The 55,193-nt window shown below is 70.8% G+C and carries 58 protein-coding genes, 1 pseudogene and 1 riboswitch (1 of these 60 running past the window's edge); of the genes and pseudogenes, 28 read left to right on the top strand and 31 right to left on the bottom strand.

Annotated features, from left to right (window positions below; translation table 11 throughout):
• The 3 genes from BIU98_RS04535 to BIU98_RS04525 all read left to right on the top strand — a co-directional run.
• Positions 1-212: the final stretch of a CPBP family intramembrane glutamic endopeptidase gene (locus BIU98_RS04535; RefSeq protein ID WP_071272265.1), read on the top strand. Its footprint begins 538 nt before the window's first position; 212 of the gene's 750 nt are visible here — the last part of the coding sequence; the start codon falls outside the window, past its left edge; it ends in the stop codon at positions 210-212.
• A gap of 20 nt (positions 213-232) precedes the next feature.
• Positions 233-712, top strand: a complete 480-nt coding sequence (locus BIU98_RS04530; RefSeq protein ID WP_071272262.1) for a peroxiredoxin — start codon at positions 233-235, stop codon at positions 710-712.
• A 64-nt stretch (positions 713-776) separates the two neighbouring features.
• On the top strand, positions 777-1,340 hold the full coding sequence (locus BIU98_RS04525; RefSeq protein WP_071272259.1) for a PH domain-containing protein: 564 nt from the start codon (positions 777-779) through the stop codon (positions 1,338-1,340).
• A 401-nt stretch (positions 1,341-1,741) separates the two neighbouring features.
• Here the strand turns inward: BIU98_RS04525 and BIU98_RS04520 are convergent, their stop codons facing one another.
• The gene (locus BIU98_RS04520) at positions 1,742-3,514 is read right to left on the bottom strand and encodes an ABC transporter ATP-binding protein (protein ID WP_071272256.1); all 1,773 of its coding nucleotides are present in this window, start codon (positions 3,512-3,514) and stop codon (positions 1,742-1,744) included.
• A 101-nt stretch (positions 3,515-3,615) separates the two neighbouring features.
• Between BIU98_RS04520 and BIU98_RS04515 the strand changes: the two genes are divergently transcribed.
• On the top strand, positions 3,616-4,245 hold the full coding sequence (locus BIU98_RS04515) for a PH domain-containing protein (RefSeq protein ID WP_071272253.1): 630 nt from the start codon (positions 3,616-3,618) through the stop codon (positions 4,243-4,245).
• Between the two features lie 29 nt (positions 4,246-4,274).
• On the opposite strand, the gene BIU98_RS04510 is transcribed toward BIU98_RS04515, so the two are convergent.
• The 3 genes from BIU98_RS04510 to BIU98_RS04500 all read right to left on the bottom strand — a co-directional run bounded on the left by BIU98_RS04510 (position 4,275) and on the right by BIU98_RS04500 (position 8,873).
• On the bottom strand, positions 4,275-5,300 hold the full coding sequence (locus BIU98_RS04510; protein ID WP_083392972.1) for an ABC transporter permease: 1,026 nt from the start codon (positions 5,298-5,300) through the stop codon (positions 4,275-4,277).
• Between the two features lie 46 nt (positions 5,301-5,346).
• Complete coding sequence (locus BIU98_RS04505; protein WP_071272250.1) at positions 5,347-6,870, bottom strand: ABC transporter permease; 1,524 nt, start codon at positions 6,868-6,870, stop codon at positions 5,347-5,349.
• A gap of 242 nt (positions 6,871-7,112) precedes the next feature.
• Positions 7,113-8,873 carry an ABC transporter family substrate-binding protein gene (locus tag BIU98_RS04500; RefSeq protein ID WP_071272247.1) on the bottom strand — a complete coding sequence of 587 codons (1,761 nt, stop codon included), beginning with the start codon at positions 8,871-8,873 and terminating at the stop codon, positions 7,113-7,115.
• Positions 8,874-9,181: 308 nt separating this feature from the next.
• On the opposite strand from BIU98_RS04500, the gene BIU98_RS04495 reads away from it, so the two are divergent.
• On the top strand, positions 9,182-11,188 hold the full coding sequence (locus BIU98_RS04495) for a S9 family peptidase (RefSeq protein ID WP_071272295.1): 2,007 nt from the start codon (positions 9,182-9,184) through the stop codon (positions 11,186-11,188).
• A gap of 73 nt (positions 11,189-11,261) precedes the next feature.
• Here the strand turns inward: BIU98_RS04495 and gcvP are convergent, their stop codons facing one another.
• Genes gcvP through gcvT form a run of 3 tightly spaced genes read right to left on the bottom strand, consistent with a single transcriptional unit; the run spans position 11,262 to position 15,689 of the window.
• The gene (gene gcvP, locus BIU98_RS04490) at positions 11,262-14,192 is read right to left on the bottom strand and encodes an aminomethyl-transferring glycine dehydrogenase (protein WP_071272244.1); all 2,931 of its coding nucleotides are present in this window, start codon (positions 14,190-14,192) and stop codon (positions 11,262-11,264) included.
• A complete protein-coding gene (gene gcvH, locus BIU98_RS04485) occupies positions 14,189-14,566 on the bottom strand; it encodes a glycine cleavage system protein GcvH (protein ID WP_071272241.1) in 378 nt (125 codons plus the stop codon). Before gcvH ends, gcvP begins: the two co-directional genes overlap by 4 nt.
• Positions 14,567-14,570: 4 nt before the next feature.
• Positions 14,571-15,689 (bottom strand): glycine cleavage system aminomethyltransferase GcvT, encoded by a 1,119-nt coding sequence (gcvT, locus tag BIU98_RS04480; RefSeq protein ID WP_071272237.1) that lies wholly within the window; start codon positions 15,687-15,689, stop codon positions 14,571-14,573.
• Positions 15,690-15,759: 70 nt separating this feature from the next.
• A riboswitch (glycine riboswitch) is annotated at positions 15,760-15,883 on the bottom strand.
• A 201-nt stretch (positions 15,884-16,084) separates the two neighbouring features.
• Between gcvT and BIU98_RS04475 the strand changes: the two genes are divergently transcribed.
• The 4 genes from BIU98_RS04475 (at position 16,085) to BIU98_RS04460 (ending at position 18,036) form a co-directional block, all read left to right on the top strand.
• The gene (locus BIU98_RS04475) at positions 16,085-16,459 is read left to right on the top strand and encodes a BlaI/MecI/CopY family transcriptional regulator (protein ID WP_071272234.1); all 375 of its coding nucleotides are present in this window, start codon (positions 16,085-16,087) and stop codon (positions 16,457-16,459) included.
• A gap of 13 nt (positions 16,460-16,472) precedes the next feature.
• Complete coding sequence (locus BIU98_RS04470) at positions 16,473-17,210, top strand: M56 family metallopeptidase (RefSeq protein WP_071272231.1); 738 nt, start codon at positions 16,473-16,475, stop codon at positions 17,208-17,210.
• A gap of 89 nt (positions 17,211-17,299) precedes the next feature.
• Positions 17,300-17,782, top strand: a complete 483-nt coding sequence (locus tag BIU98_RS04465) for an FBP domain-containing protein (protein WP_071272228.1) — start codon at positions 17,300-17,302, stop codon at positions 17,780-17,782.
• Complete coding sequence (locus tag BIU98_RS04460) at positions 17,779-18,036, top strand: hypothetical protein (RefSeq protein ID WP_071272225.1); 258 nt, start codon at positions 17,779-17,781, stop codon at positions 18,034-18,036. Before BIU98_RS04465 ends, BIU98_RS04460 begins: the two co-directional genes overlap by 4 nt.
• Before the next feature lie 63 nt (positions 18,037-18,099).
• On the opposite strand, the gene BIU98_RS04455 is transcribed toward BIU98_RS04460, so the two are convergent.
• Positions 18,100-18,981: a LysR substrate-binding domain-containing protein gene (locus BIU98_RS04455; protein ID WP_071272222.1), complete on the bottom strand. Its 882-nt coding sequence runs from the start codon at positions 18,979-18,981 to the stop codon at positions 18,100-18,102.
• Positions 18,982-19,049: 68 nt separating this feature from the next.
• Here BIU98_RS04455 and BIU98_RS04450 point away from each other — a divergent pair, with 68 nt between their 5' ends.
• Together BIU98_RS04450 and BIU98_RS04445 are read left to right on the top strand one after the other, a co-directional pair.
• Positions 19,050-19,532 (top strand): GNAT family N-acetyltransferase, encoded by a 483-nt coding sequence (locus tag BIU98_RS04450; protein ID WP_071272219.1) that lies wholly within the window; start codon positions 19,050-19,052, stop codon positions 19,530-19,532.
• 41 nt (positions 19,533-19,573) lie between these two features.
• Positions 19,574-19,777 carry a hypothetical protein gene (locus tag BIU98_RS04445; RefSeq protein ID WP_071272216.1) on the top strand — a complete coding sequence of 68 codons (204 nt, stop codon included), beginning with the start codon at positions 19,574-19,576 and terminating at the stop codon, positions 19,775-19,777.
• Between the two features lie 3 nt (positions 19,778-19,780).
• On the opposite strand, the gene BIU98_RS04440 is transcribed toward BIU98_RS04445, so the two are convergent.
• From BIU98_RS04440 to BIU98_RS04435, 3 genes are all read right to left on the bottom strand, one after another.
• Positions 19,781-20,158, bottom strand: coding sequence for a hypothetical protein (locus tag BIU98_RS04440; RefSeq protein WP_071272214.1), 378 nt, complete (start codon positions 20,156-20,158; stop codon positions 19,781-19,783).
• Entirely contained in the window at positions 20,155-20,361 is a 207-nt protein-coding gene (locus tag BIU98_RS20030; RefSeq protein ID WP_139200561.1) for a type II toxin-antitoxin system HicA family toxin, read from the bottom strand. Before BIU98_RS20030 ends, BIU98_RS04440 begins: the two co-directional genes overlap by 4 nt.
• A gap of 192 nt (positions 20,362-20,553) precedes the next feature.
• Entirely contained in the window at positions 20,554-21,741 is a 1,188-nt protein-coding gene (locus BIU98_RS04435) for a MalY/PatB family protein (protein WP_071272211.1), read from the bottom strand.
• Positions 21,742-21,851: 110 nt separating this feature from the next.
• Between BIU98_RS04435 and BIU98_RS04430 the strand changes: the two genes are divergently transcribed.
• A complete protein-coding gene (locus BIU98_RS04430) occupies positions 21,852-22,628 on the top strand; it encodes an isocitrate lyase/phosphoenolpyruvate mutase family protein (protein ID WP_071272208.1) in 777 nt (258 codons plus the stop codon).
• 340 nt (positions 22,629-22,968) lie between these two features.
• Positions 22,969-23,256, top strand: a complete 288-nt coding sequence (locus tag BIU98_RS04425) for a hypothetical protein (RefSeq protein WP_071272205.1) — start codon at positions 22,969-22,971, stop codon at positions 23,254-23,256.
• Between the two features lie 87 nt (positions 23,257-23,343).
• Here the strand turns inward: BIU98_RS04425 and BIU98_RS04420 are convergent, their stop codons facing one another.
• Positions 23,344-23,685, bottom strand: coding sequence for a hypothetical protein (locus BIU98_RS04420; protein ID WP_071272202.1), 342 nt, complete (start codon positions 23,683-23,685; stop codon positions 23,344-23,346).
• A gap of 66 nt (positions 23,686-23,751) precedes the next feature.
• Here BIU98_RS04420 and BIU98_RS04415 point away from each other — a divergent pair, with 66 nt between their 5' ends.
• On the top strand, positions 23,752-24,255 hold the full coding sequence (locus BIU98_RS04415) for a helix-turn-helix domain-containing protein (protein WP_368073035.1): 504 nt from the start codon (positions 23,752-23,754) through the stop codon (positions 24,253-24,255).
• A 29-nt stretch (positions 24,256-24,284) separates the two neighbouring features.
• On the opposite strand, the gene BIU98_RS04410 is transcribed toward BIU98_RS04415, so the two are convergent.
• Entirely contained in the window at positions 24,285-24,572 is a 288-nt protein-coding gene (locus BIU98_RS04410) for a helix-turn-helix domain-containing protein (protein ID WP_071272196.1), read from the bottom strand.
• Positions 24,573-24,605: 33 nt separating this feature from the next.
• Here BIU98_RS04410 and map point away from each other — a divergent pair, with 33 nt between their 5' ends.
• Positions 24,606-25,373, top strand: coding sequence for a type I methionyl aminopeptidase (gene map, locus BIU98_RS04405; RefSeq protein ID WP_071272193.1), 768 nt, complete (start codon positions 24,606-24,608; stop codon positions 25,371-25,373).
• Between the two features lie 37 nt (positions 25,374-25,410).
• On the opposite strand, the gene BIU98_RS04400 is transcribed toward map, so the two are convergent.
• On the bottom strand, positions 25,411-25,872 hold the full coding sequence (locus BIU98_RS04400) for a phage tail protein (RefSeq protein WP_071272190.1): 462 nt from the start codon (positions 25,870-25,872) through the stop codon (positions 25,411-25,413).
• 60 nt (positions 25,873-25,932) lie between these two features.
• On the opposite strand from BIU98_RS04400, the gene BIU98_RS19940 reads away from it, so the two are divergent.
• A complete protein-coding gene (locus BIU98_RS19940) occupies positions 25,933-26,067 on the top strand; it encodes a hypothetical protein (RefSeq protein ID WP_302847961.1) in 135 nt (44 codons plus the stop codon).
• Between the two features lie 76 nt (positions 26,068-26,143).
• On the opposite strand, the gene BIU98_RS04395 is transcribed toward BIU98_RS19940, so the two are convergent.
• The 3 genes from BIU98_RS04395 to BIU98_RS04385 all read right to left on the bottom strand — a co-directional run bounded on the left by BIU98_RS04395 (position 26,144) and on the right by BIU98_RS04385 (position 28,654).
• Entirely contained in the window at positions 26,144-27,004 is an 861-nt protein-coding gene (locus BIU98_RS04395; RefSeq protein WP_139200560.1) for a hypothetical protein, read from the bottom strand.
• Between the two features lie 295 nt (positions 27,005-27,299).
• On the bottom strand, positions 27,300-28,373 hold the full coding sequence (gene ychF / locus BIU98_RS04390) for a redox-regulated ATPase YchF (protein WP_071272184.1): 1,074 nt from the start codon (positions 28,371-28,373) through the stop codon (positions 27,300-27,302).
• A 59-nt stretch (positions 28,374-28,432) separates the two neighbouring features.
• Positions 28,433-28,654, bottom strand: a complete 222-nt coding sequence (locus BIU98_RS04385; protein WP_071272181.1) for a hypothetical protein — start codon at positions 28,652-28,654, stop codon at positions 28,433-28,435.
• 137 nt (positions 28,655-28,791) lie between these two features.
• Here BIU98_RS04385 and BIU98_RS04380 point away from each other — a divergent pair, with 137 nt between their 5' ends.
• The 4 genes from BIU98_RS04380 (at position 28,792) to BIU98_RS04370 (ending at position 31,456) form a co-directional block, all read left to right on the top strand.
• Entirely contained in the window at positions 28,792-29,253 is a 462-nt protein-coding gene (locus tag BIU98_RS04380; RefSeq protein ID WP_071272178.1) for a hypothetical protein, read from the top strand.
• A 54-nt stretch (positions 29,254-29,307) separates the two neighbouring features.
• The gene (locus BIU98_RS04375; protein WP_071272175.1) at positions 29,308-29,943 is read left to right on the top strand and encodes an exonuclease domain-containing protein; all 636 of its coding nucleotides are present in this window, start codon (positions 29,308-29,310) and stop codon (positions 29,941-29,943) included.
• Positions 29,944-30,009: 66 nt separating this feature from the next.
• Positions 30,010-30,600, top strand: coding sequence for a hypothetical protein (locus BIU98_RS18830; RefSeq protein ID WP_139200559.1), 591 nt, complete (start codon positions 30,010-30,012; stop codon positions 30,598-30,600).
• Positions 30,601-30,697: 97 nt separating this feature from the next.
• The gene (locus BIU98_RS04370) at positions 30,698-31,456 is read left to right on the top strand and encodes a GntR family transcriptional regulator (RefSeq protein ID WP_071272172.1); all 759 of its coding nucleotides are present in this window, start codon (positions 30,698-30,700) and stop codon (positions 31,454-31,456) included.
• A gap of 8 nt (positions 31,457-31,464) precedes the next feature.
• Here BIU98_RS04370 and BIU98_RS04365 read toward each other — a convergent pair whose 3' ends face one another.
• The 11 genes and pseudogenes from BIU98_RS04365 to iolC all read right to left on the bottom strand — a co-directional run bounded on the left by BIU98_RS04365 (position 31,465) and on the right by iolC (position 43,672).
• Positions 31,465-31,872, bottom strand: coding sequence for a tautomerase family protein (locus BIU98_RS04365; protein ID WP_071272169.1), 408 nt, complete (start codon positions 31,870-31,872; stop codon positions 31,465-31,467).
• Between the two features lie 121 nt (positions 31,873-31,993).
• Positions 31,994-33,187, bottom strand: a complete 1,194-nt coding sequence (locus BIU98_RS04360) for a Gfo/Idh/MocA family protein (RefSeq protein ID WP_071272166.1) — start codon at positions 33,185-33,187, stop codon at positions 31,994-31,996.
• Positions 33,188-33,192: 5 nt separating this feature from the next.
• Entirely contained in the window at positions 33,193-34,332 is a 1,140-nt protein-coding gene (locus tag BIU98_RS04355; RefSeq protein ID WP_254787789.1) for a transaldolase family protein, read from the bottom strand.
• Positions 34,329-35,198: a sugar phosphate isomerase/epimerase gene (locus BIU98_RS04350; protein WP_071272163.1), complete on the bottom strand. Its 870-nt coding sequence runs from the start codon at positions 35,196-35,198 to the stop codon at positions 34,329-34,331. Before BIU98_RS04350 ends, BIU98_RS04355 begins: the two co-directional genes overlap by 4 nt.
• A gap of 3 nt (positions 35,199-35,201) precedes the next feature.
• Positions 35,202-36,248, bottom strand: a complete 1,047-nt coding sequence (locus tag BIU98_RS04345) for a Gfo/Idh/MocA family protein (RefSeq protein ID WP_071272161.1) — start codon at positions 36,246-36,248, stop codon at positions 35,202-35,204.
• A 46-nt stretch (positions 36,249-36,294) separates the two neighbouring features.
• Positions 36,295-37,230, bottom strand: a complete 936-nt coding sequence (locus tag BIU98_RS04340) for a sugar phosphate isomerase/epimerase (protein WP_071272158.1) — start codon at positions 37,228-37,230, stop codon at positions 36,295-36,297.
• A gap of 33 nt (positions 37,231-37,263) precedes the next feature.
• Positions 37,264-39,147 (bottom strand): 3D-(3,5/4)-trihydroxycyclohexane-1,2-dione acylhydrolase (decyclizing), encoded by a 1,884-nt coding sequence (gene iolD, locus BIU98_RS04335; RefSeq protein ID WP_071272155.1) that lies wholly within the window; start codon positions 39,145-39,147, stop codon positions 37,264-37,266.
• Between the two features lie 17 nt (positions 39,148-39,164).
• Positions 39,165-40,076, bottom strand: coding sequence for a 5-deoxy-glucuronate isomerase (gene iolB, locus BIU98_RS04330; protein ID WP_071272152.1), 912 nt, complete (start codon positions 40,074-40,076; stop codon positions 39,165-39,167).
• An 11-nt stretch (positions 40,077-40,087) separates the two neighbouring features.
• Positions 40,088-41,599, bottom strand: coding sequence for a CoA-acylating methylmalonate-semialdehyde dehydrogenase (locus BIU98_RS04325; RefSeq protein WP_071272149.1), 1,512 nt, complete (start codon positions 41,597-41,599; stop codon positions 40,088-40,090).
• 191 nt (positions 41,600-41,790) lie between these two features.
• A pseudogene (locus BIU98_RS04320) lies at positions 41,791-42,663 on the bottom strand (class I fructose-bisphosphate aldolase); the annotation flags it as partial.
• Between the two features lies 1 nt (position 42,664).
• Positions 42,665-43,672 (bottom strand): 5-dehydro-2-deoxygluconokinase, encoded by a 1,008-nt coding sequence (gene iolC, locus BIU98_RS04315; RefSeq protein WP_071272143.1) that lies wholly within the window; start codon positions 43,670-43,672, stop codon positions 42,665-42,667.
• Positions 43,673-43,860: 188 nt separating this feature from the next.
• Here iolC and rmuC point away from each other — a divergent pair, with 188 nt between their 5' ends.
• Complete coding sequence (rmuC, locus tag BIU98_RS04310) at positions 43,861-45,123, top strand: DNA recombination protein RmuC (protein WP_071272140.1); 1,263 nt, start codon at positions 43,861-43,863, stop codon at positions 45,121-45,123.
• Between the two features lie 147 nt (positions 45,124-45,270).
• Here the strand turns inward: rmuC and glpX are convergent, their stop codons facing one another.
• Positions 45,271-46,260 carry a class II fructose-bisphosphatase gene (gene glpX / locus BIU98_RS04305; protein WP_071272137.1) on the bottom strand — a complete coding sequence of 330 codons (990 nt, stop codon included), beginning with the start codon at positions 46,258-46,260 and terminating at the stop codon, positions 45,271-45,273.
• A 128-nt stretch (positions 46,261-46,388) separates the two neighbouring features.
• Between glpX and fbaA the strand changes: the two genes are divergently transcribed.
• Together fbaA and BIU98_RS04295 are read left to right on the top strand one after the other, a co-directional pair.
• On the top strand, positions 46,389-47,417 hold the full coding sequence (fbaA, locus tag BIU98_RS04300; protein ID WP_071272134.1) for a class II fructose-bisphosphate aldolase: 1,029 nt from the start codon (positions 46,389-46,391) through the stop codon (positions 47,415-47,417).
• 66 nt (positions 47,418-47,483) lie between these two features.
• Positions 47,484-48,746 (top strand): M18 family aminopeptidase, encoded by a 1,263-nt coding sequence (locus BIU98_RS04295; RefSeq protein WP_071272131.1) that lies wholly within the window; start codon positions 47,484-47,486, stop codon positions 48,744-48,746.
• Positions 48,747-48,799: 53 nt separating this feature from the next.
• Here BIU98_RS04295 and BIU98_RS04290 read toward each other — a convergent pair whose 3' ends face one another.
• Together BIU98_RS04290 and BIU98_RS04285 are read right to left on the bottom strand one after the other, a co-directional pair.
• Complete coding sequence (locus BIU98_RS04290) at positions 48,800-49,489, bottom strand: DUF6264 family protein (protein WP_139200558.1); 690 nt, start codon at positions 49,487-49,489, stop codon at positions 48,800-48,802.
• Positions 49,486-50,544, bottom strand: a complete 1,059-nt coding sequence (locus tag BIU98_RS04285) for a 4-hydroxy-3-methylbut-2-enyl diphosphate reductase (RefSeq protein WP_071272289.1) — start codon at positions 50,542-50,544, stop codon at positions 49,486-49,488. The genes BIU98_RS04290 and BIU98_RS04285 overlap by 4 nt, the downstream gene beginning before the upstream one ends.
• Before the next feature lie 121 nt (positions 50,545-50,665).
• On the opposite strand from BIU98_RS04285, the gene xseA reads away from it, so the two are divergent.
• From xseA to BIU98_RS04260, 5 genes are all read left to right on the top strand, one after another.
• Positions 50,666-51,904 carry an exodeoxyribonuclease VII large subunit gene (gene xseA / locus BIU98_RS04280; RefSeq protein WP_071272125.1) on the top strand — a complete coding sequence of 413 codons (1,239 nt, stop codon included), beginning with the start codon at positions 50,666-50,668 and terminating at the stop codon, positions 51,902-51,904.
• Between the two features lie 83 nt (positions 51,905-51,987).
• Positions 51,988-52,239 carry an exodeoxyribonuclease VII small subunit gene (locus tag BIU98_RS04275; protein ID WP_071272122.1) on the top strand — a complete coding sequence of 84 codons (252 nt, stop codon included), beginning with the start codon at positions 51,988-51,990 and terminating at the stop codon, positions 52,237-52,239.
• Entirely contained in the window at positions 52,236-52,874 is a 639-nt protein-coding gene (locus BIU98_RS04270; protein WP_071272119.1) for a DUF4245 domain-containing protein, read from the top strand. Before BIU98_RS04275 ends, BIU98_RS04270 begins: the two co-directional genes overlap by 4 nt.
• Before the next feature lie 58 nt (positions 52,875-52,932).
• Complete coding sequence (locus tag BIU98_RS04265) at positions 52,933-53,547, top strand: carbonic anhydrase (protein ID WP_071272116.1); 615 nt, start codon at positions 52,933-52,935, stop codon at positions 53,545-53,547.
• Between the two features lie 187 nt (positions 53,548-53,734).
• Entirely contained in the window at positions 53,735-55,141 is a 1,407-nt protein-coding gene (locus BIU98_RS04260) for an aspartate ammonia-lyase (protein WP_083392974.1), read from the top strand.
• Positions 55,142-55,193 lie beyond the last annotated feature (52 nt).

The following is a 55,193-nucleotide window of genomic DNA, read 5'->3' as shown; positions in this document are numbered from 1 at the left end:
TCCTGTCCACGGCCGTCCTCCGCGGCAGCTACCACCTGTACCAGGGCTTCGGCGCGTTCGTCGGGAACGCCTTGATGGGCGTCGTGTTCGGCTGGATCTACACGAAGTGGGGTCGGCTGATGCCGCTGATCGTCACGCACTGCCTGCTCGACGCCGCCGTGTTCGTCGGGTACCCATGGGTCGCACATGCGTTCCCCGGCTGGTTCTCCTGACGCGTCGCTAGCGTGACGTCATGAGCATCCCCGAGATCGGCGGACCGGCGCCGACCTTCAGCCTGCCGGGCATGATCGTCCGCGACGGCGTCCGCACGGACGACCAGTACGACCTCGGGTCCGAGATCGGCCGGACCACGGTGCTCGCCTTCTACCCCGGCGACGCGACCGCCGTCTGCACCGCTCAGCTGTGCAGCTACCAGGCGGAGCTCGACGGCTTCGGGGACCTCGGCGCCGTCGTCTGGGGCATCAGCCCGCAGGCGCTCGACTCGCACGAGTCCTTCGCCCGCGGCTCGTCGCTGACCTTCCCCCTGCTGAGCGACACGGCCGGGTCCGTCATCAGCGCCTACGGCGTCCGGGCCCCGGGGATCGGTCTGCGCCGGTCCGTCTTCGTGATCGGCCCGGACGGCATCGTCCGGTGGCGGCACGTCGGTCTCGTCGGGCTCCGCTTCCCGAAGGCGGAGACGATCCGCGAGCAGATCGAGCTCCTGGTCGGCTAGCTCAGCTAGCGAGTCCATCCTCCGAACGGGCGGGCTCGCACCTGCCGTCTCCTACGATCGGAGGATGGAGACAGCACCCGGGACCGCACGCATCGTCGCCCCCGGGATGCGGACGCTCGCGATCGCGCTGTGGGTGGTGGCCGCGGTGCTGCTCGTCCTCGGGTTCGTCGGCCGCGGGGAGACCTCACCGCTGCTGGTCCCCGTCCCGAGCATCTGCGTCGCGTTCGTCGCGTGGGCAGTCCTGTGGCGACCGCGACTCGAGCTCACGCCGGACGCGCTGGTCGTCGTGGACGTCCGTCGGACCTCGAGCTACGCCTGGCCGCGGGTCACCGGGGTGCGCACGAAGTACGGGTTCGAGCTGCAGTCCTCGGAACCGGACCGTCGCACCTGGATCGCGCCGCGTCCGACGGCCCGCCTGCGGCTCGACCGACCGGGAGGCTCGGTGCCGCTGACCGTCGAGAGCGCGGCCGCCGAGGTGCTCGCGCGGGTCCCCGTGGCGGCGCCACAGGACGGGCCGCCGCCGGCGACGGTGACGGCGCAGCCGATCGTGCACCGGACGCACGGCTGGACGATCCTGGCGCTCACGGTGCTGGGCATCGCCGCGTCGATGGCCGCAGCCCGTCTCTGACGGAGGCGCTCCCCCGCGCTCGCTCCTGGTCCCGGCGAGCGGTCACGACACCCCGCTCACGTCCGGCGAGCGGCCGCAGAGCGTCGGTCCCGGCGGCGCCGACCGACGGAACGTGACCACTCGGCGGGGCCAGCCGACGGAACGTGACCAGTCCGCGCGTGCCGGCCGACGGAACGTGACCGGTCCGCGCGTGCCGGCCGACGGGACATGACCGCTCGGCGGGTGCCGGAGCGGGCACGGGGCGGACGGGAGGCGCGGGGCGGGGCCGGCACGAGCCTCCCGTCCGGTGGATCAGAAGGCGCTCAGGTCCCCCGAGCGGTCACGGACCGTCGGTCCGGCCCGGACGACGAACGCGCCGCCCCGACGAGGGGACGGCGCGTTCGGCGCGGGGTGCGGCGACCTCAGTCGTCGGAACCCGCCGACAGGATGCGACGGCGCAGCTCGCGCCGCTCGCGCTGCACGTCCGGGTCCGGCAGGGGCACGGCGGCGATGAGCCGCTGCGTGTAGGCGTCCTGCGGGTCACGGAGGATCTGGTCACGCGTGCCGACCTCGACCAGGTGTCCGTGGTGGAGCACCGCGATGCGGTCCGCGAGGACGTCGATCACCGCGAGGTCGTGGGTGACGAAGAGGCACGCGAACCGGAACTCACGCTGCAGGTCCTTGAGCAGCTCGAGCACCGTGGCCTGCACCGACACGTCGAGGGCCGACGTCGGCTCGTCGGCGATGAGCAGCTTCGGCCGCAGCGCCAGCGCCCGGGCGATGCCGATGCGCTGCTTCTGCCCACCGGAGAGCTCGTGGGGGAAGCGCGTCGCGTAGGTGGTGGGGAGTCGCACGGCCTCGAGCAGGTCCTGCACCTCGCGCTCGAGCTGTCGTCCGCGCATCTGCTTGCCCAGGAGCAACGGCTCGCCGATCGACTGGCCGATCGTCATCCGCGGGTTCAGCGACGACGACGGGTCCTGGAAGACGATCCCGGCGTTCTGGTGCACCTTGCGGACCAGCGAGCGGGTCGACTTCGACAGGTCGACGCCGGTGACGTTCAGGGTGCCGGACGTGATCGGGAGCAGTCCGATGGCCGCGCGGCCGAGGGTCGACTTGCCGGAACCGGACTCGCCGACCAGGCCGACGACCTCACCCTCGTGCACGGACAGGTCGACGCCGTCGATGGCGCGGAACGCCTTGACGCGTCCGCGGCCCGGGTACTCGATGACGACGTCCTTGAACTCGAGGACGGCTTCGCCGAGCGTGGACACGACGTCGGTGTGGGTGACGGTGTCGGACACGTGGACGGTGGGCTCGCCCTCCACGACCGCTTCGAGCGTCTCGGTCAGGTCGATGACCTCGTCGCCGGCCTGCCCGAGCCGCGGGACGGCGTCGAGGAGGGTGCGCGTGTACTCGTGCTGGGGGCGCGCGAAGACGTCGCGGACGGAGCCGGTCTCGACCGCGACGCCCTGCTGCATCACGATGATGCGATCCGCGAGGTCGGCGACGACGCCCATGTCGTGCGTGATCAGGAGCACGGCGCTCCCGAGCTTGCCGGCGAGGTCGCGGATCAGGTCGAGGATCTCGGCCTGGACGGTGACGTCGAGGGCCGTGGTCGGCTCGTCCGCGATGAGGAGCTTCGGGTCACAGGAGATCGACTGCGCGATCATCGCGCGCTGACGCTGACCACCGGAGAGCTGGTGCGGGTACGAGTCGAAGGCCTTCTGCGGGTCCGGCATCTCCACCAGGGTGAGCAGCTCGATGGCGCGCGCCCGACCCTCGCTCGGCGACATGCCGTAGTGGATGCGGATCGTCTCGACGATCTGGGACCCGACGGTGAACACCGGGTTGAGGGCGGTCATCGGCTCCTGGAAGATCACGGCGATCTCCTTGCCGCGGTACTCCCGGAGCTGCGCGGGACGCAGCCCGATCAGCTCCTTGCCGGTGAACTGGACCGAGCCCTTCACCCTGGCGTTGCGCGGCAGGAGCCCGAGGATCGACATCGAGCTCACGGACTTGCCGGAGCCGGACTCGCCCACCAGGGCGACGACCTCACCGGAGGCGATCTCGTAGGACAGGCCCTTGACGGCGGGTGTCCAGACGTCGTCGACGGCGAAGTCGACGTCGAGTCCGGAGACCTTCACGACGGGGGTGCTGGTGGCGGTCGGTGCTGCCGCGGCGGCGGGCGTGCTCATCGTCGGCCCGTCCTTTCCCGGCCGCTCGTGGCAGCCGCGTGGGTGGAGTGGATGGTGCGCTCGGGGCGGGGACGCAGGTGGTGACCTGCGACGATGGATGCATGCCTGCAACCTCGCCGACGCGCGACGTGTTCGTGTCTCGTTTCAACCGCGGTCTCGCCGTGACCCTCTGGGCGGTCGTCGCGCTGGTCTTCGTCGTCACCGTGCTCAACGACACGACCTGGACGGACCGCGTCCTGGCGGTCGTGCCGACGGTCTTCGGCGGGCTCTTCGGCTGGGTCGTGCTGTGGCGCCCGCACATGGTGATCAGCGACGACGGCATCCGGGTGGTCAACGTGTTCAGCACGGCTGACGTCCCGTGGGCGGCCCTGGTGCACGTCGACACGCGGTTCGCGCTGACGCTCGTCACGCCGAGTCGTCGCGTCGTGGTGTCGAGCGCCCCCGCGCCCGGTCGCATCGGCGTGGCCATGGCCCGCCGTCAGGAGCAGCGGGGCGGTCGGGCCGTCCCCGACGCCGAGAGCGGCGGCCGCCGAGCGGGCGACATGCTGTCGACGGACTCCGGCGACGCGGCGTACCTGGTGCGGTGGCACTGGGACGAGCTCCGCGAACGGGGGGCGATCGAACTCGGCACCGCTGACAGCGTCCGTGTGCCGGTCGTCCCGCACTGGGCGTCGATCGCCCTGCTCGTGGCGAGTGGCGTCGGCGGTTGGTTCGCCATCGCCGCCCGCTAGCTGGACGGCGTCGGTCCGGTCAGCGGTCGTCACGCGCTGATCATCTCCGAGCCCGAGGAGTTCTGGGGCTTCTCCGGCTCGCGGGTGCCGCGCAGGCTGAACCGCTTGGACCGCGGGTCGAACGCGTCGCGGAGGCCGTCGCCGACGAAGTTGACGCAGAGCGCGAGCAGCACGATGAAGGTCGCTGGCCACCAGAACAGGTACGGGCGCGTCTGGAACGCCGACTGGTTCTGGCTGATCAGCAGACCGAGCGACGAGTCCGGCGCCTTGATGCCGTAGCCGAGGTAGCTCAGGGCCGTCTCGAGCAGGATTGCGGAGGCGATGAGCAGCGTCGCGGACACGATGATCACGCCGATCGCGTTCGGGAGGATGTGCCGGAAGATGATCCGCATGTCCGAGGCGCCGGCGACGCGGGCGGCCTCGACGAACTCGCGCTCGCGGAGCGACAGGAACTCGGCGCGGACGAGACGCGCGACGACCATCCACGAGACGAGTCCGAGCAGCAGGGCGAGCACGAAGGCGGACAGCCCGTTGGCCGTCTTGCCGACCACGGCACCGATGACGAGTGCCGGGATGACGATGAAGACGTCGGTGATGCGCATGAGGATGGCGTCGACCCGGCCGCGGAAGTAGCCCGCGATGGCACCGACGACCACGCCGATGAACGTCGCGAACAGCCCGATCACGACCATCACCAGGATCGAGTTCTGGATCCCGCGCATCGTCAGCGCGAAGTAGTCCTTGCCGATGCGGTCCTGACCGAAGGGGTGGTCCGCCGTCGGCGCACCGCCGGCCTGCAGGTCGTTGAGCGACCGGTACGAGTAGTGCCACCAGCCGGGGATCGGACCGATGCCGACGGCGGAGACGCTGAACACCAGCACCAGCAGGTAGACGACCAGCGCCACGACGGCGAGCTTGTTCGCGAAGAAGCGACGGAGGATGATGCGGCCCTGGCTCTCGCCGATCCGCTTCTCCTTGGACTCCGGGTTCTCTCCGACGTCAGTGCCGTCCCCGATGTTCGGTTCGAGCGGTGCCCCGCCCTGCAGCGTGCTCATCGGATGTCCTCCAGGTGGTGGTTCGCCTCGGTGGTCTGGTACGCGCTCATCGGACCCGGACCCGTGGGTCGAGCGCCGAGTACGCGAGGTCGGCGAGGAAGTTGAACGCGATCGCGGTGATCGCGATGACGAGGAAGTACCCCATCACCGGGTTCACGTCGGTGATCGACAGTCCGCTGTTGAAGAGGTTGCCCATCCCCGAGATCGCGAAGACGCGTTCGGTGATGATCGCGCCACCGAGCAGCGCGCCGATGTCGGTCGCCACCAGGGTCGCGATCGGGATGAGCATGTTGCGCAGCGCGTGCCGCACGATGACGGTGCGCTCCGGCAGGCCCTTGGCGCGCGCGGTCCGGACGAAGTCCTGGTCGAGGACCTCGAGCATGCCCGACCGCGAGTAGCGGGTGTAGCTCGCGAAGCTGATGAGCAGGAGCGAGATCGTCGGCAGCAGCAGGTGCGTGTAGGTGTCGATCCCGGAGATCCAGAAGTCGCCCTGCAGGCCCGGGGTCGAGGACCCGACCGTCGCGATCGGACGCGAGACGTAGTTCTCCGTGTACGCGATCCACGAGCGCATGAAGCGGTCGAGCAGGACGACGCCGGCGCTGAGCACCGCGGTGAGCACGCCGATGCGCATCATCAGGCCGCGGTCGTGCCCGCCGACGACGAACCCGGAGACCAGGCCGACGGCGATCGTGGCGACGGCCAGGATCGCGATGGTGGCGGCGGAGGAGACGTTGAGCAGCCCCTGCAGCGCGAAGTAGCTGATGATCGCGACCAGGACGTTGATGCCGGCGACGATCCAGGCTCGACGGTTCTTCGTGCCGGCGAGCAGCGCGACCATGGCCAGGCCGATGCCGGCGCTGAAGAGGATGACGAAGACCGGACCGAGCGACGGGTCGGTGAACCACCCGGTCGCCTGCATGAGCAGCAGCATGCCGGCCGTGACCGCGGCGCTGATGACCCCGACGAGCAGGCGGCGACGCAGGGTGCCGCCGACGACCAGCTGGACGAGGAGACCGACCACGACCGCGATGAGCGCCAGCCGGAGCGGCGGGATCGTCGGGTCGACGAGGAAGTTGTTGTAGTCGAGTGCGATGAACGACTTGAGGAGCACCGCCATGAGGAAGGACGGCAGCGAGTACAGGAAGAAGCTGACCAGCGTGATGGCGTAGTCGAAGCCCGAGTAGACGCGGAGGGCGGTCACGACGCCGAGGCCGATGCCGAACACGATCGCCAGGATGAACGAGAACGTCACCAGCTGGATCGTCGACCCGACGGCCTGCGGGAGCAGCTGCGCGACGGGCTGGTTCGAGAAGGTCGTGCCGAGGTCGCACTGCCCGATGACGCACTTGCCGACGCCGCTGATCCAGATGCCCCAGCGGAGCGGCGGGATGACGTCCAGGTGCTGCGCTGCCACACGGGCGGCGATGAGCTGGTCGCGGTTCGCTGCGTTGCTGCTCTGGAGGTCCTGCAGGGGGTTCCCCGCGATCGCCGCCAGGTTGTACATGATGAACGACGCGGCGATGAGGATGAGGATCGAGACGAGGATCCGTCTCGCGATGAAGCTCACCATGGGCGAAGGTGCCTCTCGGGTGTGGTGGTCGGGCCGACGGGGCCCCGTGCAGGGGCACCGACGAGCAAGGGTACTTCGTTCCACCGAGGAACCGTGTCCACCGGTGCGGGTGACGTGGTCCGGAGCCGGCGTCACCTGGGTGCGTCGGGGTCCGTGGAGACCCTCGCCACCCATGGGAGGGCGCCGGACTGGTCAGTCCGGCGCCCCCTCAGTGTGTGCTGTTGATCAGTGGTCCCGCAGGATCACTTCCTCCAGTCCCAGACGTTCCAGACCATGCCGGTCTGGCCGCCGAAGTACTCGACGCCCTTGAGCGACTTGTTCACCGCGAACAGGCCGGGCGACTGGAACAGCGGCAGGCCGTAGCCCTGGTCGAAGGCGATCTTGTCGATCTGCTTCTTCATGTCCTCGAGCTTGTCCGTGTCCAGCTGGGTCTGCGTGTCCACAGCCAGCTTGGAGGCGTCCTCGTCGGCGAACTTGTTGTAGTTGCCCGAGTTGCCCGTCTGGAAGAGCTGCGGGACAGCGGCGTTGCCGGCACCCGGGTTGACCCAACCGAAGATCGAGGCGTCGTAGTCGCCACCGGCGAGGAGCGAGCTCCAGTCCGGGGAACCGCCGTCGACGACCTTGATGCCGGCCTTCGCAGCCGAGGACTGGATCGCCTGGAACGTGTCCACGCGGTTCGGGTTCTCGGTGTTGTAGAGGATCTTCACGGACGGGGTCGCGCCGCCGAGCAGCTGCTTGGCCTTCGCGATGTCGACCTTGTCGTAGTCCGACGAACCGTTCGCCTTGACGGCGTCCTCGTAGTCGGCCTGACCCGGCAGGTACAGCTGCGAGTCGAGGACCTTCGCCTTGGAGTTGATCGGGGTGACGATCGACTTGAGGATCTGCTCACGCGGGATGGTGAGGAGGAACGCCTTGCGGACGTTCTCGTCCTTGAACACGCTCGAACCGAAGTTCAGGTCGAGGTGGTCGTAGGCGACCTGCGAGCCCTGGATGACGTCCACGCCGGCTGCGGCGTCGAGCGCCTTCACCGTGTCGGCGGACGGCTGCGGCTGGATTGCGTCGACCTCACCGTTCTGGAGGGCCGTGACCTGGGCGTTGGCGTCACCGATGAAGCGGATGACGAGCTTGCCGAAGTTCACCTTGTGGTCGCCGGTGTACTCCGGGTTCGGCACGAGGGTCATCGACTGCTTCGGGGTCCAGGCGGAGACCATGAGCGGGCCGCCGGAGACCAGGAGCTTCTTGTCGCTCGGGAGGCTGGTCTTGTCGTAGCCGGTGTTGATGAGGTCAGCAGCCTTCTTCAGCGTGCTGTTCTCGGCCGCCGGGCTCTCGACGTTGCCCTCGGGGGTGTCCTTGAGCGCCTTCATGAGGGCGTCCTCGGACACGCCGGCCTCGTCCGCGACGACGTGCGCCGGGAACTGGATCGGGTTGACGAGCTGCCAGTCGACGTACGGCTTCTTGTACTTGATCGTGATCGAGTCGTCGGTGATGTCCGACGGGTACTCGGTCTGGAACGGCGAAGCGGCGGCGAGGGAGAAGTACTGGGTACCGCTCGTGACCTTGCCGTCAGCGTCCTGCGTGGCCGAGTCGTAGTACCCGGAGTTCTGCGCCCAGCCGAGGAGGAGGTCGTCAGAGGTGATCTTCTTGCCGTCGGACCACTTGGCGGCCTTGTTCAGCGTGTACTTGACCGTCAGCGGGTCGTCGCTCAGCTTCTTCATCGTGCCGAGGTCGGTGTTCGGGGTGATCTTGTACTTCGCGCCCAGCGTGTAGAACTGCGGCTGCGTCATGTAGTTGATCATCCCGTTGACGTCCAGGTTGCCCTGCGGGGTGTTGTAGTTGAACGAGGTGACCTCGTTCACCTGCGCGATCGTGACGGTCTTGTTCGACGCCGAACTCGTCTCGGTCGCACTCGGAGAGGTGGTGCAGCCAGCAAGGGCGACCGCGGCCGCACCGGCCAGGGCGACGGCGCCGAGGAGCTGGCGACCCCGCTTCTTGGTGATTTTCACTCTGTGATCCTCCTGATGGAATGTGATCGAACGACCGCGAGGCAGGGCTCCCCGACCGCTCCCGAAGAACGATAGGTGCGACGGGGAAAGCCCTCAAAATCTCAGCCGAAGTTGTTACACAGCGGAAACCTCAGTCGCAGATCCTTGCGCGAAACTGCGGATCGTTGCGCCGATGTGCTGCGCAACGCAACAACGACGCGTCTCGATGCAACCAGATCTGAACAGACGTGCGAGCACGCCGACACCAGGCGAACGCTCCGGGAACGTCTCCTGTGACGGCCGGACATCGTCGGTCCTACCGTGGGGTCGTGCTCCCAGACGACATCCAACGCCTCCGCATCCCATCCCGACCGACCATCGCCGTGTCCACCGACGGCTCCACGCCGAAGGTCCTGACGGCGGTGTCCCGCCCCGACGTCGACACCGACGAGTACCGCAGCGCGATCGAGCTCGTCGACGACGGCGGCACCCGCCGCTGGAGTTCCGGCGACCACGACACCGCACCCGTCGCGTCCCCGGACGGCCGCTGGCTCGCGTTCCTCCGCGCGGTCCCCGACGAGGGCGGCCGGGACCGAGCGCAGCTGGCGGTCGTCCCGACGGACGGCGGGGAGGCGCGGGTCGTCTCCGCGCTCCCGCTCGGGGCCGACGGGCCGGTCTGGTCCCCCGACTCGCGACGCATCGCCGTCGTCGCGCGGTTCCCGGAGCCCGGCAGGTACGGCACCGAGGACACGCACGGACGCCGCCCGGCCGCCGACGCCGAAGCGCCGCGCCTGACCAGACGCCTCGACCACCACACGGACGGCACCGGCTACCTGCGTGACCGGTTCGCGCAGCTCGTCGTCGTCGACGTCGAGGCCGAGGCTGCTGGCACCGGGTCTCCCGTCTCGACGCCGCTGACCTCGCTCCCGTGCTCCGTGGGCGCGCCGGTGTGGACGCCGGACGGCTCCGCCGTGCTCGTCACCGCCCCGCGGGACCTCGGTGCCACCGAGACGCACGACTCCGACCTGTACCGCGTCGACCTGACGTCCGGGTCCGCCGAGGTCGCCGTGCTGACCGCCGGCTCGGTCGACTCGGCCGCGTTCGGTCCGGACGGCACGCTGTTCTTCGTCGGTGCCACGCACGAGGACGGCGTCGTCGGCGAACCGGACGGGCTCTGGGCCGCGACGGTCCGCCCGGACGGCTCGTTCGCCCCGCCGGTCCGACTCACCGACCGGGCGACCGTCCACGTGGCCGGTCCCGCGATCGCGCGTGACGGCGACGTCCTGGTCACCGTGCTCGACCGCGGCACCGTGCAGATCCGCTCCGTGGCGTGGTCCGGCGAGACGCCGTCGGACCCGGCGACGCTGGAGGCACTCGGCACCGTGCTCGGCGGCCACGTCGTCGTGTCCGGCTTCGACGCGCGCGACGGACTCGTCGCCGCCGCGGTGGCGACGCCCGACTCCCCCGGCGAGATCGTGCTCGTCGACACCGCCGACCAGGACCGAGCGGACGCCGACGGCACGACCGTGGCCACGGACCTCGGCGCCGAGGTGCGGCACGGCGGTGTCCGTCGCATCGAGGAGCTGCACGGCACCTCCGCGGACGGGACCCCGGTGCACGGCTGGGTCGTGCTCCCCGACGGCGACGGTCCGCACCCGGTGCTCCGGGTCGTCCACGGTGGCCCGTTCGGCCAGGACACGTGGGCGTTCTTCGACGAGGCGCAGGTGTACGCCTCCGCCGGGTACGCGGTCGTCATCGGCAACCCGCGCGGCTCCGCCGGGTACGGCCTCGACCACGGCCGTGCGGTCATCGGCGCGATGGGCACGGTGGACGTGGACGACGTCCTCGCGCTGCTCGACGCGGCCCTCGAGCGGGACGACCTCGACGCCTCGCGGGTCGGCATCATGGGCGGTTCGTACGGCGGCTTCATGACGAGCTGGCTCGCCGCGCACCACGGCGAACGGTTCGTCGCCGCCTGGAGCGAGCGCGCGGTGAACGCGTGGGACTCCTTCGCGGGCAGCTCGGACATCGGCTGGTTCTTCGCCGACGCCTACGTCGGCTCGGACCCGGAGGAGCAGCGTCGTCGCAGCCCGCTGACGTACGCCGACCGCGTGTCGATCCCCTTCATGGTGGCGCACTCGGAGCAGGACTGGCGGTGCCCGATCGAACAGGGACAGCGCCAGTACGTCGCGCTCCGCCGAGCCGGCGTCGACGCGTCGTTCCTGGTGTTCCCGGGCGAGGGCCACGAGCTCTCGCGATCGGGTCGACCGCGCCACCGCGTCCAGCGGTTCGAGCACGTCCTCGCCTGGTGGGGCGAGCACCTGCCCGTCGGCTGAGCCGACGCACGACGAACGGGAGGCTCCCCACCGGTCCGGTGGGGAGCCTCCCGTTCGTCGTCGGACAGCGCTGCTACTGCGCGAAGGCCTCGATCGGCGGGCAGGCGCACACGAGGTTGCGGTCCCCGTAGGCCTGGTCGATGCGGCGCACCGGCGGCCAGTACTTCCGGTCGGCCATGCCCGGCAGCGGGTAGACAGCCTGCTCCCGCGTGTAGGCGTGCTCCCACTCCCCCGAGATCACGGAGGAGGCGGTGTGCGGCGCCCCGACGAGCGGGTTGTCGTCTGCTGGCCACTCGCCCCGCTGGACGGCGTCGGCCTCGGCACGGATCGCGAGCATGGCGTCGACGAAGCGGTCGAGCTCGGCGAGGTCCTCGCTCTCCGTCGGCTCGACCATGAGCGTGCCCGCGACGGGGAACGACATGGTCGGGGCGTGGAAGCCGTAGTCGACCAGGCGCTTGGCGACGTCGTCCACGGTGATGCCCGTGGCGTCGCGGAGCGGCCGGAGGTCGAGGATGCACTCGTGCGCGACCAGGCCCGACTCCCCCGTGTAGAGCACCGGGAAGGCGTCACGGAGCCGTGCCGCGATGTAGTTCGCCCCGAGGACGGCGACCTCGGTCGCCCGGGTCAGACCCTCGACGCCCATCATGCGCACGTACGACCACGTGATCGGCAGGATGCTCGGGCTGCCGTACGGCGCTGCCGACACGGGTCCGCCGGCGTGCGCGAGGCGGTCCTCCGACGACGCGACGGAGGCGCCGGTGCGGCGGTCCTCCTGCTGTGCCATCGGGTGGCCGGGCAGGAACGCCGCCAGGTGGGCCTTCGCCGCGACGGGACCGACACCGGGGCCGCCACCGCCGTGCGGGATGCAGAAGGTCTTGTGCAGGTTCAGGTGCGAGACGTCGCCGCCGAAGTCGCCGAAGCGGGCGTGCCCGAGCAGCGCGTTGAGGTTCGCGCCGTCGACGTAGACCTGGCCGCCGGCGTCGTGCACGGCGTCGCAGATGTCGCGGATGTCGTGCTCGTAGACGCCGTGCGTCGACGGGTACGTGATCATCAGCGCCGCGAGGGTGTCGGCGTGCTCGGCCGTCTTCGCGCGGAGGTCGTCGAGGTCGACGTTGCCGTTCTCGTCGCACGCGACGACGACGACGCGCATGCCGGCGAGGACCGCCGACGCCGCGTTCGTGCCGTGCGCGCTGGACGGGATGAGGCAGACCGTGCGGGCCTGGTCGCCGCGGGACAGGTGGTACCCGCGGATCGCGAGCAGCCCGGCGAGCTCGCCCTGGCTGCCCGCGTTCGGCTGCATCGAGACGGCGTCGTACCCGGTGACCTCAGCCAGCCAGGTCTCGAGGTCGCCGATCATGCCGAGGTAGCCCTCGACGTCGGAGCGCGGCGCGAACGGGTGGACGTTCGCGAACTCCGGCCACGTGACTGCGGCCATCTCGGTGGCGGCGTTGAGCTTCATCGTGCAGCTGCCGAGCGGGATCATGCCGCGGTCGAGCGCGTAGTCCTTGTCGGCGAGGTGCTTGAGGTAGCGCATCATCCGGGTCTCGCTGCGGTACGAGCTGAACACCGGGTGCGTCAGGTACTCGCTCTCGCGAGCGAGGGCGGACGGGAGGCTCGTGGCTGCGTCCCGCACGGCCGTCTCGACGGCGCGCTGGTCCGGCCCGGACCCCCCGGCGAGGACCTCGGCGAGCACGCGGACGTCGTCGGCCGTGGTGGTCTCGTCGACCGCCACGGAGACGGTGTCGTCGTCCACCTGGTGCAGCAGGTACCCGCGCTCGGCGGCCGCGGCCACGATGTCCCCGGCGCCACCGGCACGGCGGAGCGCGACGGTGTCGAAGAAGGCGTCGTGCAGGACCTCGACCCCGGCGGACCGGGCGGCGTCGGCGAGCGCCGTGGCGGTGCGGGCGACGCGGTTGGCGATGAAGCGCAGGCCCTCTGGCCCGTGGTAGACCGCGTACATCGAGGCCATCACCGCGAGCAGCACCTGCGCGGTGCAGATGTTCGAGGTCGCCTTCTCGCGGCGGATGTGCTGCTCGCGGGTCTGCAGGCTGAGGCGGTAGGCCATGCTGCCGGCGGCGTCGAACGACACCCCGACGAGCCGACCCGGCAGCTGGCGTTCCAGGCCTGCGCGGACGGCGAGGTACCCGGCGTGCGGGCCGCCGAACCCGAGCGGGACGCCGAAGCGCTGGGACGTGCCGACGGCGACGTCCGCGCCGAGGTCACCCGGGCTGGCGAGCAGGGTCATCGCGAGCAGGTCGGCCGCGACGACGGCGATGCCCCCGCCGGCGTGCACGCGCTCGATCGCGGCGCTCGGGTCGACCACACGGCCGGAGGCGCCCGGGTACTGCAGGACGATCCCGAAGGCGCCGTCGACCTCGTCGTCGGTCAGTTCACGGGTCGGGTCGACGACACGGAGGGTGATGCCGACGGCGTCCGAACGGTTCTCGAGCAGGGCCATGGTCTGCGGGAGGACGTCCTGGTCGACCAGGAACGCGTCGCCCTTCACCTTGGAGGCCCGGCGGGCGAGGAGCATGCCCTCCACCACCGCGGTGCCCTCGTCGAGCATCGACGCACCGGCGGTGGCCATCCCCGTCAGGTCGGCGACCATCGTCTGGAAGTTGATGAGGGCCTCCAGGCGGCCCTGCGAGATCTCCGGCTGGTACGGCGTGTAGGCCGTGTACCAGCTCGGGTTCTCGAGCACGTTGCGCTGGATCACCGCGGGCGTGTGCGTGCCGTGGTAGCCGAGGCCGATCATCGGTCGGCGCACGGTGTTCTGCGACGCGAGGGCGCGGAGTTCGGCGAGTGCCTCGGTCTCGCCGACGGCGGCCGGGATCGAGGACGAGGCGACGGGCTCGGCGTGGATGGACGCCGGGATCGCGGCGCGGACGAGGGCGTCGAGCGACGGCTGGCCGACGGTCTCGAGCATGACGCGCTGGTCGGCCGCGGTGGTGCCGATGTGGCGGTCGGCGAACGTGGTCTGCAGGTTCTGGTCGGCGCTCGTCATGCGATGGACGCCCGGTAGGTGTCGTGGTCCATCAGGTCCTCGGGGAAGGAGGTGCCCTCGACCTTGAGCTTCACGAGCCAGCCGGCGCCGAAGGGGTCCTGGTTGACGGTGTCCGGGGCGGCGACGACGGCCTCGTTGACCTCGACGACCTCGCCCTCGATCGGGGCGAACAGCTCGCCGACGCTCTTGGTGGACTCGATCTCCCCGATCTGGTGCCCGGCGGTGGCCGTGGTGCCGACGGCGGGCAGTTCGACGAAGACGACGTCACCGAGCTGCTCGGCGGCGTGGTCCGTGATGCCGACGGTGACGACGTCGCCCTCGACGAGGAGCCACTCGTGGTCCTTGGTGTACTGCAGTGCGGTCTGGTCGGTCATGGCCTCAGCCTTTCGATGCGCGGCGGTAGAAGGGGAACGCGGAGACCGTTGCGGGGATGGCCGTACCGCGGACGTCGATGTGGAGGACTTGTCCCCCGGCAGCGGCGGACGGCGCGACGAACGCCATCGCGACCGGGTGGCCGAGGGTCGGGGAGAGTGCGCCGGAGGTGACGGTGCCGACGACGACGCCGTCGTGCAGGACCGGGTAGCCGGCGCGGGCGGCGCGACGGCCCTCCATGACCAGGCCGACGAGCACGGGTGCGTCGTCCGGTGGCTGCACGCCGGACGAGCCGACGAAGGTGCCGTCCGTGGCGACGACACGGCCGAGTCCGGCCTGCGCGGGACGGGTGTCGACGGAGAGCTCGTGGCCGTAGAGGGGCATGCCGGCCTCGAGTCGCAGCGTGTCCCTGGCCGCGAGCCCGGCGGGCACGACCCCGCGGGAGGCCCCCGCCTCGAGCAGGGCGTCCCAGATCACCGGTGCGATGTCGGGGTCGCTGTAGATCTCGAAGCCGTCCTCGCCGGTGTACCCGGTGCGGGCGATGAGCACCTCGGCGCCGTCGAACATCGCGTGCAGGACCCGGTAGTAGCGGAGCTCGTCGAGCGGGGTCTCCGGCTGCAGGCGGTCCTCGACGACGAGGGCGTCGAGCGTGCCGGCGGCGGCGGGGCCCTGGATGGCGACGAGCGCCGTCGTGTCGGAGTCGTCGGTGACCACGACGTCGAAGCCCGCGGCGCGGTCCTGCAGCGCGTCGACCGCGACGAAGCGGTTCGCGGCGTTCGCGACCACGAGCCAGGAGTCGTCGGCCACCCGGTACACGACCAGGTCGTCGAGGATCCCGCCGTGCTCGGCGAGCAGGAACGAGTACTTCGCGCGCCCGACGGTCATCGCCCCGAAGGCACCGGCGAGCGCGTGGTCGAGGAAGGCGACCGAGCCGGGCCCGGAGACGCCGATCTCGGCCATGTGCGACAGGTCGAAGACCCCGGCCGCCTGGCGCACGGCGTGGTGCTCGGCGAGGTCGGACGAGTAGCGCACGGGCATGCGGTACCCGGCGAAGTCGGTGAACGAGGCACCGGCGGCCACGTGTGCCGCGTCGAGCGGGGACGAGCGCAGGTCGGACGGGGACATGGCGGAGTTCTCCTGGCATGGGCCGGGCCCGACGGACGTCGGGCGGCACCCGACGACGATCGTCGGGTGGAACTCCCCCTCTGTCATGTGCCTGAGAGTTTCACCGCGGCCCGTGAGGTCCGGCGGCTTTCACCGTGGGCGAGACGTCCGGACCCGGTGGGTCTCGGGAGCGTCTGCTTTTCAGAGTGGCCTGTCCGCTGCGGTGTTGGACCTGAGAGATTGGCGGGGAGGATGCTCCTTCGGTGTCGCGCGTCCGCCGGTGAACGGCAGGGCGGGCGACGTCTCCCGCGGCGGGTGGTCGGCCTCGGTGTTCAGTTGTCCGTCGCGAGCATACCGACCCCGCGTTACGGGCATGTGACGAGCACGGGGTCTTCGACATCTCGTAGAGTGCTGGGGTGGCAGGACAACGACAGCGCCCCCGCGGGCAGCTCGAGCAGGCGGTGCTCGACACCCTCTGGTCGGCCGACGGCGCGATGACCGCGCGGCAGGTGCTCGACGCCGTGCCCGAGCCCCGCCCGGCACTGACGACCGTGCTCACCGTGCTCGACCGCCTCGGCCGCAAGGGCGCCGTGGAGCGCGAGCAGCGCTCGGACGCACCGCTGGCCTTCCGCGCCACGAACAGCCGCGACGAGCAGACCGCGTCGCTGATGTCGACGGCCCTCGCCGCTGCCTCGGACCGCGAAGCCGCCCTGCTGCAGTTCACGGGGTCCCTCGCCTCGGACGACCTCGACGTCCTCCGCCGCGCCCTCGACGCCCGCGCCCGCTCCTGACGGACCCCCGCCCGTGGTCGTGACCGGTGTCGTCCTCGTCGTGCTGGCACTCGCGGTCGTCGTCGTCGCGCCACGCGTCCTGACCCGGTCGGCGTGGACGATCGACCGTCCGCGGACCGCCCTGGTCGCGTGGTCCGTCGCCGTGCTCCTGGGGGCGCTCGGCTTCGTCGTCGGCATCGCGCTCGTGGTGCTCGCGGACCGGCCGATCACGGACCCGTTCGGCCTCGCGGAGTCCCCCACCCGTGGACTCAACGTCGGGGTCGCCGTGCTCGCGGTCATCGCGTTCGTCATCGCCGTCCGGGTCCGGCCCGGCGCGGAGCACCAGGCCGTCCGCGAGGCCATGCGCTCCGGCGCCGCCCCGCACCGCGAGATCGACGGCACCATCGTCGCCGTGGTCGAGGCCGACCACGCCCTCGCCTGCGCGGTCCCCGGCCGGAGCGGCGGCGTCCTCGTGAGCACCGGACTCGCCGACCGGCTCCGCACCGACGAGCTGGAGGCCGTGGTCGCCCACGAACGCGCGCACCTGCGACAGCGTCACACGGTCGCCGTCGCGATCGCCGAGTCCATCGAACGCGCCGTGCCGTGGGTCCCCGGTGCGCGCGCCATGGCGCGCTCGACGCGCGTCCTCGTCGAGTTCGCCGCCGACGACGCAGCCGCACGCCGCACCGGACGCGACGCGGTGCGCCGGGCCGTCCTGGTGGCGGACGCGACGAGCGCGCTCGCGGCGATCCGAGCCTCCAGGCTGTCCTGAACCGGACCCGACGGACGGGAGGCCCTGGCTCGGTCCGGACGTCGGTGGCCGGGCGTACTGTGGTCGAGTCCACAGCCTGAAGGGGGACCGTGCAGCCGCTCACCGAAGCCGACATCCGATCGTCGTTCGTCAACGCCACGCCCGAGGAACTCGCCCAGCTCCCGATCCCGGGGCTGCACGAGATGCTCTGGAACGAGCGCGAGTTCCTGGGCTGGCGCGACCCGCAGGCCGCGCGTCGGGGCTACATCGTCTCGTGGATCGACGACCGCCCCGTCGGGATCGTCGTGCGCTCCGCCGGCGGCTCGCTCCGCCCGGGCATCGCCGCGATGTGCTCGTTCTGCCACTCCCCGCAGCCGGCCACGCAGGTACGCCTGTTCTCGGCTGCCCGCGCGGGCGAAGCCGGCCGGAACGGCAACACCATCGGCACGTACATCTGCGAGGACCTCGGCTGCCCGCTGCTGATCCGCATCGCACCGCCGCACCTGAACCCGCCGGCGACGATCAAGACGCGCGGTGAGGCACTGCTGCAGCGCATGCAGAACTTCACCGCGGACATCCTCAAGACGGCGTGACCGGGCGGTTCGCCACCGCGCGGTGGGCGGTCGTGACCGAGCAGGGTGACGGTCGGTGGCAGCTGTCCGTGCACGACGAGGCCGACGACGAACTCGGCACGCTCGGCCTGGGGGTCGAGGGCTCCTGGGACCCGGACGTCGAGCCGCACGTGGCGTTCGTGCTCGTGCAGCTCGGGCTGGCGCTGCGTGGGTCCGACCCGTGGCGCGAGGACGAGCTCGGCGACCAGCGGGCGCCGGTGCTGCCGCTGGGGTGAGGGCTGTGCTGCGTCCCTGCTGGTGCTGGTGCTGGTGCTGGTGCTGCCGTGGTGCGGCCGGCGTCAGTCGGTCGCGGCCATGAAGTTGCGGAGGACCTCGCGGTCGTCGTCGGCCCGTGACGCCCAGCACAGTTCGCTGCGGTGGTCCCCCGTGAGCGGCAGCAGGACGACCGTGTCCGGTGCGGCCAGGGTCGCACTCGCCGGGGCCACCGTCACGCCGAGCCCGACGCCGACCAGGTGCAGGACGGTCGCCCACGTCGTCGCCTCCTGCACGACGACCGGGCGTCGGCCGTCCGCCACGACCGGGGCCAGGTTGCGCTCGGTCGCGACCGCACCGGCCTCGGGCGGGAAGAACACGAACGGGTCGCCGAGGAGCTCCGAGCCGGCGATCGCCGTCCGGCCGGCGAACCGGTGTGACCGGGGCACCGCGGCGACGAACGGCTCGCTCCGGAACAGCGTGGTGCGGACGCCCTCGGTCGGGTCGGGGTCCCGCACGATCGCCAGGTCGAGCTCACCGCGGACGATGCGCGCCAGCAGCCGGGACGTGTAGCCCTCGGTCAGCTCGACGCGGACGAGCGGGTGGCGCTCCCGGAAGCGCTGGACGCGTTCGATCGGGCCGAGCGGCAGCGCCGACACGACGAACCCGACGTCGAGGCGACCGACCTCGCCGCGTCCCACCCGCACCGTCTCGTCGAGGTCCCGCGCGGCCTGGGCCAGGAGCGACCGGGCACGGCCGTGCAGCACCCGGCCGGCCGGGGTCAGCGCGACGCTCCGCGACGTCCGGACGAACAGATCGACGCCGAGCGCGCGCTCCGTACGGCGGATCTGCTGCGACAGCGCGGGCTGGGCCATGTGCAACGCCGTGGCTGCTCGCCCGAAGTGCAGCTCGTCGGCGACCGCCATGAACGCGCGGAGCTGCCGGAGGTCGACGTCGAGGTGATCCATGCACCGAGCGTATCGATCTGCGCGAACGAGTATTGGACGTGACTTCCTCGGGGTCCGAGGATGGAGGCATGCCCGACACCGCCTCCGTCATCATCGACGACCTCAGGACCCCAGCCGACGCCGACGCGTTCCGCACGCTCAACGAGGCCTGGATCACCCGGTTCTTCGCGCTCGAGGACGAGGACCGCGCGATCCTCGGTGACCCGGCCGGACGCATCATCGAGCCCGGCGGCGCGGTGTTCGTCGCGCGGCTCGGGGACGAGGTCGTCGGCTGCGTCGGGATCGCGCCCGAGGGTGAGCGCGTGTTCGAGCTCGTGAAGATGGCCGTGTCCGCCGAGCACCAGGGGCACGGCACCGGGCGGCGGCTCATCCGGGCGGCGATCGACCGGGCGCGGACGCTCGGAGCGCAGCGGATCACCCTCGAGACGAACTCCGCGCTCGCCAGTGCCGTGCACCTGTACGAGACGTCGGGCTTCCGGCACCTGACCGCCGAGGAACGCCACCCGAGCCCCTACGTGCGTGCCGACGTGGCGATGGTGCTCGACCTCTGAGTCCGGTCGGCGTCGGGTGCCCGCGTTGCTACGCTCGCCGGATGACGACACACGAGGTCCAGGCGGTCCGCGAACAGGGCATGTGGCAGGTGTTCATCGACGGGTTCCTCGTCACCGAGGTGTCGCGGTGGTCGTCCGTCGGGTTCGCCGCCCGGCAGTGGGTGTCCCGCACCGAGGAGGTCCCCGCCAGCGAGGTCGACCTGCACGTCCGTGTCCTCGGTCGGAACCACTACATCGACGGCTGAGCCTCACCGCCCCGCGGCCACCAGCTGCTGCGCCCGCTGATGGGACACGTGGAGCAACGGACCGATCTCCCGCACCGTCATGCCGGAGTCGTGCAACACGACGGCGGCTGCCACTGTCTCCTGCGTCGCTGCTGCTCGTGCGCGCTCTGACTCCTCGCGAAGCGCCGCGGCGCGGTCGAGGTGCGCCTGCGCGGTCTTCGGCATGACCACCTCGACGTCGAGGTCGAACGTGTCCGGCTCGCGCTCGTGCATCAGCGAGAGCCAGTCACGCGCCATCAGCTCGATGTCACGCGCACGCTTCGCCTGGGTGCGCGGATCACCGTCGATCCAGATGACCCAGTACTGCTTGCTGCGCTCAGCACGCACGACGTGTCGACTCATCCCCGCTCATCTCCTTCTCGTTCGCAGTCGCGGAGGATTCCGCGAGCAGTCCGCTCGTCGATCTCACGGTGCCGCGGAATGACGATGGTCAGCTGATCGAACCTGTACACGTCATGCCGACTCCCGTGGCGCCGCAACAGGAACTCGACACCCTGTCGCCGTGCCAGTTGGGCCAACTCACTGATCAGCGCTCTCCGCTTCACGGTAGGTGCCCAAACAGGGATGGGCAAGTCTGTCTACTTGCTCTAGTCAGGTAGGTGTCGCGGTCCATGCCTCGACGATGGCCGAGGCAGGGACGTCGACGACGTCCTGGTGCGGCTCGGTGGACGGGGCGTGCTCAGCGAGTGTCTGTGGAGGACCGAGCAGCAGCATGCGGCCAGCAGGACGGAGCAGCGTCAGGCGACGTGCCAGACCACAGCCTCCTGCGCGCTCGACGGGTAGGCCGCGGCGATCCGCAGCACCGCCTCGCGCAGGGTGTCCGGCGAGCACGCCAGGTTGATGCGGGCGAAGCCCCGGCCCTCGGCGCCGAAGGGCAGCCCGGAGTTCAACGCGACGAACGCGTGCTCCCGGAGCTGGACAGCCGGGTCGTCCCCGAGGCCGAGCCCACGGAAGTCCAACCACGCCAGGTAGCCCGCGCGTGGCCGGGCGTAGACGACTCCGGGCAGGTGCTCGGCGAGGAGCTTCGCGAGCAGCCGGTCGTTGGCGACGATGCGGTCGATGACGTCGTCGAGCCACCCGACCGCCAGCGTGAAGGCGGCGAGGTTGGCGTGCAGGCCGAGGATGCTCGTCCGACAGGCCACCTCCTCCCACAGCGTGTCGAGGAGTTCGGCGGTGCGGGCGTCCCCCGCGACGATGACCGAGCACTTCACGCCGGCGAGGTTCCAGCCCTTGCTCGCCGACGTCACGCAGACGCTCCGCGCACCGAGCGGTTCGGCGATCGCCGCGAACGGGGTGAACTGCACGCCCGGGTGGGTGAGCGGGGCGTGGATCTCGTCGCTGATGACGAGCACGTCGTGGCGAGCGGCGAGTGTCGCCAGGGCCTCGAGGTCGGAACGGTCGTGCACGAGCCCGATGGGGTTGTGCGGGTTGCAGAGCAGGAAGACGCGGACGCCGTCGGCGAAGGCGCGCTCGAGCGCGTCGAGGTCGAGCCGGTACACGCCCCAGCGCTCCGTGAGGGGCACCTCCTCGACCTGACATCGGGCTTCCTCGACGAGCTCGAAGAACGGCGGGTACACCGGCGGGGTGATGGCGACACGGCCACCGTCCGGCAGCGCCAGGCGCAGGGTCTCGACGATCCCCACGCTGACGTCGGTGGCCAGGTACACGCGGGCGGGGTCGACGTGCCAGTCCCACCGCTGACGGCCGAACTGCGCGAAGGCCGGTGCGAGCGGCCCGGGCCCGTCGAGGTACCCGAGGTCGGACTGCTGCACGCGCTCGACCAGCGCCTGCCGGATCTCGGGCGCCACCTCGTGGTCCATCTCGGCGACGAACAGCGGCAGCACGTCGGGCGCGTACCGCGTCCACTTGATGCTCGTCCGGACCCCACGGAGCGTGCCGACCGGGTCCTCCTCGTCGTTCGCCATGCCCCCAGGATGCACCGCACCCTGGACGGTGCGCGAGCCCGACCGTCATCCGGCGTCGTCTTCCGCACTGCTCTGAGCCGTGCCACGGCCTCCGGCCTACGCTCGGGCGCATGAGCAGCAGCACCGCCGACAAGGCGCAGACCCTGAAGTCCCTGCACGAAGCCCCCGAGATCCTCCGCGTCGTGAACGTGTGGGACGCGATCAGTGCGAAGACCGTGGCGGCCCTCCCCGAGACGACGGCCATCGCGACGGCCGGGCACTCGATCGCCGCCTCGTACGGGTACGACGACGGCGGCATGCCGCTGGACCTCGCGCTGCAGGGCGCCCGCATCGTGGCCGAGGCCGTCGACCTGCCGGTGACCGCGGACCTCGACGACGGCTACGAGGACCCGGCCGAGACCATCCGCCGCGCGATCGGCTTCGGCATCGTCGGCGCCAACGTCGAGGACCGCCTGCGTCCGTTCGACGAGGCCGTCGCCCGCGTCGCCGCCATCGTGCAGGCCGCCGAGCAGGAGGGCGTCGCCTTCCAGCTCAACGCCCGCACCGACGCCATCGCCAAGGGCGGGGACCGGCCGATCGAGGAGAGCATCGCCGACGCGATCGCTCGCGGCAAGGCGTTCCTCGACGCCGGCGCACCGCTCGTCTTCGTCCCCGGTGCGATCCAGCGTGACGTCGTGGAGCAGCTCGTCGAGGGACTCGGTCACGGCAAGCTCAGCGTCATCGGCCTGCCCGGGGCCCTGCCCGCAGCGGAGTACGAGGCTCTCGGCGTCGCCCGCATCTCCTACGGTCCGCTCACGCAGCGCGTCGCGCTCCGCGCGCTGCGTGACCTCGCCTCCGACCTGTACGGCGGTGGCGTCGTGCCGGAGGACACCCCGACGCTCAACTGACCCGATCGGAGGACGGGAGGCTCGTGGCGGCGCCGCCACGAGCCTCCCGTCTTGCAGTCCTCCGGTCGGAGGGTGGACATCTCGTCTGGCGTGCCGTACTGTGTGCTGTTGGTGCATTGCAGCGAACCCATCTGACTCGCGCACACCACCTCGTCTCGCACCGGCTCACCCGAGTCGCATTCCCACGAGACAACCGCTCGCCCGTACGTCCGATCACACGGACCAGGCCGAGCAGCACGTCGAATTCCGACGTGCGCGTGCCCGCAACACGCGACCGATGCGACACCAGTCGTCCGTCGGACCGCACAGCGGGACGCCAGCAGCCCAGGAAGACAGCACCATGACCAGCAACGAACGCATCACCATCCTCGGGACCGCCATCGCGGCCCCCGCCATCTCCCCCGACCGCATCGCCGAGTTCCCCGTGCGTGACGCCGACACCCAGCGCGAGTACCTCGTGCGTGTGCCGGTCGACACGCTGGACCTCTTCGTCACCCCCGGCACCCGTGTCGAGGTCGACGGCGAAGCCGGCTGGACCGTCCCCGGTCGGTCCTGGCGCGGCGAGGCAAGCCGCACCATCCTCCAGGCGGTCACCATCCGCCGGTCGGAGCTCGCGCTCGCAGCCTGAGCCGAGCCTCCAGTCCGGTCCCGCCGGAGACACGAAACGCCGCCGATCACTCGGCGGCGTTTCGTCGTCCTGGGACGTTGCCCGGCGTCAGACCGGCTGCGGATCCTCGTCGACGCCTGCGAACGGCGCACGGCCGTCGGCGTTGAGCGGCTGTTCCGGACCGGCCTTGGCGGCGGCGTCGCGGAGTCGTCGGATGAAGGCAGGGTCCTCCAGGTCGAGTTCGTCCTCCGGGGCCTGGGTCAGGACGAGCTCGCTCGCCGGACCCACCAGCACCGTCGACGTCTCGATCGCTCCGTCGGCACCGATCGTCGGGACGTGGACCGCGTCCGTACGTCCGTTCGCTCCGAGCACCGCCGCATAGTCAGCGAGCGCTTCGGCGATGCGATCGCCCGTCATGATGACGCTTCCGTCGTAGTTGATGTACTTCACGTTCCACCTCCGCCTTCGAAGGTATGCATCAGGGGTGCACGTCCGCCCGGCAGGTGCGTTGGATGGATGAGGACGAGGGGAGTCCGCAGGGGGAGGAGAGCACCGATGAGGGTCGACAGCGCCGCGGAACTCATTCGTCAGGCGCGCCTCGACATCGGCCTGTCTGAAGACGATCTCGCCCGATCGGCCGATGTGCCGAGGCCGGTCCTCGCTGCATACGAGAGCGGCCGTGCTCGACCCTCGCCCGAGTCGTTGGAGCAGATCCTCCGAGCCGCGCGACTCCGCCCGAGCATCCCCCTCGCACTCTTCGCCGATGCCATCCGCGAGGAAGCCGCAAGGTCCCACTTGTCGAACGTGCGGGTCTTCGGGTCGGTGCTCCGTGGCGAGGACACCGAGGACAGCGACATCGACCTGCTCGTCTCCATGACCGACTCGGCCTCGTTGTTCGACCTGGGCGCCTTCGCGCTGGCAGTCGAGGAGATCACCGGCTTTGCCGTCGACCTGCTGACGGACGACCAGACCGACGACGCGCACTTCTCCCACGTCCGTGACCAGGCCGTCCCGCTGTGAGCGGGATCGTCATCCAGCGGCCGGGGACGTCATCGAGCAGCGGATCCCGCAGGTGATCGAAGCGTTGCTCGACTGAGGTCGTTGATCTCGGACCAGACCTCGTCGAGGGAGAGCCCGAGCACACCGGCGATGGCGGCGATCGTCGGGAACGCAGGCGTCGCGACCCGCCCCGTCTCGATCTTGCGGAGCGTCTCCGGTGAGACGCCGGCGTCGAGCGCCGTCTCGAGCATCGACCGGTCCCCGCGGGCTCGCCGGAGCAGTGCGCCGAGTCGCTGCCCGCGTTCGATGTCGGCAGGGGTGAGCGGGAGACGGACCATGGCACCGATACTAATACCGGTACAGTTGTCGGCATGATCGAGATCTTCACCCCGTCCGAACTCCCCCGCGCCCGAGCAGTCGGAGCGCTCGTCGGTTCGATGCTGCGCCGGCTGCAGGAGCGGACGACGGTCGGTACGAACCTGCTCGACATCGACCGGTGGACCGAGACGATGATCCGCGAGGCCGGCGCCGAGTCCTGCTACGTCGACTACGCGCCCTCGTTCGGCCGCGGTCCGTTCGGGCACTTCATCTGCACCTCGGTGAACGACGCCGTCCTGCACGGCCTCCCCCACGACTACCGGCTGCAGGACGGCGACCTGCTGACGCTCGACCTCGCCGTGACGCTCGACGGCGTCGTCGCGGACTCCGCCGTGAGCTTCGTCGTCGGGGCCGGAGCCACCCATGAGGACCTGGCGATGATCGAGGTCACCGAGCGCGCCCTCGCCGCCGGCATCGCCGCCGCCGCACCCGGCGCGAAGATCGGCGACCTGTCGCACGCGATCGGGTCCGTGCTGACCGAGGCCGGCTACCCGATCAACCTGCAGTTCGGTGGGCACGGGGTCGGGTCCACCATGCACGGCGATCCGCACATCGCGAACGACGGCCGCGCTGGCCGCGGCTACACGCTCCGCCCCGGGCTGCTGCTCGCGCTGGAGCCGTGGATCATGGCGGACACCGACGAACTCGTGACCGACGACGACGGGTGGACGCTGCGGAGCGCCACGGGAGCCCGGACGGCGCACAGTGAGCACACGATCGCGATCACCGAGGACGGCGCCGAGGTCCTGACGCTGCGGTGACGCGCTGGTCGGTCCGCGGGTCGAGCCCTCGTGGACCTCAGTACTCGCCCTTGATGACGAAGTAGGACCCGCGGATCTCGCCGGCCAGCTTCGACCGCTGGCGAGCGAACTTGAAGGACGACAGCTCCTCGGGCACGTCCATCCCGAGTGAGAGCTTGAACCCGACGGCACGCTTGCCGCCCGGTTCGACGGCGTACATGACGTTGACCGCCAGGCCCGACTCGTAGAAGACGTAGGCCATGCGCAGGCCCTCGACCTCGAACCCGCTGACCTCGAGGGGCGGTGACGCGATGTCGATGCCGCGCTCGTCGTGCAGGACCCGGGTCACGAGGTCGAGGACCTCGGGTGCTTCCTGCGGCGTGCTCGTCACGAAGACGTGGTCGTACTTGTTCGTGAAGTAGCGGGCCTCGTTCGCGCGGAGGCCGGCGAGGGCCGGGGCGACCGGGGACGTCTCGAGGCCGGTGGTCGATACGTCGACGAAGTCGACCGTGTACGTCATGGCGTCACCGTAGCCCTCAGGCGTCGGTTGCGGGAGAGTCGCGTGGCGTACGGTGTCGGCGTGCAGACGAATCGGAACATCACGGCCACCGGGTGGACCGTGGTCCTGAACGCGGTGCTCGCCGCGTGCGGCATCGGCCTGGCTGTCGGGAACATCAACAGCCCGACCGCTTCATGCTGGTGTGCGGGATCGTGATGGCCCTTTCCGGCGCGTTCAGCTTCGTGCTCAACTTCCGGACGTGGCGACGGGCGCGGCAGTCGATGCGTTGAACTCACGACGACACGGTGATTCCATGGTCGATGAGAGCGGCGCGCGCGCGAGGCCCGAGGAACCCGCCGATGTCATCCACCGCACGGAGACGGGTGAACGGCGCGAGGTCGTCTGCGGTGAGGTCCTCGATGTCGAAGGAGTCGTCCTCACCGTCCCACTGCGGGATGAGCTGGAGGTACACGTCGTTCCCGCCGTCCAGCACCAGCGTCTCGACGTGCTCCGCGAGGCGTGTCGGGATCGGGAGCTCGCGGAACCAGTCGCGGACCGCGGGGATGCTCTCGTACCCGATCTCGTCGGGATCGAAGGACGGGGTACCGGGATCGCGTGCGAAGTCGTGGACATCGAATCGAGGCGTGAGCAGGTCCTGCCCGAACATCAGCTCCTCGATGATCGCGAGCCGGAACGGGAACGACGCGAACTCCAACACCGGCTCCGTCGCTGCCGGCACCTCCCACTTGCCAGAGGACGTGTTGACCGGTTTCGGCGCGCGGAAGCCGATGATGACCTCGCGGAACGGATGCGTCGCTTGACGCACCACACGTGCCAGCTCGTCGGTGCTGCTCTTGGCGAACCGCTCGGCGAACGACATCGTCCGGATCTCGCCGCACTCCGTCTGGTTGAGGAAGAGGATGCTCTCCCAGGGTCCGACCTCGGCGCGTACGAAGACGGGCCCAATCCGCAGGTCGGACTCGGGCACGGTGTCGAACGGGTCCTCCCCGCCGATCGTGAACTCGCCGACGAAGACACTGTCGGGGTGCAAGACGAGCAGTTCGGGCGACTTGGATCCTCGCCAGTCAGGGTCATCGGCCAGCCGGATCGACAAGTCGGAGGCCTCGTCATCGCCCTTGGTGTAGACCCGCACACCTGATCGATCCCAGATCACCATCGTGCTGCGTACGACCCCGTGCTCATCTGGGTTCAGGTCGTCGGGAGGCACCACACGCGGCTCCCCGAGGAGCGCGGTGAGCGCCGACACGCTCAGCGTCTCATGCAGCCTGTCGTCGATGGTGACCCCCGCCTCCGTGACATCGATCACGTGCGACGCAACGGGTGGACGAGGTGAGGAGTCGGCGGCGGCGTCCTCGCGCTTGCGCCTCCGGAACCAGGCCATCAGTCTCCTCGTGAGCCCTCAGCAGCATCGCAACGCGGGGTCGGTCTCAGTTGTTGAAGCGGAACTCCACCACGTCGCCGTCCTGCATGACGTAGTCCTTGCCCTCGATGCGGGCCTTGCCGTGCGCGCGGGCCTCGGCGATGGAGCCCGTCTCGACGAGGTCCGCGAACGAGATGACCTCCGCCTTGATGAAGCCCTTCTCGAAGTCGGTGTGGATGACGCCGGCAGCCTGGGGAGCCTTCCACCCCTTGCCGATCGTCCACGCGCGGGACTCCTTCGGACCAGCCGTCAGGTACGTCTGCAGCCCGAGGGTGTCGAACCCGATGCGCGCGAGCTGGTTCAGCCCGGACTCGGTCTGACCGGTGGACTCGAGGAGCTCAGCGGCGTCCGCGGGGTCGAGGTCGATGAGCTCGGACTCGACCTGGGCGTCGAGGAACACGGCCTGGGCGGGGGCGACGAGCGCCGCGAGCTCGGCCTTGCGGGCGTCGTCGGTGAGGATCGCCTCGTCGACGTTGAAGACGAAGATGAACGGCTTGGCGCTGAGCAGCCCGAGCTCCGCGATCGGCGACAGATCGATCGTCGTGGCGGACAGCAGCGTGCCCTGCTCGAGCGTGGCGCGGACCTCGCGAGCGGTCTCGAGGACGGCGGGCTCCATCTGCTTGAGCTTCACCGCCTTCTCGTAGCGCGGCATCGCCTTGTCGACGGTCTCCATGTCGGCGAGGATCAGCTCGGTGTTGATGACCTCGAGGTCGTCCTTCGGGGAGACCTTGTTCGCCACGTGCACGACGTCGTCGTCGGTGAACCCGCGGACGACCTGCGCGATGGCGTCGGCTTCGCGGATGTTGGCGAGGAACTTGTTGCCCAGCCCTTCACCCTCGCTGGCACCCTTGACGATGCCGGCGATGTCGACGAACGACACCGGCGCGGGCACGGTCTTCTCCGACTTGAACAGCTCAGCGAGCGTGTCGAGCCGGGGGTCCGGCAGGTTCACCACCCCGACGTTCGGCTCGATGGTCGCGAACGGGTAGTTCGCCGCCAGGACCGCGTTCTTGGTGAGGGCGTTGAACAGGGTCGACTTGCCGACGTTCGGGAGTCCGACGATTCCGATGGTGAGAGCCACGGGACGACAGCCTACCGGCGGCTGCCCGCCGGAGCCGACCCGGGCCTCCAGTCCGCAGGTCAGTCGGTGGTGGGGACCGACCCCAGGGAGATGAGCCACAGGACAGCGGTGAGGGCGCCACCGAAGCCGCCGGCGACCACGACCGCGATGGCGGCCGCAATCGCGGCACCGGTACCGCCCAGCCCGATCGCGAGGGCGATCGTGCGTCGCACCGTGTGCGGCGGCGCGTCCACGGGTTCGGCCTGCGCCAGCAGGTCGTCGAGGTCGCGCGGCTCGCCCATGTCGTGAGGCTACCGGAGACGGGTCCTCCGATCGGAGGATCGGCTCCCCTGATCGGAGGACGTCACCACCCACAGGCGACACGGACACCGCTGCCACCTGGCACCCTGGTCCCCAGGGCGACAGACGGAGGACAGCCATGTGGTTCGAACGCGACCGACTCGGCGTGCACTCGATGGGCTTCGACGCCCGCGACCAGCGGCGGTGGTTCACGCCGGAGACGATCGCGGCCCTCGAGGCCACACCGCCCCGCGAACTCGACGCCCTGCACGACGCCCTCGCCGAGCTCGAAGCGGACGTCCTCGTCGAGTACGACCCCGAGGACGCCGCCATCGACCACCAGGAGGAGGACCGCTGGCGGATGGTCGCGCCGCCCACCGACGCCGCGTTCCCCACGATCACCGAGGACTTCGCCGCGGCGATCGAGGCACACGTGCGGAGCCTCCCGCCACGGTGGCGGCTCGACGGGGCAGCGCTCGCGTTCGAGCTCGTCGGCACGATCCTCCGTCCGTGGTGGACGGCGGAGCACGCACGACGGACCAAGACCTGGCGGATCACCGCACGTCGGCGCCGCGGCACCCGCAGGACCCGCCGCCGCTGACGCAACGCCGGGGCGCGTTCCAGCGATGTCGGAACCCCGTGCGACGATCGGGGCGTGTCATTGGACTTCACCGCGATCGACTTCGAGACCGCCAACAGCTCGCCTGCCAGTGCGTGTTCCGTCGGCCTCGTCAAGGTCCGCGCGGGCCGGGTCGTCGAGCGGGCGTCGTGGTTCATCCGCCCGCCGTTCGGCCACGACGCCTTCCTGGAGTGGAACACCCGCATCCACGGCATCGTCGCCGAGGACGTCGTCCGCGCCAAGACGTGGGAGCAGCAGTACCCGGACATCGTGGCCTTCGCCGCCGGGGACGTCCTCGTCGCCCACAACGCGCGGTTCGACATGGGCGTGATCGCGGGCGGCTGCTCGGCGACGGGCATCGAGCTGTCCGAGCACCACTCGATGTGCTCCCTCGCCGTGGCGCGCAAGACCTACACGCTCGACTCCTACCGCCTGCCGATGGCCGCCATGGCCGCCGGGTTCGAGGACTTCCAGCACCACGACGCAGCCGCTGACGCCGAGGCCTGCGCCGCGATCGTCGTGCACGCAGCCCAGCGCCACGAGGCCCCCACGGTCGAGGCCCTGGGTGCCGCCACCCGCGTGACGATCAACCCCGTGCGGATCCGCGCCGAGAAGCCGCGGGCCGCGAACCAGCCGCGGCTGTCGAACCGCCCGATGATCTTCGCGGACTGACCGGGCAGTGCAGCACCTAGGCGGCACTGAACCGCGGCGGATCTGGTGAGTAGCGACTGGACGGCCGTGCCAGCAGTCACTGCTTTGATCGGCGCGGTCGTCGGCATTATCGGCACCGCGAGCTCTTTGCGCTCGACTGGTTCGAAGAAGCACGTGGACCGTGCTCAGAGCGCTGCGGCGCTTTTGACGGCACTTGAGGCTCTTCCGCCAGAGGAACTCCCGGGCAAACGTCTCGTGACGCACGGCGACGACAACGCGCTTCGTTCTGAACTTGCTCGGATTCTCCGTGAGAACGCAGCGGCCTATGCTCTTCAACACCCGACGCCTGTCGGAGTCGACTTCCTTCGACTGCTCGTCCCGGTCTATAGCCTCTTGTTTGCAGTGATCGGTGCGGACACAACGATCGAAAGCCGAAGCGCGGTGACTCACACAGAGTGGGTGTCTCTCTGTCTCCTCGGACTGGTTTTCCTTTCCCTAGCCCTTTCGTTCGCGATCGCGACCGCGCTGTTGTGGTGGCGCATGGTGAAGCGGAACGCTTCACGGGCGCTTGCAGGAACCCCGGGGACAGAAACGTTCTTGGTCACAGTGCCAGAGATCATCGAGCTGTACCGGTCTCAGAAAGCGAAGCGGCGAGCGCGAGAACCAGGTGAAGGTTGACCCGTCCGGCTACACGGACCGCGAGAGCCCCGATGGTAATGTCACGACAATCCCGGGCGGCACCGTTGCCGCATCCCGCATCTCCCGAAGGACAGCGATGACCAACGAAGGCCAGGTGCCGTCCGACCTGTTCATGGACCTGGACCGGTCGGGTCCGATGCCCCTCTACTTCCAGGTCGCCTCGCGCATCGAGGAGTCGATCCGCTCCGGCGCGATGCCGCCGGGCTCGCGGCTGGAGAACGAGATCGCCCTCGGCGAGCGCCTGGGGCTCTCCCGCCCGACGATCCGCCGCGCGATCCAGGACCTCGTCGACAAGGGCCTGCTCGTCCGGCGTCGCGGGATCGGCACGCAGGTCGTGCACGGCCCCGTCACCCGCAAGGTCGAACTGACCAGCCTGTTCGACGACCTGACGCAGGGGTCACAGAAGCCGACCACGAAGCTCCTCGAGCGCAGTGACGTCCCGGCGAGCCCGGCCGTCGCCGAGGCGCTCAGTGTGCAGCCCGGCACGACGATCGTGCACATCCGCCGCGTGCGGTTCGCCGAGGACGTGCCGATGGCCATCCTCGAGAACTACCTGCCGCCGGAGTTCCTCGAGATCACCGACGCCGACCTGCAGTCACACGGGCTGTACCAGCTGCTCCGCGCGCGCGGGGTCACGATGCGGGTCGCCAAGCAGCGGATCGGCGCGCGGGCGGTCACGGACGACGAGGCCGGCTTGCTCGAGATCGAGGACGGCGACCCCGTCCTGACCATGAGCCGTACCGCGTACGACGCCTCCGGTCGAGCGGTCGAGTACGGCGTGCACTGCTACCGGCCCGACCGCTACTCGTTCGAGGTCACGCTCGTCGACAAGTAGGCGTCGGCCTACCCCGCCGCCGGCACCCCGAGCTCGCCCGTGACGTACTGCGCGCGCCCGAAGCCGAACGACCAGTCCTGCGGTCCGTTCTCGACGTAGCCGATGAAGACGTCCTCCGTCGCGACGCCGACCGCCACGAGCCGGTCGTGGATCGCCGCGTAGAGCGTCGTCTTGGCGTCGTCGGTCCGGCCGCGCTGCGTGAAGACCTGGATCATGACGACGCCCTCGGTGCGCTCGAACCCGAGTCCGGCGTCCTCGGCGATGATCTGCTGCGCCGGGTGCTCGGTGACGATCTGGAACCGGTCACGCGGCGGGATGCCGTAGACGTCGACGATGGCGGTGTGGATCGCGTCGGCGATGGCGCGGACGGCTTCCGGGCTGCGCCCGGTGGTCAGGTCGATGCGGACGAGCGGCATGGTGCCTCCTGCTGGTCGGGACTTTGTCCTGACAAAGTACCACGGCCCTGGACAGGGCTACAGACGGACAGGAGGCTCGGCACCCGCTGGCAGGGAGCCTCCTGTCCGTCTCGGTGACCGTCTAGAGCACGGGGGTCGCCAGGTCGGCGGTGAGCGGTCCGTCGACGCGGGCGACGTCGTGCCAGGCGCCGTCGGCGAGGGAGGCCTCCGCGGCTTCGACGACGGAGGCGGCGGCCAGGCCGTCGGCGACCGACGGCGCGAGCTGCTCGCCGCGACGGACACTGGCGACGAACTGGGCGGCCTCGATGGTCTTCAGGTCGTCGTAGCCCATGGCCGTGCCAGCGCCCGGCTGGAACCGGCCGAACTCGCCGTCCCCCGGGCCGACGTGGTGGGTGGTGTAGCCGGATGCTTCCTGCCCGTCGAGCGCGACCTGGAGCTCGTTCATCCGCTGGAAGTCCCAGCGCACGGAGCCCCTTGTGCCGTAGACCTCGATCGCGTACTCGGCGTGGGGCCCGTGCATGACCCGGCTCGAGTCCATCGTGCCGACCGCCCCACCGTCGAAGCGGAGGAGCAGTGCGGCGTAGTCCTCGTTCTCGACGGCTCGGAGCGAACCGGTCGCCGCGGCGCTCCGGTCCACGATCCCGGCACCGGGCACGGGACGCTCCGTGATGACGGTGTCGGCGAGCGCGGTGACGCTGGCGATCCGCCCGACCAGGTACTGCGCCAGGTCGAGGCCGTGCGACAGCAGGTCGCCGAGGACTCCCGAACCGGCACGCTCCCGCTCGAAGCGCCAGGTCAGCGGTGCGGCGGGGTCGGCGGAGTAGTCGGCGAGGAACGACCCACGGACGGTGGTGACCCGACCGAGTCGACCGCTCCGGACGAGTTCGCGGGCGCGCTGGATCGCCGGAGCGTGCCGGTAGTTGAAGCCGACGCTCGTGATGACGCCCTCGCGCTGGACCGCGTCGTGGATGGCGCGGGAGTCATCGGCGGAGCGGCCCATCGGCTTCTCGATCCAGAACGGTTTGCCCGCCTGTGCTGCGGCGACGGCCATCTCGCGGTGCAGGAAGTTCGGCGAGCAGATCGAGACGACGTCGACGGCGGGGTCGGCGAGGACCTCGTGCCAGTCGGCGACGGCGCGCTCGTAGCCGAGACGGTCGACGGCCTGCGCACGGGCCTCGGGGATCGGGTCCGCGGCGACCACGAGCCGCGGTCGGACGCCGAGCTCCGGGAAGTGGTCGGGCAGTGCGCGGTAGGCCCGGGAGTGCAGCCGCCCCATCCACCCGACGGAGATGAGTCCGACGCCGATCGTGTCCATCGCGCTCAGACGGCCGGGACGATGATGTCGCGGACCAGGGCGTCGAGCTTGGCGTCCGCGTCGAGGAACTGACGCAGCGTGGTCACGGTGGCGCCGAAGCGGTCGAACTCGTCGATCGTCATGCCGTCCTCGTCGTACCCGCGGGCGAACTCCGGCGTCGCCGCACGCAGCGCGTCGAGCACGTGCGGCGGGACCTCGTCGTCGATGGCGTCGGGGCGGAACGGGACCGCGTTGTCGTTGATGTCCTTCGACCACTGGAACGGCGGCGACACGACGAGGTCGCCACCCTGGAACTCCGACCACTGCAGGGAGTTCCGGAACGCCGCGACGAGCACCCGTGAGCGGAACCCGCGCTCCCGGAAGACCCGGTACGCGTTCTTCACCGCGGCGACGCCGGCCCACTCGAGGTACCCGGGGTCGATCATCACGTGGTCGCGCTGCACGGAGGTCTTCAGCCAGTCGTCGAAACGCCCGGCCATCAGGGTGACCACGTGGCCGAACTCCTGCTCCGGCAGGCCGTCCGCGGCCCGGCGGTCGAGCGCACGCTCGATGGCCTCGCCCACGGCGACGACCTGCGGCACGGTGAACGACACCGTCGCGTTGATGGAGACACCGCGGTAGGCGGCTTCCTCGATCGCGGCGATGCCGACCTTCGTCGCGGGGATCTTGACGATGATGTTCGGCGCGAGCCCGGAGAACCGCACGGCCTGCTCGACGAGGGCGTCCTGGTCGCGGTGGAAGCGCGGGTCGGTCTGCATGCTGAGCCGGCCGTTGCGTCCGTTGGAGGCCTCGAACGCGGGCAGGAGCTGGGCGGCTGCGGCGATCGAGAGCTCCTCGACGGCCTTCCACCCGATCCAGGACTCCCCCGCCGTCGGGTGTTCGGCGGCGATCTCGCGGATGCGCGGGACCCACGTCTCCGGGTCCTGCTGGATGCAGGTGTAGGCGATGACCGGGTTGCACGTCGCCCCGACGGCGCCGTACAGGTGGATGGCGGTGGACAGCTCGCGCGGGTCGGCGGAGTCGTTCCACAGGGCGGTGGGGGTCTGCTCGGCAGCCCGGAGGGTGACGGGGCGGGTGTCGGCCGGGGTCTCCTGTGCGTCGTTCGTCGGTGCAGTCGTGGTTGCCGGCGTCGGTGCGGTCGTCATCGGTGCAGTCCCTTCGTGATCGTGTCGAGCTGGAAGCGCGAGACCTCGTCCGCGTTCTCGTCCTCGGCGAAGACGCTCGACACCGCGACGGTGTCCTCGCGTGCCGAGAAGCCGACGCGGTCGAGCGCGGCCCAGAACCGGTCGAAGTCGACGTCGCCCTGGCCCACCGGCAGGTGCTGGTGGACGCGGACGGCGTTGCCCGGCGGGTTGGTGATGTAGCGGAGCCCGTGGGAGCGGTGGTGGTCGTACGCGTCGGCGACGTGCACGAGCTGCAGGGAGTCCCCCGCGGCGTCGATCACCGCGTCCATGTCCCCGCCGTAGTGGAACGTGTGGCACGCCACGTAGACGAACCCGACGTGCTTGGAGTTGAGCCCCCGGATCACCCGGAGGGCCTCGAGGCCGTCCTCGACGAAGTCGTCGGGGTGCGGGTCGATGAGGACCCGCAGGTCAGCAGCCTCGATGATCGGCAGCAGTTCCTCCATCGCCCAGTAGAACTGGGCCTCGGACTCCTCGGCGCGCTCGGGCCGTCCCGAGAACTCCGTGTTGATGGTGTCCACGCCGAGGCGCTGGGTGATCTCGATCACGCGCTTCCACTGCTTGACGGCGATCTCGCGCGTCTCGCGGTCGGGGCCCGACCAACGGAGCACCGGCAGGACGCTCGCCACCTGGACCCCGGCGTCCGTGCATGCCGCGGCGAAGGCGTCGACGAGGTCGTCGTCGGCCTTCGGGTGCCGGAAGAACGGGATGAAATCACGGTGCGGGGTCAGCTGCAGGTACTCGTAGCCGAGGTCGGCGACCTTCCGCGGGAACTCGAGCAGGTCGAGCTCGTGGTGGAAGGGCGTGGGGTCGAGGGCGATCTTCGGCACGGGCTACGCCTCCGTGGGCACCGGGGCGTCGGCGTAGAACGCCGGCTTCGCGACCGCGTACTCGACGTGCTCGTGCGCGCCGCTCTGCTGGGCACGGACGGCGACCTCGGCGACGACGGACGCCGTGTAGCCGTCCCAGGCGCTCGGCCCGTCGATGCCGCCGAGCCGTGCGGCGTCGACCCAGCGCTGGACCTCTTCGTCGTAGGCGGCGGCGAAGCGCTCCTTGTACGACGGGGTCACGCCCTGGCCGGACACGCCACCCGAGACGACGAGCTGGGAGGTCTCGCGTCCGATGTACGCGACGCCCGACTCGAAGACGGCATCGGTGGTGACCTGGTAGCCGAACTGGGCGTTGACGTTGATCTCGACGATCGCCATCGTGCCGGACTCGGTCGTGAACAGCACGAACTGCGGCTCGGGCAGGTCGGCGGGTGCGAGGGAGTTCTGGCGGGGCTTCTTGACCTCGACACTCGTGATCGCTTCGCCCGTGATGAACGGGATGATGTCGATCTCGTGGATGACCGAGTCGTGGATGAGCATCGACTCGCTGAAGTTCGGCGGCGTCGTCGGGTTGCGGTGCGCGTGGTGCAGCGCGAGCAGGGCGCCGTTCGCGCCCGACTCCCGCAGGGCCTTGAGTTCCTGGTAGCCGGTGTCGAAGCGGCGCATGAACCCGACCTGGATCTTCGGTCGGTCGGCCTTCGTCTGCTCGAGCTCGACGATCCGCAGCGAGTCCTCGGCGCTCGTCGTGAGGGGCTTCTCGCACAGCACGGTGAGCCCCCGCTCCAGGGCGGTCACCAGGATCGGCTCGTGCAGGAACCCGGGCGTCGCGATGACGACGGCGTCGATGGGGGTCAGGTCGAGTGCCTCGTCGAAGGACGCCGCGGTGACGGCACCCGGCGCGACCGCGGCAGCCGCGGCGGCGCGGGCCTGGTCGGGCTCGACGACCGCGGCGACGTCGGCGTTCGAGATCTTCGCGGTGATGCGGCGGACGTGGTCAGCGCCCATCATCCCGGCGCCGACGACGGCGACGCGGAGGTTTCCGGTGGTCATGTGGTTCTCCTGTGGTGGACGACTGTGGATGGGGTGCGGTCGGAGCTCAGGACGCGCGAGCAGCCGACGTGGACCCGAGGATGTGCTGGAACGTGCGCTCGGCGATCGGGCCGGGGGCGTCGACGGAGCAGCCGTACATGTCCTGCTCGACGATGCCGAAGATCTCCGGGTTGATGCGGGCGACGGCCTCGATGATCGGTGCGAGCTCCGGCGTGCCGTGCGGCGGCTCGGTCATGATCCCCTGGGCCACTGCGGTGGCGAAGGGGACGTCGTTCTTCAGGACGTCGAACAGCAGGTCGGTGTCCACCTGCTTGAGGTGCAGGTAGCCGATGCGCTCGGGGTGCTCGGCGATGAGCTTCAGGGAGTCGCCGCCGTAGTACGCGAAGTGGCCGGTGTCGAGGCAGAGGTTCGTGTACGCCGGGTCGGTGACCTCGAGGAAGCGCACGGTCTCCTTGTACGTGCCGACGTGGCTGTCGGCGTGCGTGTGGAACTGCTGGTGGACGCCGAACTCCTCGAGCAGCGCCTTGCCGAGCTGGTCGTGCCCCCGGCCGAGACGCTGCCACTGCTCGTCGTCGAGCGTGCGGGCTTCGAGCACCTCTGCCGTCGCGTCCGACCGCCACAGGTCCGGGATGGTGACGAGGTGCTCGGCGCCGAGCGCAGCCGCGAGCCCGGCGACCGCGACGGCCTGGTCCCACGCTCGCTGGAACTGGTCGTCGCCCTTGTGGAACCCGGTGAACACCGTGCCGGCGGACAGCTTGAGGCCGCGGGACGCCAGCTCGTCGGACAGCTGCGCCGGGTCGGTGGGCAGGTAGCCGTACGGGCCGAGCTCGATCCACTCGTACCCGGCCGCGCTCGCCTCGTCGAGGAAGCGCTGCCACGGCACCTGGGCCGGGTCGTCCGGGAACCAGACGCCCCACGAGTCGGGGGCGGTGCCGATCCGGATCGAGGACGGGGTGCCGGTGGGGGTGGCGGTGTCGGTCATGACGTCGCTGTCGCTCTCTGTGTCGTGGTGGGGTCAGCCGAGCAGGGGTCGCTGCGCGGCGCGGTGCTGCTCGTAGTCGGCGCGGGCAGCGCGGGTGCTCTCGAGCGTCGAGGTCTGCGCGACCGGGACGTCCCACCACCCGTCGCCGTCGGGTGCGTAGACCAGCGGGTCGGAGTTCACGTGGATGAGCGTCGTGTGCTCGTTCGTCTTGGCCTGCCGGACGGCTGCGCGCAGGTCGTCGATGGCGCTCGGTCCCGGATCGACCTCGATCACGTCGACGCCGTACGACCGGGCGTTCGCTGCCAGGTCGACGGGCAGTGGCTCGCCGTTGTCGAACGACTGGGTGGCGTCGTCGAGGTAGCGGTACCGGGTGCCGTACCGCTCGGACCCGACGGTCTCGGAGAGGTGCCCGATGGACGCGTACCCGTGGTTCTGGATGAGCACCACGATGATCTTCAGGCCCTCGGCCACCGCGGTGACGAGTTCGGTGTGCAGCATCATGTACGAGCCGTCGCCGACCATGACGATGGCGTCGCGGTCGGGTGCCGCACGGCGGACACCGAGCCCGCCGGCGATCTCGTAGCCCATGCACGAGAACGCGTACTCGACGTGGTAGCCGAGCTCGTCGCGGACCCGCCAGAGCTTGTGCAGGTCGCCGGGCAGCGACCCGGCCGCCTGGATGACGACGTCACGGGGGTCCGAGGCGGACTGCACCGCGCCGATGATCTCCGACTGCCCGGGCAGCGCGGCACCCGTCGGCGCGAACGCCTCGTCGACCAGGGCGTCCCAGGACCGCTTACGGTCCGCGATCTCGCCCGCGTACGCGTCGGACACCGCGTACGACGCGAGTGACGTCGTCAGCGCGACCAGGGCCTCCCGGGCGTCGGCGACCAGCGGCAGCTGACTGCCGTGCTTGTAGGCGTCGAACGCCGCGACGTTGACGTTCACGAAGGTGACGTCGGGGTGCTGGAACGCGGTGCGGGACGCCGTCGTGAAGTCGCTGTACCGGGTGCCGATGCCGATCACGACGTCGGCCTGCGCGGCGATCGCGTTGGCCGCGGCCGTGCCGGTCGCACCGATGCCCCCGAGGGACTGTGGGTGGTCCCAGTGGAGGGCACCACCACCGGCCTGCGAGGTGCCGACCGGGATCCCGGTGGCCTCGACGAAGGCGCGGAGTTCGGCGGCCGCGTCGGCGTAGAGGACCCCGCCGCCGGCGACGATCACCGGGCGTTCGGCGCCCTGGATCGCGGCGACGGCCCTGGCCAGGGGTCCGTGCTCGGGCAGGGGGCGGCGGACGTGCCACTCGCGCGGTGCCAGGAACGCGACGGGCACGTCGAGCTCCTCGGCCTGCACGTCCTCCGGCAGGGCGATCGTGACCGCGCCGGTCTCGGCGGGGTCGGTGAGCACCCGCATCGCGGCGAGCGCGATCGAGAAGAGCTGCTCCGGGCGCTCGACCCGGTCGAAGAAGCGCGACAGCGGCCGGAACGCGTCCGTGACCTGCACCGAGGTGTCGTGCGGCATCTCGATCTGCTGCAGCACCGGGTCGGTGGTGCGCGTGGCGAAGGTGTCGGACGGCAGCAGCAGCGCGGGCAGTCGGTTCGTCGTGGCGAGCGCTGCACCGGTCAGCATGTTGGCCGCGCCCGGGCCGACCGAGGCGGTGGCGGCGTACGTCGCGCGCCGCCGGTGCATCCGTGCGTACCCGACGGCCTGGTGCACCATCGCCTGCTCGTTGCGGGCCTGGTGGTAGGGCAGCAGTCCGGGCTGTTCGACGTGCAGCTGCTTGATCGCCTGCCCGAGACCGGCGACGTTGCCGTGTCCGAAGATGCCGAAGATCCCGGGGATCGTGCGCTCGCGGACGTCACCGTCGACGGTCCACTGGTTCGCGAGGAACTCGACGAGTGCCTGGCCGACGGTCATGCGGCGTGTGGGGGTGGTCACGCGGGCTCCTTCTCGTGCGTGTAGGGCAGTCGGGGGTCGATCGTCTCCGACTCCCACACCTGGCGGACCCACCCGTGGGCGGGGTCGTCGGTGATGTTCCAGACGCGCTCCGGGTCGGGCCCGGCCATCACGTTGAGGTAGTACATGTCGTAGCCGGGGGCGGCGACGGCCGGGCCGTGCCACCCGTACGGCACGAGGGCGACGTCACCGGTGCGGACCTGGCGGAACTCGTCGATCGGGCGGTCATCGGAGGCGTAGGTGCGGTGCAGCGCGAACGGGTCGGCCGACTCGGGGGCGTCGACACCACGGGCCACGGCGGACTCGTAGTAGTAGATCTCCTCGAGGTCGGACTCCTGCCCGGGACGGTGCGTGTCGTGCTTGTGCGGCGGGTACGACGACCAGTTGCCCGCGGGCGTGATGACCTCGCACACGATGAACTTGACGGCGTCGAGCGCTGCGGGCGTGCCGAAGTTGTGCACCTGCCGGCTCGACTGACCGGCACCGCGGAGCTCCACGGGGACGTCCTGCCGGGGCACGTAGGTCGACGGCTTGTGCTCGTCGGTGGGGGCCTCGGCGACCGCGAACCGACCGCGGCCGGTGATCGTCGCGGCGGTCCCCGACCCGAGGTACAGGACGTCCGTCGGCCCGTCGAAGACGCTCGACCGACCGTCGAGCACCTGCGTCGTGTCCTCCTGCGTCGTGTCGCCGTACGTCACGGTGAAGCTGCCGGCGAGCGGCACCACGATGCGCTCGACGGCGTCGGACGGCAGGCGCAGCTCGTCGCCGCCGGAGAGCGCACCGGTGCGGAGACCGGTGTGCGCCCAGCCCGCGACGCGGCCGTCGACGACGTCCGTCCAGCCGTCCTCGGGTCGCGAGCCGGCGGGGATGAACCAGGTGTCGTTCGTCATGTGCGCGGCCGTCAGCTGTTCGACGGGAAGCCGAGGTTGATGCCGCCGTGCGACGGGTCCAGCCACCGGCTCGTGATCGCCTTCTGCCGGGTGAAGAAGCTCACGCCGTCGGCACCGTACGCCTTGTGGTCCCCGAACAGCGAGTTCTTCCAGCCGCCGAACGAGTAGTACGCCACGGGCACGGGGATCGGCACGTTGATGCCGATCATGCCGACCTGCACGTCGCGCTGGAACCGACGGGCAGCGCCGCCGTCGTTCGTGAAGATCGCGGTGCCGTTGCCGAACGCGCCGGAGTTGATGAGCTCGAGACCCTCTTCGTAGGTGGCCACCCGGACGACGGACAGCACCGGCCCGAAGATCTCCTCGGTGTAGACGCGACTGGTGGTCGGAACCCGGTCGATCAGCGTCGGGCCGAGCCAGAAGCCGTTCTCGTCACCGTCGGGTCGGACGGTGCGGCCGTCCACCACGACCACCGCACCGTCCTGCTCAGCGACCTCGATGTACGAGGCGACCTTGTCCCGGTGCTGCTGGGTGACGAGCGGGCCCATGTCGCACCCGCGACGCCCGTCACCGACGCGCAGGGTGGCCGCGCGCTCGGAGATCTTCGCGATGAGCTCATCCGCCACGGGCTCGACCGCGACGACGACGGAGATCGCCATGCAGCGCTCCCCGGCGGAGCCGAAGCCCGCGTTGATGGCGTTGTCGGCGACGAGGTCGAGGTCGGCGTCGGGCAGCACGAGCATGTGGTTCTTCGCGCCGCCGAGGGCCTGCACGCGCTTGCCGTGCCTGGTGCCGGTCTCGTAGACGTACTGCGCGATCGGCGTGGAGCCGACGAAGGAGATCGACTGCACGTCGGGGCTGGTCAGCAGGCCGTCCACGCTCACCTTGTCGCCGTTCAGGACGTTGAAGACGCCGGCGGGCAGCCCGGCCTCAGTGAACTTCTCGGCGAGCCAGAGTGCGGCGCTCGGGTCCTTCTCGCTCGGCTTCAGCACGACGGTGTTGCCGGCGGCGATCGCGATCGGCAGGAACCACAGCGGCACCATGGCGGGGAAGTTGAAGGGGCTGATGATGCCCACGACGCCGAGCGGCTGCCGGATCGAGTAGACGTCGATCCCGGTGGAGACCTGGTCGCTGAACTCGCCCTTGAGCAGCTGCGGGATGCTCGTCGCGAGCTCGACGACCTCTTGTCCGCGGGCGATCTCACCGAGGGCGTCGTCGAGGACCTTGCCGTGCTCGCTCGTGATGATCTCCGCGAGCTCGGCCTTGTCGCGGTTCAGGATCTCGCGGAAGGCGAAGAGGACCTGCTGGCGCTTGGCGAGGGACAGGTCGCCCCACGCGGGGAACGCGGCCTTCGCGCTGGCGATCGCGGCCTGGACCTCGGCGTCGTCGGCGAGCGCGACCTGCTTCGTCGCGACCCCGAGTGCCGGGTCGTAGACGGGAGCGGTCCGCCCGGACGTCGAGGCCACGCGGGCCCCGTCGATCCAGTGCCCGATCGTCGTGAGAGCAGTGTCGGTGAGCGTCATGCGGTGCTTCCTTCCGGGATGGACGAGTCCATGGTCGTGGAGCCGGCGAGCCGCGCGGCTGGGTCGTGCGGATCTGTGGAGGAGCCGCCCCGGGCCTCCTGGCTGTGGACGGATCCGCCCGACTGGCTGTGGACGGACCCGCCGGGGTGGCGGTCGACGGACCCACCGGACGGGTCGCCGCCCGGCCGGGTGTGGACGAGCCCAGCGGCCACGTCGACCGCGGCGGCGACGTCGCCGTCCGGCGGGTAGAGCAGGGTGCGACCGACGACGAGCCCGCGCACGCCCGGCAGGGCGAGCGCGTCGGCCCACGTCGCGTAGGTCTCGAGCGGACGCGACGACGGGTCACCGCCGAGCAGGAGCGTCGGCAGCGTGGTCGCCGCCATCACGCGCTCCATGTCGTCGACCACGGGGACCTTGAGCCAGCTGTAGGCGCTGGACTCCCCGAGCCCCGCTGCGATCGCCATCGAGGTGATCACGGCGTCGGCCGTCAGGTCGTTCACGACCCGGCCGTCCTGCCACGAGGACATGAAGGGCTCGAGCATGATCGGGAGCTGTTCGGCGGCGGCCTCGGTGACCGCCTTCGCCGTGGCCTCGAGCGTGGGGGCGGTGCCCGCGTCCTGCAGGTTCACGCGGACGAGCAGCTTGGCGAAGTCGAACCCGGACCGCTTGATCGCCGCCGCGGAGTACGCCGTGTACCGGTCGTCCATCTCGAAGGTCGCTCCGCGGAGTCCTCCGCGGTTCATCGACCCGACGACGACCTTGCCGTCGAGGGCGCCGAGCAGCGCCAGGTCCTCCAGGATGTCCGGCGTGCCGAGGACCCCGTCGACGCCCGGGCGGCCGAGGGCGACCACGAGCCGCTCGAGCAGGTCGTACCGGTCGGCCATCGCGGACTCGTCGTCGCGGACGGCCAACGCGCCGCGGGCGGGGTGGTCGGCGGCGGCGATGAACAGCTTGCCGTCGTCGCCGAGCAGCGGCCGACGGGTCCGGGCCGCCAGGGTGCTCGCGACGACCTCCGGTGAACCGGCACGAACGTCGCGCAGGCGGTCGATGGCAGCGGGGCTGATCTCAGGCACGGACGGCCTCCTCTGTCGGGTTGTCCTGCAGGAACGACTCGATCTCGTCGCTCGTCGGCATGGCCGTCGAGCACTCGAAGCGCGTGGCGACGATCGCGCCAGCCGCGTTGGCGAAGGCGAGCACGCGCTCGAGCCCCCAGCCCTGCAGCAGCCCCTGGGTCAGCGCTCCCCCGAAGCCGTCGCCCGAGCCGAGCCCGTTCACGACGTCGATGTGGTGCGGGCGGAGCTCGACGACCTCGTCGCGGGTCTTCGCGAGGACGCCCTTCGGCCCCTGCTTCACGATCGCGACCTCGACCCCGCGTTCGAGCAGCGCGTCGGCGGCGCGGACCGGGTCGGTCTCGCCGACGGCGACCTCGCACTCCTCGCGGTTGCCGACGGCGACGGTGGCGTGTTCGAGCGCGACCGCGACCTCCCGCGTGGCGGCCGCCGGCGAGGACCAGAACACCGCCCGGTAGTCGAGGTCCAGCACGGTGTGGGACGACGCGGAGGGGGCGGACGCGGACTGCGCCGCTGCGCTCCGGGCCGCGTAGGCGACGTGGTGCGCCTGGCGGCTGGGCTCCTCACTCAGACCGGTCACCGTGGTCCAGAAGACCCGTGCCCGCTCGATCTCGTGGAGCGGCAGGGACTTCGCCGTGATCATCAGGTCGGGCGCCTTGGGTGCCCGGTAGAAGTACAGCGGGAAGTCGTCCGGCGGGAAGAGCTCGCAGAAGGCGACCGGCGTGTTCAGCCCGTCGACCGTCTCGACGAAGGCGTTCGCGACGCCGAACTCCGGCAGCGTGCGCGCGATGTACCGACCGAAGGGGTCGTCGCCGGTGCGGGTGATGACGGCGGCGTCCGCACCGTGGCGGGCCGCGGCGATCGCCACGTTCGTGGCGCTGCCGCCGACGGACTTGGAGAACGTCTCGACGTCCTCGAGCGGACCGGTCTGCTGCGGGTAGATGTCGACGCTGACGCGACCCATGGTGATCACGTCGTAGGCGTGTGGAGCTTCGTTCGTCATGCGACGCGAGGGGACCTTCCGTGCGGCTTCATCGGCGGACGATCACGACTGTACATGATGCTTGGCTTAATGTCATGACATGGTCTGCGGGATCCCAGCAGGCCGTCTCGGGGTCGCCTCCGGGTCCGGTCTGGAGGCTCGCCCACGTCCGCCCCGCTGCTGTCGGTGGGACCTGGGAAGGTCTGGGCATGGACATCTCCGCCCTGCTCGTCGGCCTGCTGATCGGCACCCTCGCCGGCGCCGCCGTCGCCTGGTCGCTGGCCCGCGCCCGCGCCGGCGCGTCCGCCGCGACGGCCGTCGCGACCGCCGACGCCCTCCGCGCGCGGCTCTCCGAGGTCCGACAGGACGCCGAGGAGCGCCTCGACGCGCAGGACACCCAGTACCGCCGCCAGGTCGACTCGCTCGAACGGCGATCAGCCGAGCTGGAACACCTCGTCGAGCGCATGCACGGTGCCGAGACCGCCCGGTCGCAGGACGAGTCCAAGGTGCTCACGGCGCTCAGCCCCGTCGCCGAGACCCTCGACGTCATGCGCGCCAAGATCGCCGAGCTCGAACGTGCCCGCAGCGAGCAGTACGGCGCCATCTCCACGCAGCTGCGGTCTGCCGCCGAGTCCGAGGAACGGCTCCGCGCCACCGCCGAGACCCTCGCGAGCGCGCTCACCTCGAACAGCACGCGGGGGGTCTGGGGTGAGACCCAGCTGCGCAACGTGGTCGAGGCCGCCGGGCTCCTCGAGCGGGTCGACTTCGACGTGCAGTCCTCGGTGACGACGTCCGTCGGTGCCGCACGCCCCGACATGGTCGTGCACCTGCCCGGCGGCAAGAGCATCGCCGTCGACGCCAAGGTGCCCTTCACCGCCTACCTGCAGGCGATGGAGATCCCCGCCAGTGCCACGGGAGCCGAGGGCGCCCGCCGTGCCACCCTCATGACGCAGCACGTCAAGGCACTCCGGGCGCACGTCGACGCCCTCGCCGCCCGGGAGTACTGGTCGGGCTACGACGCCTCCCCCGAGCTCACGGTGGCGTTCATCCCGTCCGAGTCCCTCATCGCCAGCGCCCTGGCCGCCGACCCCGGACTGCTCGACCACGCGTTCCGCAAGCGGGTCGCCCTGGCGTCCCCGGTGACGCTGTGGTCGGTGCTCAAGACCGTGGCGTTCTCGTGGCAGCAGGACGTCGTCACGACCGAGGCCCGCGAGCTCTTCCGGGTCGCCCGCGAGCTCCACGGCCGGCTCACGACGATGGCCACCCACGTCGACAAGCTCGGACGCTCGATCCGCGGCTCGGTCGTCGACTACAACCGCTTCGTGGGGTCGCTCGAACGCCAGGTGCTGCCGAGTGCCCGGCGGCTGTCGATGCTCGACGAGTCGAAGGTCATCGCCGAGCCCACGGTGGTCGAGGACGAACCGCGCCTGCTCACCGCGCCCGAGCTCGTCGGCGCCCTCGACGAGGAGTAGCGCGCCGCGCTGCGAGTCGCCGGTGCACCGCGGGAGTGCCCGCTGTTGCGCCCCGTGACGGACATCGCGCCCCGGCGGACCGGGGCGCGATGTCCACACGGGGGCGCGATCGGGCGCTGAGACCCTGCCGCGGTCAGACCCTGCGGATCAGAACCACTTCTCGGCGCGGTGGTCCGCCTGGATGCGACGGATCGTGTTCGAGCGCGACCGGAGCACCAGCGAGTCGGTGTGGATGACGCCACGCGAGCGGCGGACACCGTCGACGAGCACGCCGTCCGTGACACCCGTCGCGACGAAGAACGTGTTGTCACCCGTGACCAGGTCGTCCTGGTCCAGGACCTTGTCGAGGTCGTGGCCGGCGGCGATGGCGCGCTCGCGCTCCTCGTCGTCCTTCGGCTGGAGCTTGCCGAGGAGCACCCCGCCGAGCGCCTTGATCGCGCACGCGGTGATGATGCCCTCGGGCGTGCCGCCGACGCCGACGCACATGTCGATGTTCGAGCCGGGCAGGGCCGCCGCGATGCCACCGGCGACGTCACCGTCGAGCAGCAGGCGGGTGCCGGCGCCCGTGGCACGAATGGCCCGGATGAGCTCGTCGTGGCGCGGACGGTCGAGCACGGCGACGACCATGTCCTCGAGGTCCTTGCCCTTGGCCTTCGCCAGTGCGCGGATGTTGTCGCCGATCGGCTTCTCGAGGTCGAGGACACCGCGGCCCTCGGGTCCGGCGGCGATCTTGTCCATGTAGAACACGGCCGAGGGGTCGTACATCGAGCCGCGGTCGGAGACGGCCATCACGGAGATGGCGTTCTGGCGGCCGGCAGCGGTCAGCGAGGTGCCGTCGATCGGGTCGACCGCGATGTCGCAGGCCGGGCCGTGGCCGTTGCCGACGTGCTCGCCGTTGTAGAGCATCGGGGCGTTGTCCTTCTCGCCCTCGCCGATGACGACCACGCCGTCGAAGTTGACCGTGCCGAGGAACTTGCGCATCGCGTCGACGGCGGCACCGTCCGCGAGGTTCTTCTCGCCCCGACCGACCCACGGTTGCGCGCGGATCGCGGCGGCCTCGGTCGCGCGGACGAGTTCGAGGGCCAGGTTGCGGTCGGGCTGCAGGAAGAGGGATCCGGTCTCAGTGGTGGGAGTCACGTCCTGCAGCCTACCGAGCGCAGGCACCCCGACCCGCTCAGCGGACGGACGTGCACCGTCGCCCGGGTCACACTCCAGACCGGCTGACTACGATCGGTGCGGACATCACCGAAGTCGAAGGAGATCACGTGCCCATCGCAACGCCGGAACAGTACGCCGAGATGATCGACCGCGCGAAGGCCGGCAAGTTCGCCTACCCCGCGGTCAACGTGTCCTCGTCGCAGACCATCAACGCGGTCCTCCAGGGCCTGACCGAGGCCGGGTCGGACGGCATCATCCAGGTGACGACGGGTGGTGCCGACTACTTCGCCGGCCAGACCGTGAAGAACCGTGCCGCCGGAGCCCTCGCCATGGCGGCGTTCGCGCACGAGGTCGCCAAGAACTACCCGATCACCGTCGCGCTCCACACGGACCACTGCCCGAAGGACGCCCTCGACGGCTTCGTCCTCCCGCTCATCGCGGCGAGCGAGGAAGAGGTCCGCCACGGCCGCAACCCGATCTTCCAGTCGCACATGTGGGACGGCTCGGCCGTGCCGCTCGACGAGAACATCGAGATCGCCCGCACGATGATCGAGAAGACCCGCAACATCAACGCCATCCTCGAGGTCGAGATCGGCGTCGTCGGCGGCGAAGAGGACGGCGTCGAGCACGAGGGCACCAACGACGCCCTCTACACGACCTCGGGCGACGTCGAGCGGGTCGTCGACGCGCTCGGCCTCGGGGACAAGGGCCGCTGGATCGCCGCCCTCACCTTCGGCAACGTGCACGGCGTCTACAAGCCGGGCAACGTGAAGCTGCGTCCGGAGCTCCTCGGTGAGATCCAGGCAGCGGTCGCCGCGAAGCACGGCACCGGCGAGAACCCCCTCGACCTCGTCTTCCACGGCGGCTCCGGCTCGACCGACGACGAGATCCACGAGGCCGTCCGCAACGGCGTCATCAAGATGAACATCGACACGGACACGCAGTACGCGTTCACGCGCTCGATCGCCGGGACGATGTTCAGCAACTACGAGGGCGTCCTGAAGCTCGACGGCGAGGTCGGCAACAAGAAGCAGTACGACCCCCGCGCCTGGGGCAAGGTCGCCGAGACCGCCATGGCCGCCCGCGTGGGCGAGGCCGCGACGGTCCTCGGTTCCGCCGGACACAGCCAGAGCTGACCCACCGCACACCGCCTGGAGGGCCGGGTCGCGTCCGCAGGGCGCGGCCCGTGCCACCATGGTCGGGTGACCGTCGACGCCATCGCCTCCGAGTTCGCCCACTTCGTCACCGAGTCGCCGACGGCGTTCCACGCCGCCGCCGTGACCCGTGACCGGCTCGTCGCCGCCGGGTTCACCGAGCTCGACGAGCGCGACGCCTGGCCGACCGAGCCCGGCGCCCACGTCGTCATGCGGGACGGCGCCGTCATCGCGTGGCGGCTCCCCGCCGGGGCCACCGCGACGACGCCGTTCCGCATCCTCGGCGCCCACACCGACTCCCCCGGGTTCCGCCTCAAGCCGAACCCCGTCGTCCGGGTCGGCGGCTGGGAACAGCTCAACGTCGAGGTCTACGGCGGCCCGATCCTGTCGACCTGGTTCGACCGCGACCTCCGCATCGCCGGACGGGTCGTGCACGCGGACGGCACGATCACGCTCCTCGACACCGACGCGGTGGCGCGCATCCCGAACCTGGCCATCCACCTCGACCGCGGGGTCAACGCCGGCGCCGAGATCGACCGGCAGCGGCACACGCTCCCCGTGGTCGGGACCGACGGCACGACCGCCGGCGGGGTCGACGCCCTCGCGTGGCTCCGTGGCCGGGTCGGCGAGACGGCCGTGTCGTGGGACCTCTTCCTCGCCGACACGCAGGCGCCCGCCCGGGTCGGCATCGACGGCTCGTTCCTGGCCTCGGGTCGGATGGACAACCTGACGAGCGTGCACGCCGGACTCCGTGGCATCGTCGACGCTCCCGCGGACGGCGACCACATCCCGGTCTTCGCGGCGTTCGACCACGAGGAAGTCGGGTCGGCGACGCCGTCCGGTGCCGGCGGGCCGTTCCTCGAGGACGTCCTCGGCCGCGTTCAGGAGGGCCTCGGCGCCACCCGGTCCGAGGCCGCGCGGGCGTTCCGGGCCTCGTGGTTGCTCTCGAGCGACGCCGGGCACCTGGTCCACCCCAACTACTCCGAGAAGCACGACCCGACGAACCGCCCGCGCCCGGGCGGTGGTCCGCTGCTGAAGATCAGCGCGAACCAGCGCTACATGACCGAGGCGAAGGGCGAGGCCGTGTTCGCCGCTGCCTGCGACGCCGCCGGCGTGACGTACCAGCCGTTCGTGAACGTCAACACGATCCCGGGTGGGTCGACCATCGGACCGATCGCGGCGACACGGCTCGGCATCCCGACGGTGGACATCGGCGTCGGACTGCTGTCGATGCACTCCGTCCGTGAGTTGGTCCACGTCGAGGACCTCGCCGCACTGCACGGAGCCGTCGCCGCGTTCCTCGCCGGCTGAGCGTCACCGGGCCCGCGCGTCAGCGGGTCTCGGTGCCGCCGGCGTGGTCGGCGTCAGCCGCCCGCGTTCTGCATGACCCAGGCGACGAATCGGTCGTCCTGCAGCATCACGGTGAGGAACGCCGACAGCGTCAGGACCGACGCGACGAGCCCGCCGAGCAGCGGGACCCAGACCGTGCGCCTCCGGGTGCGCAGCCGCACGAGCGACCACCACGCGACGAGCACGTAGACCACGAGTCCACCGATCGCGCTGACGAGCGCCGCGCCCACCAGGGCGCCGGGGTCTGACATCTCGGTGTAGCGGAGTTCGAGTTCCCGGGCCAGGTCGGCGGCGACCGAGCGGAAGGCCAGCGACTGCAGCACCGAGACGAGCCCGAAGGCGAGCAGCATCACCGTGAGCAGGAAGTCCGCCGGCGACGCACCGAAGCGCGCGGCGACGGGCGTGCCGGCAGCTGCCGGAGCACGACCGTCGCGCGTCTCGGGGCGTTTGGCGTTCGTGGTCCGCGACGCGGGCTGCTGCTGTTCGGGACGGTCGCGTTCCGCCTGCTGCCGCTCGAGGCGTTCCTGCTCGACGAGGACCGGGTTCACCCAGCCCTCGGGGGCGTACTCGCCGTACTGCGGTGCCGGACGGCCCTGCGGCCGGGAGTCGGACGCGCCCGCAGCGCCGGCGTCCGTGCCGGCCACCTGCGGCGGGACCCCGCGGTCGCGGTCAGGTGCGGACGTCCAGTCGCCCCGCGCGCTCATCGGCGCCGCCCGCCGAGCCCGCGCGTGGCGTTGCCCGATCCGTCGGTGCGGAGTTCCTTGGGGAGCGAGAACATCAGGTCCTCGTGCGCCGTGACGACCTCCTCCACGCTGCCGTACCCGGCGTCGGCCAGCTGCTCGAGGACCTCGTGCACGAGTTCCTCGGGCACCGAGGCGCCGCTGGTGACCCCGACGGTCTGCACGCCGTCGAGCCACTCCTGCTGGATCTCCTCGGCGTAGTCCACGCGGTGCGCTGCCGTGGCTCCGTACTCGAGCGCCACGTCGACGAGGCGCACGCTGTTCGAGGAGTTCGCGGACCCGACGACGATGACGAGGTCGGCCTGTGGTGCGACCTTCTTGATCGCGACCTGCCGGTTCTGGGTGGCGTAGCAGATGTCGTCCGACGGCGGGTTCTCGATGGTCGGGAACCGCTCGCGCAGGAGCCGCACGGTCTCCATCGTCTCGTCGACGCTCAGCGTGGTCTGGGACAACCAGACGAGGTTGTCGGGGTCGTCCACGGTCAAGGAGGCGACGTCGGCCGGGCCGTTCACGAGGATGGTGCGATCGGGCGCGTGGCCCATGGTGCCCTCGACCTCTTCGTGACCGGTGTGGCCGATCAGGATGATGGTGCGCTCGGCTTTCGCGAACCGGGTGGCCTCGCGGTGGACCTTCGTGACCAGGGGGCAGGTGGCGTCGATGGCGTGCAGGTCACGGGCGGCCGCACCGGCGACGACCGCGGGCGAGACGCCGTGCGCGCTGAAGACGACGTGGGACCCGCGCGGGACCTCGTCCACGTCGTCGACGAAGACCGCGCCGCGTTGTTCGAGCGTCGACACGACGTGCACGTTGTGGACGATCTGCTTGCGCACGTAGACCGGTTCGCCGTACTGCTCGAGGGCCTTCTCGACGGCGATCACCGCGCGGTCGACACCGGCGCAGTAGCCGCGCGGGGCCGCGAGCAGGACCTTCTTCGCGCCGGCGACCGGGTCGTTCCGCAGACGACCGCGCGGCGCTGGGCTGCGCGGCGGAGCGAGCGGGACCGAGTGGCCGTTGGTGATCGTCACGTCCCCGATGATAGGTGAGCGGGACCGACACCGGCTGGGCGCGCGATCGGCCGTCGACGGCCCGATCGTCAGCGGTCTCCGGCACCATGGGGACCGCACCAGCAGGAGGAGCACGATGGCGATCGAACAGGGCCCACCGACGGCCGACAATCCGTGGCCGGTCGCGCTGCTCGGCGCGAAGCTGCGGGACTGGATCGACCGCCTCGGCACCGCCTGGATCGAGGGCGAGATCACCCAGTGGAACGTCGCGGGCGGCAACGTCTACGGCAAGCTCAAGGACCTCGAGGTCGACGCCACGGTGTCGTTCTCGATCTGGTCGAGCGTCCGCGCCCGCGTGCCCGCCGACCTCAAGCAGGGGGCCAGGGTGGTCGCGGCGGTCAAGCCGAACTACTGGGTCAAGGGCGGCTCCCTGACGATGCAGGTCGTCGAGATGAAGCACGTCGGGCTCGGTGACCTGCTCGAACGACTCGAACGTCTCCGCCGGACCCTGGCCGAGGAGGGCCTGTTCGACGTCTCCCGCAAGCGGCGACTGCCGTTCCTGCCGCACCGCATCGGCCTGATCACGGGCAAGGACTCGGACGCTGAGAAGGACGTCAAGCGGAACGCCCAACTGCGGTGGCCGCACGTCGAGTTCCGCACCGTCCACACCGCGGTGCAGGGCGACCGCACCGTCGGTGAGGTCACCGCGGCGATCCAGGAGCTCGACGCCGACCCCGAGGTCGACGTCATCATCATCGCCCGCGGCGGTGGCGACTTCCAGAACCTGCTCGGCTTCAGCGACGAGGGCCTCGTCCGTGCGGCAGCCGCGGCCACCACGCCGATCGTCTCCGCCATCGGGCACGAGGCCGACCGGCCCATCCTCGACGAGGTCGCCGACCTCCGCGCCTCCACCCCGACGGACGCCGCCAAGCGCGTGGTCCCCGACGTCGCCGAGGAGCTCGCGAACGTCCGCCAGGCCCGTGCCCGGATCGGGCTCCGGCTCTCGCACACCCTGTCGGTCGAGGCCGACCGCATCGCTGCCCTGCGCTCGCGTCCGGCGCTCGCGTCCACCGCCTGGCTCGTCGACACCCGCGCCGAAGAAGTGGCGCGCGACCTCTCCCGGGCGCGCGAGCTGCTCGACCGCCGCATCGAGCGGTCGCACTCGGACGTCGGCCACCTCACCGGCCGACTCCGGGCGCTCTCCCCCCGCGACACCCTGCGCCGCGGCTACGCCATCGTCCAGACGGGCGACGGCGCGGTCGTGCGAGCGGCGGCGGACCTCGACGGCACCACGGACGTCCGCGTCACGCTCGGCGCCGGCACCGCGGCCGGCACGCTGACCGCCGAAGGCCCCGGCCCGGACGGCGAGGGCTGAGCAGCGTGACGACGCCGAACGACGTTCTCCACAGGCGCACCCCGGACACGGTGGCGTCAGTGGACCCTCGGTAGGATCGAGACGTGTCAACCGAGGAGCAGTCCGCACCAGCCGAGCAGTCCGACGTCCGGTCCCTGTCGTACGAGGCCGCCCGCGACGAACTCGTGCGCGTGGTCGGCGAACTCGAGCAGGGGTCCGCCACGCTCGAACGTTCCCTCACGCTCTGGGAACGCGGCGAAGCCCTCGCCGCCCGGTGCGAGGAGTGGCTCGTCGGTGCCCGCGCCCGACTCGACGCCGCCCGTGCCGCCTCCGAGTCCGGGGACGCCGACCGATGACCGACCCGCACACCGGCCGCCCGATCGTCGCCGAGCTCGGTCGCCCCGAGACCGCCGAGGAGACCTGGCTCCGCAAGGACACCGCCCGTCGCTCCCGCAAGGAGCACCAGACGGCGTTCAACCTCGTGCTCGCGCTCATCGCGTCGCTCGGCATCGTGCTGTTCCTCGTCGCTGTCGTCGCACGACCCGACAGCACCGTGGACCGCAACGTCGACTACCGCCAGGTCGCCGACCAGGCGGACGTCCCCGGGGTGACGCTGGCCGCGCCGGTGCTGCCGAAGGGCTACGCCTCGAACCGCGCCGACTACACGGACAAGACCGCCGACGGGGTGGACGTCTGGACCGTCGGCTTCCTGACGCCCGACAAGCAGTACATCGGCATGCAGCAGGGCATCCGCGCCAACCCGACCTGGGTCGCGAACCAGCTCGACCAGCACCGCGCCACGGGCACCCGCTCGATCGGCGGCACCAAGTGGACCGTCTACGACCGCCGCGACGAAGGCCAGGACGCCGGCAACCAGCTCTACTCGCTGGTCGGTACGTTCGGCACGGACACCGTCGTGCTGGCCGGCACCGCTGACGACGCCTCGTTCCGCGCGGTCGCCGGTGCCGTGGCGAAGCAGCTCAGCTCGTAGACCGATCAGCACCCGAACCAGCCCGACCCCCCGCAGCAGCACCGAGGAGCCGAACCCCATGACCGATCGCGCCGCGTCCACCCCCGCCGAGGCCCTCCGTCTGCTCGTCGAGGGCAACGCCCGCTTCGCCGCCGACAAGCGCCGCACCGGCCGCATCGACCCCCAGCGCCGCACCGAGCTCGAGGGCTCCCAGGCGCCCTTCGCGACGGTCCTCGGTTGCTCCGACTCGCGCGTGCCGTTCGAGCACGTGTTCGACGCCGGCATCGGCGACGTCTTCGCCATCCGCAACGCCGGACAGATCGTGGACGACGTCGTCCTCGGGTCGATCGAGTTCGCCGTCGTCGCACTCGGCACACCGCTCGTCGTCGTCCTCCGCCACACCCGGTGTGGTGCCGTCGCCGCTGCCCGGTCCGGCGAACCCGTGCCGGCCCCGCACCTGCAGGCCCTCGTCGACGCGATCGCCCCGAGCGTCGAGCGCGTCCGCACCACCGACGCCGACATCCCCCAGGAGGCCATCGGCGCCGCCCACCTCGAGGCCACGCTGCGCGCCGTGCTCGAGCGCTCCGGAGCCGTGTCGGACGCCATCGCCGAGGGTAGGTTGGCCGTGGTCGGCGCGACCTACGACCTGGCGACGGGCGAGGTCACGATCGACACCGTCGTGGGCGACGCCTGACCGCCGAACCCACGGCACCGCCACCGCCACCGCCACCGGTGTGCAGCGCCACGACCTCCCGGACGGTGACCCCGACCGGCAGCACCTCCCGGACGTGACCGCGTCCGGCAGCACCACCAGGAAGGACCACGACGACGTGACCGACACCACCGCGACGACCGACACCACCGCGACCACCACCACGACCGTGACGACGCCCGACACCACCGGCGAGTACCGGATCGAACACGACACCATGGGCGAGGTCCGCGTGCCGGCCTCGGCGCTCTACCGCGCACAGACGCAGCGTGCCGTCGAGAACTTCCCGATCTCCGGCACGGGCCTCGAGCCCGCGCAGATCGTCGCCCTCGCACGGATCAAGCGTGCGGCGGCCATCGTGAACGGCCAGCTCGGGATCATCGACGGCAGCGTGGCCGACGCGATCCAGCAGGCCGCCGACACGATCATCGCGGGCGAGCACCACGACCAGTTCCCCGTCGACGTCTACCAGACCGGCAGCGGCACCTCGTCGAACATGAACATGAACGAGGTCCTCGCGACCCTCGCCTCCGACGTCGCCAGCGACGCGGTCCACCCGAACGACCACGTCAACGCGTCGCAGTCCTCGAACGACGTCTTCCCGACCTCGGTCCACGTCGCCGTGACCGACGCGCTCATCCGGTCCCTGGTGCCGGCGCTCGAGCACCTCGCCGAGTCGCTCGAGCGCAAGGCCGTCGAGTGGGCCGACGCGGTGAAGTCCGGTCGGACGCACCTGATGGACGCCACCCCGGTGACCCTCGGGCAGGAGTTCGGCGGGTACGCCCGCCAGGTCCGGCTCGGCATCGAGCGCGTCAACGCCACGCTCCCCCGGGTGGCCGAGGTCCCGCTGGGCGGCACGGCCGTCGGCACGGGCATCAACACCCCGAAGGGCTTCCCGCAGCAGGTCATCGCGCAGCTCGCCGAGGACACCGGCCTGCCGATCACCGAGGCGCTCGACCACTTCGAGGCCCAGGGTGCGCGAGACGCCCTCGTCGAGGCCTCCGGCGCGCTCAAGGTGCTGGCGGTCAGCCTGACGAAGATCAACAACGACCTGCGCTGGATGGGCTCCGGTCCCAACACGGGGCTCGGCGAACTGCACATCCCCGACCTGCAGCCCGGCTCCTCGATCATGCCCGGCAAGGTCAACCCGGTGATCCCCGAGGCCACCCTGATGGTCGCGGCGCGGGTCATCGGCAACGACGCCACGATCTCCTGGGCCGGTGCCTCCGGTGCGTTCGAGCTCAACGTCGCCATCCCCGTCATGGGCACGGCGCTGCTCGAGTCCATCCGCCTGCTGGCGAACAGCTCGCGCGTCCTCGCGGACAAGACGATCGACGGGCTGCAGGCAGACCTCGCACGCGCCCGGGCCTTCGCGGAGTCGTCGCCGTCCATCGTGACGCCGCTGAACCGGGCGATCGGCTACGAGGCCGCCGCCAAGGTCGCGAAGTACGCCGTCGCCGAGGGCGTCACCGTGCGCGAGGCCGTCGTGGCCCTCGGCCACGTCGAGCGGGGCGAGGTGACCGAGGCCCAGCTCGACGAGGCCCTCGACGTCCTCCGCATGACCCACCCCAACTAGCGCACCAGCGCACGCCCACGGCGGACGGGAGGCCCGGTGCCAGCTGGCACCG

The sequence above is a fragment of the Curtobacterium sp. MMLR14_010 genome (assembly GCF_001865015.1).
GTDB lineage: Bacteria > Actinomycetota > Actinomycetes > Actinomycetales > Microbacteriaceae > Curtobacterium.
The sequence above is the reverse complement of the archived record's forward strand: the minus strand, read 5'-3'. Positions and strand labels throughout refer to the sequence as shown.

What these genes read in the sequence shown, in the direction of transcription:
- BIU98_RS04505 (WP_071272250.1), bottom strand. Translation starts at nt 6,870, where the DNA reads ATGGTGAGCTTCATCGCGAGACGGATCCTCGTCTCGATCCTCATCCTC.
- BIU98_RS04340 (WP_071272158.1), bottom strand. Translation starts at nt 37,230, where the DNA reads ATGACCGACACCGCCACCCCCACCGGCACCCCGTCCTCGATCCGGATC.
- iolC (WP_071272143.1), bottom strand. Translation starts at nt 43,672, where the DNA reads ATGACGAACGAAGCTCCACACGCCTACGACGTGATCACCATGGGTCGC.
- rmuC (WP_071272140.1), top strand. Translation starts at nt 43,861, where the DNA reads ATGGACATCTCCGCCCTGCTCGTCGGCCTGCTGATCGGCACCCTCGCC.
- iolD (WP_071272155.1), bottom strand. Translation starts at nt 39,147, where the DNA reads ATGACCGTCGGCCAGGCACTCGTCGAGTTCCTCGCGAACCAGTGGACC.
- map (WP_071272193.1), top strand. Translation starts at nt 24,606, where the DNA reads ATGATCGAGATCTTCACCCCGTCCGAACTCCCCCGCGCCCGAGCAGTC.
- BIU98_RS04370 (WP_071272172.1), top strand. Translation starts at nt 30,698, where the DNA reads ATGACCAACGAAGGCCAGGTGCCGTCCGACCTGTTCATGGACCTGGAC.
- BIU98_RS04515 (WP_071272253.1), top strand. Translation starts at nt 3,616, where the DNA reads ATGCCTGCAACCTCGCCGACGCGCGACGTGTTCGTGTCTCGTTTCAAC.
- BIU98_RS04365 (WP_071272169.1), bottom strand. Translation starts at nt 31,872, where the DNA reads ATGCCGCTCGTCCGCATCGACCTGACCACCGGGCGCAGCCCGGAAGCC.
- gcvP (WP_071272244.1), bottom strand. Translation starts at nt 14,192, where the DNA reads ATGACGAGCGCCGACCAGAACCTGCAGACCACGTTCGCCGACCGCCAC.
- BIU98_RS04380 (WP_071272178.1), top strand. Translation starts at nt 28,792, where the DNA reads ATGTGGTTCGAACGCGACCGACTCGGCGTGCACTCGATGGGCTTCGAC.
- BIU98_RS04455 (WP_071272222.1), bottom strand. Translation starts at nt 18,981, where the DNA reads ATGGATCACCTCGACGTCGACCTCCGGCAGCTCCGCGCGTTCATGGCG.
- BIU98_RS04360 (WP_071272166.1), bottom strand. Translation starts at nt 33,187, where the DNA reads ATGGACACGATCGGCGTCGGACTCATCTCCGTCGGGTGGATGGGGCGG.
- BIU98_RS04430 (WP_071272208.1), top strand. Translation starts at nt 21,852, where the DNA reads ATGAGCAGCAGCACCGCCGACAAGGCGCAGACCCTGAAGTCCCTGCAC.
- BIU98_RS04355 (WP_254787789.1), bottom strand. Translation starts at nt 34,332, where the DNA reads ATGACGACCGCACCGACGCCGGCAACCACGACTGCACCGACGAACGAC.
- BIU98_RS04520 (WP_071272256.1), bottom strand. Translation starts at nt 3,514, where the DNA reads ATGAGCACGCCCGCCGCCGCGGCAGCACCGACCGCCACCAGCACCCCC.
- BIU98_RS04410 (WP_071272196.1), bottom strand. Translation starts at nt 24,572, where the DNA reads ATGGTCCGTCTCCCGCTCACCCCTGCCGACATCGAACGCGGGCAGCGA.
- BIU98_RS04290 (WP_139200558.1), bottom strand. Translation starts at nt 49,489, where the DNA reads ATGAGCGCGCGGGGCGACTGGACGTCCGCACCTGACCGCGACCGCGGG.
- BIU98_RS04445 (WP_071272216.1), top strand. Translation starts at nt 19,574, where the DNA reads ATGACGACACACGAGGTCCAGGCGGTCCGCGAACAGGGCATGTGGCAG.
- BIU98_RS04450 (WP_071272219.1), top strand. Translation starts at nt 19,050, where the DNA reads ATGCCCGACACCGCCTCCGTCATCATCGACGACCTCAGGACCCCAGCC.
- BIU98_RS04385 (WP_071272181.1), bottom strand. Translation starts at nt 28,654, where the DNA reads ATGGGCGAGCCGCGCGACCTCGACGACCTGCTGGCGCAGGCCGAACCC.
- gcvT (WP_071272237.1), bottom strand. Translation starts at nt 15,689, where the DNA reads ATGTCCCCGTCCGACCTGCGCTCGTCCCCGCTCGACGCGGCACACGTG.
- BIU98_RS04525 (WP_071272259.1), top strand. Translation starts at nt 777, where the DNA reads ATGGAGACAGCACCCGGGACCGCACGCATCGTCGCCCCCGGGATGCGG.
- BIU98_RS04440 (WP_071272214.1), bottom strand. Translation starts at nt 20,158, where the DNA reads ATGAGTCGACACGTCGTGCGTGCTGAGCGCAGCAAGCAGTACTGGGTC.
- gcvH (WP_071272241.1), bottom strand. Translation starts at nt 14,566, where the DNA reads ATGACCGACCAGACCGCACTGCAGTACACCAAGGACCACGAGTGGCTC.
- BIU98_RS04325 (WP_071272149.1), bottom strand. Translation starts at nt 41,599, where the DNA reads ATGACGCTCACCGACACTGCTCTCACGACGATCGGGCACTGGATCGAC.
- BIU98_RS04530 (WP_071272262.1), top strand. Translation starts at nt 233, where the DNA reads ATGAGCATCCCCGAGATCGGCGGACCGGCGCCGACCTTCAGCCTGCCG.
- BIU98_RS04510 (WP_083392972.1), bottom strand. Translation starts at nt 5,300, where the DNA reads ATGAGCACGCTGCAGGGCGGGGCACCGCTCGAACCGAACATCGGGGAC.
- BIU98_RS04415 (WP_368073035.1), top strand. Translation starts at nt 23,752, where the DNA reads ATGAGGACGAGGGGAGTCCGCAGGGGGAGGAGAGCACCGATGAGGGTC.
- BIU98_RS04425 (WP_071272205.1), top strand. Translation starts at nt 22,969, where the DNA reads ATGACCAGCAACGAACGCATCACCATCCTCGGGACCGCCATCGCGGCC.
- BIU98_RS04435 (WP_071272211.1), bottom strand. Translation starts at nt 21,741, where the DNA reads ATGGCGAACGACGAGGAGGACCCGGTCGGCACGCTCCGTGGGGTCCGG.
- xseA (WP_071272125.1), top strand. Translation starts at nt 50,666, where the DNA reads ATGGCGATCGAACAGGGCCCACCGACGGCCGACAATCCGTGGCCGGTC.
- BIU98_RS04345 (WP_071272161.1), bottom strand. Translation starts at nt 36,248, where the DNA reads ATGACCACCGGAAACCTCCGCGTCGCCGTCGTCGGCGCCGGGATGATG.
- BIU98_RS04265 (WP_071272116.1), top strand. Translation starts at nt 52,933, where the DNA reads ATGACCGATCGCGCCGCGTCCACCCCCGCCGAGGCCCTCCGTCTGCTC.
- iolB (WP_071272152.1), bottom strand. Translation starts at nt 40,076, where the DNA reads ATGACGAACGACACCTGGTTCATCCCCGCCGGCTCGCGACCCGAGGAC.
- BIU98_RS04400 (WP_071272190.1), bottom strand. Translation starts at nt 25,872, where the DNA reads ATGACGTACACGGTCGACTTCGTCGACGTATCGACCACCGGCCTCGAG.
- BIU98_RS04270 (WP_071272119.1), top strand. Translation starts at nt 52,236, where the DNA reads ATGACCGACCCGCACACCGGCCGCCCGATCGTCGCCGAGCTCGGTCGC.